Annotated in this window: 55 protein-coding genes, 2 tRNA genes and 1 pseudogene (1 of these 58 running past the window's edge); 45 read left to right on the top strand and 13 right to left on the bottom strand. The window is 59.2% G+C overall.

The genetic code is table 11. The features are described from left to right. Positions 1-639 precede the first annotated feature (639 nt). Genes CMG77_RS08460 through CMG77_RS08475 form a run of 4 tightly spaced genes read left to right on the top strand, consistent with a single transcriptional unit; the run spans position 640 to position 3,638 of the window. The gene (locus CMG77_RS08460) at positions 640-1,698 is read left to right on the top strand and encodes an SMP-30/gluconolactonase/LRE family protein (protein ID WP_286804324.1); all 1,059 of its coding nucleotides are present in this window, start codon (positions 640-642) and stop codon (positions 1,696-1,698) included. Position 1,699: 1 nt separating this feature from the next. Next, entirely contained in the window at positions 1,700-2,188 is a 489-nt protein-coding gene (locus CMG77_RS08465; protein ID WP_286804325.1) for a DUF1289 domain-containing protein, read from the top strand. A gap of 14 nt (positions 2,189-2,202) precedes the next feature. Then, positions 2,203-2,814 carry a MiaE family protein gene (locus tag CMG77_RS08470; protein ID WP_123637441.1) on the top strand — a complete coding sequence of 204 codons (612 nt, stop codon included), beginning with the start codon at positions 2,203-2,205 and terminating at the stop codon, positions 2,812-2,814. A gap of 8 nt (positions 2,815-2,822) precedes the next feature. Next, positions 2,823-3,638 (top strand): methyltransferase domain-containing protein, encoded by an 816-nt coding sequence (locus CMG77_RS08475; protein WP_286804326.1) that lies wholly within the window; start codon positions 2,823-2,825, stop codon positions 3,636-3,638. A gap of 6 nt (positions 3,639-3,644) precedes the next feature. On the opposite strand, the gene CMG77_RS08480 is transcribed toward CMG77_RS08475, so the two are convergent. Continuing rightward, positions 3,645-4,124 carry a J domain-containing protein gene (locus CMG77_RS08480; protein ID WP_123637439.1) on the bottom strand — a complete coding sequence of 160 codons (480 nt, stop codon included), beginning with the start codon at positions 4,122-4,124 and terminating at the stop codon, positions 3,645-3,647. A gap of 154 nt (positions 4,125-4,278) precedes the next feature. On the opposite strand from CMG77_RS08480, the gene CMG77_RS08485 reads away from it, so the two are divergent. The 6 genes from CMG77_RS08485 to CMG77_RS08510 all read left to right on the top strand — a co-directional run bounded on the left by CMG77_RS08485 (position 4,279) and on the right by CMG77_RS08510 (position 9,410). Further along, on the top strand, positions 4,279-5,322 hold the full coding sequence (locus CMG77_RS08485) for an agmatine deiminase family protein (RefSeq protein WP_286804327.1): 1,044 nt from the start codon (positions 4,279-4,281) through the stop codon (positions 5,320-5,322). Continuing rightward, positions 5,309-6,190, top strand: coding sequence for a carbon-nitrogen hydrolase (locus CMG77_RS08490; RefSeq protein ID WP_286804328.1), 882 nt, complete (start codon positions 5,309-5,311; stop codon positions 6,188-6,190). The genes CMG77_RS08485 and CMG77_RS08490 overlap by 14 nt, the downstream gene beginning before the upstream one ends. A gap of 83 nt (positions 6,191-6,273) precedes the next feature. Next, positions 6,274-6,756: a thioredoxin-dependent thiol peroxidase gene (gene bcp / locus CMG77_RS08495; protein WP_286804329.1), complete on the top strand. Its 483-nt coding sequence runs from the start codon at positions 6,274-6,276 to the stop codon at positions 6,754-6,756. 357 nt (positions 6,757-7,113) lie between these two features. Further along, positions 7,114-7,557, top strand: a complete 444-nt coding sequence (locus CMG77_RS08500) for a helix-turn-helix domain-containing protein (protein ID WP_024460266.1) — start codon at positions 7,114-7,116, stop codon at positions 7,555-7,557. A gap of 146 nt (positions 7,558-7,703) precedes the next feature. Next, positions 7,704-8,033, top strand: a complete 330-nt coding sequence (yajC, locus tag CMG77_RS08505) for a preprotein translocase subunit YajC (RefSeq protein WP_024460265.1) — start codon at positions 7,704-7,706, stop codon at positions 8,031-8,033. Positions 8,034-8,036: 3 nt separating this feature from the next. Then, positions 8,037-9,410: an alanine/glycine:cation symporter family protein gene (locus CMG77_RS08510; protein ID WP_286804330.1), complete on the top strand. Its 1,374-nt coding sequence runs from the start codon at positions 8,037-8,039 to the stop codon at positions 9,408-9,410. A gap of 12 nt (positions 9,411-9,422) precedes the next feature. On the opposite strand, the gene CMG77_RS08515 is transcribed toward CMG77_RS08510, so the two are convergent. The 7 genes and pseudogenes from CMG77_RS08515 to rne all read right to left on the bottom strand — a co-directional run. Continuing rightward, on the bottom strand, positions 9,423-9,755 hold the full coding sequence (locus tag CMG77_RS08515; protein WP_123637435.1) for a TusE/DsrC/DsvC family sulfur relay protein: 333 nt from the start codon (positions 9,753-9,755) through the stop codon (positions 9,423-9,425). A gap of 1 nt (position 9,756) precedes the next feature. Next, positions 9,757-10,065, bottom strand: coding sequence for a sulfurtransferase complex subunit TusB (gene tusB / locus CMG77_RS08520; RefSeq protein ID WP_286904099.1), 309 nt, complete (start codon positions 10,063-10,065; stop codon positions 9,757-9,759). Between the two features lie 11 nt (positions 10,066-10,076). Beyond that, complete coding sequence (gene tusC, locus CMG77_RS08525) at positions 10,077-10,553, bottom strand: sulfurtransferase complex subunit TusC (RefSeq protein WP_353743470.1); 477 nt, start codon at positions 10,551-10,553, stop codon at positions 10,077-10,079. Next, on the bottom strand, positions 10,456-10,848 hold the full coding sequence (tusD, locus tag CMG77_RS08530; RefSeq protein ID WP_286904102.1) for a sulfurtransferase complex subunit TusD: 393 nt from the start codon (positions 10,846-10,848) through the stop codon (positions 10,456-10,458). Before tusD ends, tusC begins: the two co-directional genes overlap by 98 nt. Before the next feature lie 68 nt (positions 10,849-10,916). After that, positions 10,917-11,600, bottom strand: a complete 684-nt coding sequence (locus CMG77_RS08535; protein ID WP_286904103.1) for a Bax inhibitor-1/YccA family protein — start codon at positions 11,598-11,600, stop codon at positions 10,917-10,919. Between the two features lie 206 nt (positions 11,601-11,806). Beyond that, a tRNA-Ser gene (locus tag CMG77_RS08540) sits at positions 11,807-11,897 on the bottom strand. A 1,052-nt stretch (positions 11,898-12,949) separates the two neighbouring features. After that, a pseudogene (gene rne, locus CMG77_RS08545) lies at positions 12,950-15,242 on the bottom strand (ribonuclease E); the annotation flags it as partial. A gap of 792 nt (positions 15,243-16,034) precedes the next feature. On the opposite strand from rne, the gene rluC reads away from it, so the two are divergent. Both rluC and CMG77_RS08555 read left to right on the top strand, forming a co-directional pair. Beyond that, positions 16,035-17,027: a 23S rRNA pseudouridine(955/2504/2580) synthase RluC gene (gene rluC / locus CMG77_RS08550; protein WP_286904104.1), complete on the top strand. Its 993-nt coding sequence runs from the start codon at positions 16,035-16,037 to the stop codon at positions 17,025-17,027. A 62-nt stretch (positions 17,028-17,089) separates the two neighbouring features. After that, positions 17,090-17,725 carry an HAD-IA family hydrolase gene (locus CMG77_RS08555; RefSeq protein WP_502691804.1) on the top strand — a complete coding sequence of 212 codons (636 nt, stop codon included), beginning with the start codon at positions 17,090-17,092 and terminating at the stop codon, positions 17,723-17,725. Position 17,726: 1 nt separating this feature from the next. Here the strand turns inward: CMG77_RS08555 and CMG77_RS08560 are convergent, their stop codons facing one another. Then, positions 17,727-18,332, bottom strand: coding sequence for a Maf family protein (locus tag CMG77_RS08560; protein WP_286904107.1), 606 nt, complete (start codon positions 18,330-18,332; stop codon positions 17,727-17,729). A 121-nt stretch (positions 18,333-18,453) separates the two neighbouring features. Between CMG77_RS08560 and CMG77_RS08565 the strand changes: the two genes are divergently transcribed. The 12 genes from CMG77_RS08565 to CMG77_RS08615 all read left to right on the top strand — a co-directional run bounded on the left by CMG77_RS08565 (position 18,454) and on the right by CMG77_RS08615 (position 29,459). After that, positions 18,454-18,990, top strand: a complete 537-nt coding sequence (locus CMG77_RS08565) for a YceD family protein (RefSeq protein ID WP_286904109.1) — start codon at positions 18,454-18,456, stop codon at positions 18,988-18,990. Positions 18,991-19,030: 40 nt separating this feature from the next. Next, positions 19,031-19,213 (top strand): 50S ribosomal protein L32, encoded by a 183-nt coding sequence (rpmF, locus tag CMG77_RS08570; protein WP_286904111.1) that lies wholly within the window; start codon positions 19,031-19,033, stop codon positions 19,211-19,213. Between the two features lie 33 nt (positions 19,214-19,246). After that, positions 19,247-20,239, top strand: a complete 993-nt coding sequence (plsX, locus tag CMG77_RS08575; protein ID WP_286904113.1) for a phosphate acyltransferase PlsX — start codon at positions 19,247-19,249, stop codon at positions 20,237-20,239. Positions 20,240-20,291: 52 nt separating this feature from the next. Beyond that, a complete protein-coding gene (gene fabD, locus CMG77_RS08580; RefSeq protein WP_286875749.1) occupies positions 20,292-21,239 on the top strand; it encodes an ACP S-malonyltransferase in 948 nt (315 codons plus the stop codon). A 5-nt stretch (positions 21,240-21,244) separates the two neighbouring features. Further along, entirely contained in the window at positions 21,245-21,991 is a 747-nt protein-coding gene (gene fabG, locus CMG77_RS08585) for a 3-oxoacyl-ACP reductase FabG (RefSeq protein ID WP_286904114.1), read from the top strand. 208 nt (positions 21,992-22,199) lie between these two features. Next, the gene (gene acpP, locus CMG77_RS08590; protein ID WP_012487300.1) at positions 22,200-22,436 is read left to right on the top strand and encodes an acyl carrier protein; all 237 of its coding nucleotides are present in this window, start codon (positions 22,200-22,202) and stop codon (positions 22,434-22,436) included. Between the two features lie 193 nt (positions 22,437-22,629). After that, entirely contained in the window at positions 22,630-23,889 is a 1,260-nt protein-coding gene (gene fabF / locus CMG77_RS08595) for a beta-ketoacyl-ACP synthase II (protein ID WP_286904120.1), read from the top strand. Between the two features lie 108 nt (positions 23,890-23,997). Continuing rightward, complete coding sequence (pabC, locus tag CMG77_RS15865; protein WP_353743471.1) at positions 23,998-24,864, top strand: aminodeoxychorismate lyase; 867 nt, start codon at positions 23,998-24,000, stop codon at positions 24,862-24,864. Next, a complete protein-coding gene (gene mltG / locus CMG77_RS08600) occupies positions 24,861-25,889 on the top strand; it encodes an endolytic transglycosylase MltG (protein WP_286904122.1) in 1,029 nt (342 codons plus the stop codon). Before pabC ends, mltG begins: the two co-directional genes overlap by 4 nt. A gap of 163 nt (positions 25,890-26,052) precedes the next feature. Beyond that, complete coding sequence (locus CMG77_RS08605) at positions 26,053-27,786, top strand: glutamine--tRNA ligase/YqeY domain fusion protein (RefSeq protein ID WP_286806617.1); 1,734 nt, start codon at positions 26,053-26,055, stop codon at positions 27,784-27,786. A gap of 6 nt (positions 27,787-27,792) precedes the next feature. Beyond that, positions 27,793-29,184, top strand: a complete 1,392-nt coding sequence (gene cysS / locus CMG77_RS08610; RefSeq protein WP_286806618.1) for a cysteine--tRNA ligase — start codon at positions 27,793-27,795, stop codon at positions 29,182-29,184. Positions 29,185-29,228: 44 nt separating this feature from the next. Then, on the top strand, positions 29,229-29,459 hold the full coding sequence (locus tag CMG77_RS08615; RefSeq protein WP_024460244.1) for a hypothetical protein: 231 nt from the start codon (positions 29,229-29,231) through the stop codon (positions 29,457-29,459). A 7-nt stretch (positions 29,460-29,466) separates the two neighbouring features. On the opposite strand, the gene CMG77_RS08620 is transcribed toward CMG77_RS08615, so the two are convergent. Together CMG77_RS08620 and CMG77_RS08625 are read right to left on the bottom strand one after the other, a co-directional pair. After that, positions 29,467-30,741: an HlyC/CorC family transporter gene (locus CMG77_RS08620; RefSeq protein ID WP_024460243.1), complete on the bottom strand. Its 1,275-nt coding sequence runs from the start codon at positions 30,739-30,741 to the stop codon at positions 29,467-29,469. A 66-nt stretch (positions 30,742-30,807) separates the two neighbouring features. Beyond that, positions 30,808-31,611 carry a cytochrome C assembly family protein gene (locus CMG77_RS08625; RefSeq protein WP_123637419.1) on the bottom strand — a complete coding sequence of 268 codons (804 nt, stop codon included), beginning with the start codon at positions 31,609-31,611 and terminating at the stop codon, positions 30,808-30,810. Positions 31,612-31,818: 207 nt separating this feature from the next. On the opposite strand from CMG77_RS08625, the gene ffh reads away from it, so the two are divergent. The 16 genes from ffh to CMG77_RS08705 all read left to right on the top strand — a co-directional run bounded on the left by ffh (position 31,819) and on the right by CMG77_RS08705 (position 51,065). After that, positions 31,819-33,219 carry a signal recognition particle protein gene (ffh, locus tag CMG77_RS08630; protein ID WP_286806623.1) on the top strand — a complete coding sequence of 467 codons (1,401 nt, stop codon included), beginning with the start codon at positions 31,819-31,821 and terminating at the stop codon, positions 33,217-33,219. 11 nt (positions 33,220-33,230) lie between these two features. After that, on the top strand, positions 33,231-33,674 hold the full coding sequence (locus CMG77_RS08635) for an META domain-containing protein (protein ID WP_286806625.1): 444 nt from the start codon (positions 33,231-33,233) through the stop codon (positions 33,672-33,674). A gap of 16 nt (positions 33,675-33,690) precedes the next feature. Next, a complete protein-coding gene (locus tag CMG77_RS08640; RefSeq protein WP_123637416.1) occupies positions 33,691-34,206 on the top strand; it encodes a hypothetical protein in 516 nt (171 codons plus the stop codon). Positions 34,207-34,631: 425 nt separating this feature from the next. Then, positions 34,632-36,329: an NAD-dependent malic enzyme gene (locus CMG77_RS08645; RefSeq protein ID WP_286806628.1), complete on the top strand. Its 1,698-nt coding sequence runs from the start codon at positions 34,632-34,634 to the stop codon at positions 36,327-36,329. Between the two features lie 56 nt (positions 36,330-36,385). Continuing rightward, positions 36,386-36,745 (top strand): MmcQ/YjbR family DNA-binding protein, encoded by a 360-nt coding sequence (locus tag CMG77_RS08650; RefSeq protein WP_123637414.1) that lies wholly within the window; start codon positions 36,386-36,388, stop codon positions 36,743-36,745. A 27-nt stretch (positions 36,746-36,772) separates the two neighbouring features. Then, entirely contained in the window at positions 36,773-37,387 is a 615-nt protein-coding gene (locus CMG77_RS08655) for a helix-turn-helix domain-containing protein (RefSeq protein ID WP_286806631.1), read from the top strand. 11 nt (positions 37,388-37,398) lie between these two features. Then, positions 37,399-39,573: a fatty acid oxidation complex subunit alpha FadB gene (gene fadB / locus CMG77_RS08660; protein WP_286806633.1), complete on the top strand. Its 2,175-nt coding sequence runs from the start codon at positions 37,399-37,401 to the stop codon at positions 39,571-39,573. Further along, entirely contained in the window at positions 39,570-40,748 is a 1,179-nt protein-coding gene (fadA, locus tag CMG77_RS08665) for an acetyl-CoA C-acyltransferase FadA (protein ID WP_123637411.1), read from the top strand. The genes fadB and fadA overlap by 4 nt, the downstream gene beginning before the upstream one ends. A gap of 179 nt (positions 40,749-40,927) precedes the next feature. After that, entirely contained in the window at positions 40,928-41,854 is a 927-nt protein-coding gene (locus CMG77_RS08670; RefSeq protein WP_286806637.1) for a TraB/GumN family protein, read from the top strand. A 157-nt stretch (positions 41,855-42,011) separates the two neighbouring features. After that, positions 42,012-42,096: transfer RNA gene (locus CMG77_RS08675), tRNA-Leu, on the top strand. 71 nt (positions 42,097-42,167) lie between these two features. Further along, positions 42,168-43,481, top strand: a complete 1,314-nt coding sequence (gene tig / locus CMG77_RS08680; protein WP_024460231.1) for a trigger factor — start codon at positions 42,168-42,170, stop codon at positions 43,479-43,481. Between the two features lie 161 nt (positions 43,482-43,642). Then, entirely contained in the window at positions 43,643-44,278 is a 636-nt protein-coding gene (gene clpP / locus CMG77_RS08685; protein ID WP_123637409.1) for an ATP-dependent Clp endopeptidase proteolytic subunit ClpP, read from the top strand. A 146-nt stretch (positions 44,279-44,424) separates the two neighbouring features. Then, positions 44,425-45,714, top strand: coding sequence for an ATP-dependent Clp protease ATP-binding subunit ClpX (gene clpX, locus CMG77_RS08690; RefSeq protein ID WP_123637408.1), 1,290 nt, complete (start codon positions 44,425-44,427; stop codon positions 45,712-45,714). 167 nt (positions 45,715-45,881) lie between these two features. Next, a complete protein-coding gene (lon, locus tag CMG77_RS08695) occupies positions 45,882-48,302 on the top strand; it encodes an endopeptidase La (RefSeq protein WP_024460228.1) in 2,421 nt (806 codons plus the stop codon). Between the two features lie 342 nt (positions 48,303-48,644). Continuing rightward, on the top strand, positions 48,645-48,950 hold the full coding sequence (locus CMG77_RS08700; protein WP_483466469.1) for an HU family DNA-binding protein: 306 nt from the start codon (positions 48,645-48,647) through the stop codon (positions 48,948-48,950). Between the two features lie 249 nt (positions 48,951-49,199). Beyond that, complete coding sequence (locus CMG77_RS08705; protein WP_286806642.1) at positions 49,200-51,065, top strand: SurA N-terminal domain-containing protein; 1,866 nt, start codon at positions 49,200-49,202, stop codon at positions 51,063-51,065. Between the two features lie 106 nt (positions 51,066-51,171). Here CMG77_RS08705 and CMG77_RS08710 read toward each other — a convergent pair whose 3' ends face one another. Both CMG77_RS08710 and gloB read right to left on the bottom strand, forming a co-directional pair. Then, complete coding sequence (locus CMG77_RS08710) at positions 51,172-52,767, bottom strand: lytic transglycosylase (RefSeq protein ID WP_286806644.1); 1,596 nt, start codon at positions 52,765-52,767, stop codon at positions 51,172-51,174. Positions 52,768-52,908: 141 nt separating this feature from the next. Then, positions 52,909-53,694: a hydroxyacylglutathione hydrolase gene (gloB, locus tag CMG77_RS08715; RefSeq protein WP_286806645.1), complete on the bottom strand. Its 786-nt coding sequence runs from the start codon at positions 53,692-53,694 to the stop codon at positions 52,909-52,911. Positions 53,695-53,778: 84 nt separating this feature from the next. Between gloB and CMG77_RS08720 the strand changes: the two genes are divergently transcribed. The 5 genes from CMG77_RS08720 to CMG77_RS08735 all read left to right on the top strand — a co-directional run. Beyond that, positions 53,779-54,591, top strand: a complete 813-nt coding sequence (locus CMG77_RS08720; RefSeq protein WP_286806646.1) for a class I SAM-dependent methyltransferase — start codon at positions 53,779-53,781, stop codon at positions 54,589-54,591. Between the two features lie 25 nt (positions 54,592-54,616). Continuing rightward, on the top strand, positions 54,617-55,054 hold the full coding sequence (rnhA, locus tag CMG77_RS08725) for a ribonuclease HI (RefSeq protein WP_286904127.1): 438 nt from the start codon (positions 54,617-54,619) through the stop codon (positions 55,052-55,054). Positions 55,055-55,056: 2 nt separating this feature from the next. After that, positions 55,057-55,767 carry a DNA polymerase III subunit epsilon gene (gene dnaQ, locus CMG77_RS08730; protein WP_286904129.1) on the top strand — a complete coding sequence of 237 codons (711 nt, stop codon included), beginning with the start codon at positions 55,057-55,059 and terminating at the stop codon, positions 55,765-55,767. A gap of 741 nt (positions 55,768-56,508) precedes the next feature. Then, entirely contained in the window at positions 56,509-57,240 is a 732-nt protein-coding gene (locus CMG77_RS16180; protein WP_502691805.1) for a FimL-related protein, read from the top strand. Between the two features lies 1 nt (position 57,241). Further along, positions 57,242-57,671: the 5' portion of a hypothetical protein gene (locus CMG77_RS08735; RefSeq protein WP_286904130.1), read on the top strand. 32 nt of this gene lie beyond the right edge of the window; the window shows 430 of its 462 coding nt (coding positions 1-430); it begins with the start codon at positions 57,242-57,244; its stop codon lies beyond the right edge, outside the window.

The following is a 57,671-nucleotide window of genomic DNA, read 5'->3' on the forward strand; positions in this document are numbered from 1 at the left end:
CTCCGCCGGGGCATACCCTTGTGAGACACGCCGTGAACCCGTCCATGGGGGCTCATCACCCGCCATCCAGGCGGGTGACGGTCTCACAAGGGTATGCCCCGCCTCCGCAGTGCCAGCGTAACGTTTCGGGAAATAGCACCTTAGGTCCAAATGAGGAGCTGAAGGCTAGAAAGGAGAAGGCTCCTGATTAACCCGATGCTTTTTTGCGCTACCAGCGCCTCGGGGCACTTCCCACATCCAAGTGAGCGACCATGGGACTCGACGCGCGGAGCCCCTCCGCTTACGGTCTTGAAAGGGCTTTCCCTTCCCGGCCCTCAGTGCCACGATTAAAAGTATGGTGGCTAGTTCCCTGAGCTTTACGCCTCCTCTGCGGAGGCTGGGTCTACCCTTGTGAGACCGTCACCCGCCTGGACGGCGGGTGATGAGCCCCCACGGATGGGTTCACGGCGTGTCTCACAAGGGTAGACCCAGTCGGAGCGTTACATTCGAAGCGCCTGTATTAAAGCAACTGGTTCCTGACCTGTGTGAGCGGTATAATGCTCGCATCTTGATGAAGTGATTTGACCTTATATAAATCAATAGCTTACAGGTAAAACCTAAAGCTATAAATAACTTAAAATCGGCACAAGGACATCCTCCATGAACACCACCCGACACACCCTGGCGCCTCTGGGTGCCGCACTGACCGCGCTGATTCTCTGGGGCTGTGAACCCGCTGAAGAACCGCAGCCGTCACCCGAAGCCTCCGGTAATGCCGCGGCCAGTGGGGTCGAGTACAGCGACCCGGACAACCCCGGTACCGCACCCACGCCAGACAGCCAGTGGCAGTGCCCGCAAGACGCCGGTCAGGCACCCTCGGGGACTCTGACCGCCGAGCGGATTCCGGGCTCCGCCACCACCCGGGAAGAAGCGGGTCTGTATGAAGGGCCGGTGTGGATTGGTGGGTCCCTGTACTTCTCCGATTTCACCTTTCAGGAAGGCTTCCCCTCGCGAGTGCAGCGCCTGACCGAAGAGGGCACCCTGGAAACCGCGCTGGAAGACAGCGGCAGCAATGGTCTGGCCGTGGATGCCGAAGGCTTTCTGATGGCCGCCACCCACGACGCCAAGGCCATCTCACGCTACGAGCTCTCTACCGGTGACCGGGAGATTGTCTGGGATGAGTATGCCGACAGCCCGTTCAACTCCCCCAACGATCTGACCCTGACCCGCGATGGCGTGATCTATTTTACCGATCCGGACTTTCAGCGCTCGGCGGCGCCGGGTGGACAACCAAAGACCCGGGTCTATCGTATTGATTCCGACGGTGTGTCCCTGGTGGACGATACCCTGAGCAATCCCAATGGTGTCTCCCTGTCCCCGGATGAGCAGACCCTCTACGTCGCCGGCGGCGGTGAGCAGGGCGTGCTCAGGGCCTATTCGTTGGATGAAGACGGGCAGGTAACCGGGCAGCGGGATCTGGCCGATGTGACTGTGCCCGACGGTATGGCGATTGACTGCCTGGGTAACATCTATGTCACCGAACACACCAGGCAGCGAGTGCGGGTGTTCTCCCCCGAGGGTGAATCCCTGGCGGAGATCCGTGTCGATGCGAATATCACGAATGCCGCCTTTGGCGGCCCCGAGCGTCAGACGCTGTACCTGACTGGTGCGGGTACGCTCTGGCAGATTGAACTGGATGTAGCGGGATATCCTTATTGATATGGCAGTATTCAAGCGGGTCAAAACCCCCTGTGTTGGTGTCTGTTCAACGGGCATCGGGGATAGCGTGTGCCGGGGCTGCAAGCGATTTGCCCATGAGGTGATCGACTGGAATGCCTACGATCAGGAGCAGCGCTACATTATCGTCAAACGCCTGGAGGCCTTTCTGACCCAGGTGGTGTCGGCGCGCTTCGAGATTCTGGACGAAGCCGTTTTGCACGAGCAGATCCGGCACCAGCAGGTGCGGTTCAACGAAGATCGGGACCCGCACTGCTGGATCTTCGATCTGCTCAAGGCCGGGGCCAGCCAGATCCGGGAACCGGCGCACTACGGTCTGCGGGTGCGCCCCGAATGGCGGGCGTATTCTCTATCCGAGCTGCGCGATCAGATCGATCACGACTATTACGAGCTTTCCTGCGCGCACTACGAGCGCTATATTGCCCCGGGTTTGGCCGCGGATGCGATGCAAAAAGCAGCGCAAAACACTTGAACTTTGTGATGTAAATGACTGATATAAAACCTATTCTTGATTTTCTTCAGTGCGAAACGCCGGATGCCTGGGTTCGCTGGGCGCTGGCCAATGAGCCGCTGCTGCTGCTCGATCATGCCAACTGCGAAAAGAAGGCCGCGTCCACTGCGCTGACGCTGATGTACCGCTATGTGGGCGACTTCGAGATGATGCATAAGATGTCCCGCCTGGCCCGGGAAGAGCTGCGTCACTACGAGCAGGTGATGAGCCTGATGCAAAAGCGCGACATCGCTTACGGGCAGATTTCCCCCAGCCGCTATGCCTCCGAGCTGCGCAAGCCGATCCGTACCCACGAGCCGGGGCGCTACGTGGATACCCTGATTGTGGGCGGGATCATCGAAGCCCGCTCCTGTGAGCGCTTCGCCAAATTGGCCCCGCACCTGGATGAAGAGCTGCAGGGGTTTTATCTGTCGCTGCTCAAGTCCGAGGCCCGGCACTTTCAGGACTACCTCAAGCTGGCCCGCAAGGCCGCCGGCGGGGAGTCCATCGAGGCTCGGGTGGAAGAGTTTCTGGCACTGGAGCGCTCGTTGATCGAATCGCCGGATGACACCTTCCGCTTTCACAGCGGCGTGCCCCAGGCCGCCTGAGGCACGCTATGCCCAAGCAACCGGTCACCGGCGACCGCGACTTTGACGATCTCGCCCAGCGTTTCGCCCGCAATGTCTACGGCGGGCTCAAGGGGCGTATCCGGCTCAGCGTGCTGCGCCGCGACTTTGGTCAACACTGGCCGTTTCCGCCTTTTGTGCCCGATACCGGTCGGCCGCCCCTGCGCATTCTGGATGCCGGAGGCGGGCAGGGCCAGTTTTCCCTGCCCCTGGCTCGGGCCGGGCATGCCATTACCCTGTGCGACCTGTCCGAGCAGATGCTGCTTGGTGCCCGGGCGGAAGCGGAGCAGTTGGGGGTCAGCGGGCAGGTGACTCTGGTGCAAAGCGCCATCCAGTCTCTGGGCGACGCCTTGCCAGAAGAGACTGAGCCCTTTGATCTGGTGATCTGCCACGCGGTACTTGAGTGGGTGCTGGATCCGGAAGCCCTGATCGATCACCTGATTCGCTGGCTCAAGCCCGGCGGTCACCTCTCCCTGTGCTACTACAACCTGCACGGCGCGGTGTACAAAAACCTGCTACGGGCCAACTTCAAGAAGGTGGAGCGGGGGGATTACGGCGGGTTTCGGGGCAGTCTGTCCCCCATCAATCCGCTCTATCCGGAGACGGTGGATCAGTGGCTGGCGGCGAGGCCGTTGGAGCGGCTGGCCACCAGTGGCATCCGGGTGTTTCACGACTACATTCTGGACAAGTCACTGCGCGAGCAGGCGCCGGACAAGGTGCTGGAGCAGGAGCTGCGACTCTCGCAGTTGGAACCCTACCGCTCGCTCGGACGGTATGTGCATGTGTTACTCAAGCGCCTGACCTGATATCCATCAGCTCAGGCGTTTGAGTAACAGCTCTTTGGCCTCGTTGACCTTGGCCGCCAGATAGTCATTGCCGCCCCGGTCCGGGTGCAGCTTCTGCATCAGTTTGCGGTGGGCACCGATGATGTCCTCCCGAGTGAGTGCCTGCTCGTCGCCTTTCAGGCCCAGCGTGTCCATGGCTTCGCGTACATCCATGGGGCCGCTCGGCGGGCTGGCGGGGCCGGCCTGCTGCTGGCGCTGCTTCCACAGCGGGAAAAACTGCAGGCCCAGGGCAATGGCGGTTTTTGCCAGGGGGAGCAGGGCGCCCAGCACGGCAAACAGCCAGTGGGCCCGCCCGGTGGCGACCATCAGAATCAGTCCCAGCCCGCCGCCCCACAGACCGAGGCGCCAGTAAAGGCGCTTGCGCTCGGCCGGCGGCAGGCGCCGAATATGGGCCATGGCCGCCCATAGGCCGATGATGACAATCAGGGCGATAAGCAATCGAAGCATAGTGAACTCGTCCGGTCGCTCAAGCGCGACGTATTCAGTGGCGGCTATTATAGAGAGGGTGAGCGGCGGGTGATAGTGTTAGCGCGGCGGACCTTAGCGGCCCGGATGCGCTATAATCGCCGCCCTTTGAAGCCGAACCAACGAGGTGCTTTTGATGCCACAATTCCGCCTGCCCGCCGAGTGGGAACCCCAGGACGCCGTGCTGCTGACCTGGCCCCATGGGGACAGCGATTGGGCGCCGCTGCTCGATGAGGTGATCCCGCTGTATGAGGGGCTGGTGACCGTGATTGCGGACTATGCGGACCTGATCATAGCCGTGCCGGAGCAGGCGCTGGACGCCATACAGAGCCGCCTGGAGGCGATGAATGTGCCCATGGACAGCGTTCACCTGCGCCCGGCGCCGAGCAACGATACCTGGGCCCGGGACCACGGCCCGCTCACCGTGCTCGAGGGCGAGCGTCCGGTCCTGTTGGACTTTCAGTTTAACGGCTGGGGCGGCAAGTTTGCCCACGATCTGGACAACGGCATTACCGAGCGCCTGCATCGCGACGGCGCCTTTCCCGAGGTGGCGCTGGAGCGCCAGGATTGGGTGCTGGAGGGCGGTTCGATTGAGGTCGATGGGCGCGGCACGCTGCTCACCACCGAAGCCTGCCTGTTGAATGAGAACCGCAACCCGGGGTTGAGTCGGGAGGCCATTGAAATGCGCCTGAAGGAGGCGTTCGGGGTACGCAAGGTCAATTGGCTCAAGCACGGCCATCTCGAAGGGGATGACACCGATAGCCACATCGATACCCTGGCGCGGTTGTGCCCGAACAATGTCATCGCCTATGTGCAGTGCGATGACCCGGAGGACTCGCACTACGCCGAACTCAAGGCGATGGAAGCCGAACTGGCGCTGATGACCGATGCCGATGGCGAGCCCTACCAACTGGTACCACTGCCCTGGCCGGGAGCGGTACACAGCGACGACGGCCGACGCCTGCCGGCCACCTACGCCAACTTTCTGATCATCAATGGCGCCGTTATGGTGCCGCAGTACGACTGCCCCAGTGATGAACAGGCCCTGGAGCAGGTGATGCAGGCTTTTCCCGGTTATCACATCTTCGGCATTCCCTGCTCGGTACTGATCGAGCAGGGGGGCAGCCTGCACTGTATTACCATGCAATTACCCGAGGGAGTTCTCTATGACCCAGCTTAACGTCGGGCTGATTCAGCACGCCTGCAGTGCCGACCTCGAATCCAACCTGCAGGCTTCCATTGACGGCATCCGCCGCGCGGCGGAGCAGGGCGCCCAGTTGGTGGTGCTGCAGGAATTGCACCGGGGCCTGTATTTCTGTCAGCAGGAGGACGTGGACGAGTTTGATCTGGCAGAGCCCATTCCCGGCCCCAGTACCGATCGTCTGGGCGCCCTGGCCCGCGAGCTGAACCTGGTGATTGTCGCCTCGCTGTTCGAGCGTCGGGCGCCGGGGCTGTATCACAACACAGCGGTGGTTCTGGAGCGCGATGGCACCATCGCCGGCACCTACCGCAAAATGCACATTCCGGACGATCCGGGTTTTTACGAGAAGTTCTATTTCACCCCGGGCGATCTGGGCTTTCAGCCCATTCAGACCTCAGTGGGCAAGCTCGGAGTTCTGGTGTGCTGGGACCAGTGGTTCCCGGAAGCGGCTCGCCTGATGGCCATGGCGGGCGCGGAACTGCTCATTTATCCCACCGCCATCGGCTGGAGTCGGGAAGATGACCCCGAGGAGCAGGAGCGTCAGCGCCAGGCCTGGATCACCATTCAGCGCGCCCATGCGGTAGCCAACGGTGTGCCCGTGGTCAGCGTCAACCGCATGGGTCACGAAACCGATCCCGGCGGTGGCTCCGGCATCGACTTCTGGGGTAGCAGCTTTGTCGCCGGCCCCCAGGGGGAGTTTCTCTACCAGGGCAGCACGGATCAGGTGGAGCACACCGTGGTCTCCCTGGATATGGAGCGCAGCGAGAACGTGCGGCGCATCTGGCCCTACCTGAGAGATCGGCGGGTAGACCATTACGGGGACCTGCTCAAACTCTACCGGGATTGAGTTCGGCGTAACGGCAAACGGCATTGCACTACTTCGGTGCGGTGCCTCAAGATGATCTTTGACAATGCAATTCGGAGCGAACCATGGCATTACCGAAAATCGGCAATCTGGCCCCGGCCTTCACCCTGAACAATCAGAATGGTGAAGCGGTCAGCCTGAAAGACTTCAAGGGTAAACAGAACGTCGTGTTGTACTTCTATCCCAAGGCCTCCACCCCGGGCTGCACCGTCCAGGCCTGTGGCATGCGCGATTCGCTCGCGGAACTGGCGCAGTACGATACGGTCGTATTGGGAGTGAGTCCGGACAAGGAGCCGGCACTGCAGAAGTTTATTGCCAAGCAGGGATTGACCTTTGATCTGCTGTCCGACCCGGAGCACCAGATTGCCGAAAAATATGGCGTCTGGGGGTTGAAGCAGTTTGCCGGTAAAGAGTACATGGGGCTGATCCGCACCACCTTCATCATTGATAAAGACGGGCGTCTGCGGGCCATCCCTGAAAAGTTCACCACCAAAAACCACGATCAGGTCATTCTGACCTGGGTTCGGGAGCATTTTGGAAGTAAATGACGCACTGGTTGGGCCAAATCGGACTCGAGGGTGACTTTTACGGTATAAGATCAGGTTTTTAATAAAAATGTGATCTTAGTCCCGCTGAATGTCGGGTTTTTTGACTCCGTTAGCGACAATTGCGCTTTGATTGGCCTATACTAGAACTGTCTTGAGGTTGAGGGCCCAGCCCTCGAGGTACAGGGTTGTCCGTCAAACCTCGGGACCGATCAGGGCTCAGGCATCGGCCTGTCCGCTGGTCGACAATAACGATCGCGCGAGCTCGGTTACTGGCGGCTTCGGTTGGCAGTCGCTCCGCGACCACCCAGCGTCATTAATTTTCAATGCCCAGAGTTTTTGGCAGAAGGAGAGGCCTGTATGATTCAGTTACAGCGTATCGACGATCGAATCAGTGAAAGTGCGGCACGCCCGTTCGCCACGCCCGGTGTCCGGTCTTATCATGAATATCTGGAGTTAGCGCGTATTCCCCCGGCAGAAGGGGTGGCCGCCAAGGTTCTGGATGTTCTGCACCGTCGCGTCGGTCAGGATCCCTTAGCAATTGATTACATTGCCGAGGATCTGGACCTGTCAAAACGGACTTTGCAGCGTCGTTTGCAGCAGCAGGGCGAAAACTTTGCCCAACTGCGGGACAGTCTACGTTTCCACTATGCGATCAAGTTTCTTATTGATCAGCATATGAGCGTTGATGCGGTATCCAAAGCATTGGACTTTTCGGACCGCACCAGTTTTACCAACGCTTTCAAGCGGTGGACCGGACTTTCTCCGAGTGTCTTCCGCAAGCTGTTTCGCGATTACGCCTGACCACAGATTTGGCGATCGCCTCAGCCGTCCCCAGCGGCTGAGGCTTCTTGATTTTCACCGACCAACTCCCTCCATGTAATTGCCTGCCCCGCACAAACAGGGTAGAGTTAGCCCTTTTTCCGACCTAGAAGAATGAGGCTTGTTTCATGGATTTCTTTATTCCCGCCGCAATGGCTCAAGATGCTGCGCAACCCCAGGGTAACCCGATGGTCACTCTGCTGATGTTTGTGGGCCTGTTTGTGTTCATGTACCTGTTTATCATCCGCCCGCAGCGCAAGCGTCAAAAAGAGCATCAGAACCTGGTGTCCGCGTTGAGCAAAGGTGATGAAGTGGTCATGACCAGCGGCCTGCTGGGCAAAATCCTCAAGGTTGACGACAACTACATCGTTCTGGAAACCGGCGAAAACATTGAGCAGAAGTTCCAGAAGGTTGCGGTTCACGCCGTTCTGCCCAAAGGCACCATCAAGTCCATCTAATCCATGACTGACTCCTCCGCCATCCGTTCACTGGAAAGCTTTTTGAAGACCCTCAGTGATCTGGTGTGGGGGGAGTTCATGCTGGTGCTGATTCTGGGCACCGGCCTTTTCCTGATGGTGCGTCTCGGCGCCATGCCCCTGAGACGCATCGGCACCGCTTTCCGGCAACTCTTCCAGGGCCGCCAGGCTCAGGGCGAAGGGGACATCAGCGGCTTTAACGCGCTCATGACGGCGCTGTCCGCGACCATCGGCACGGGCAACATCGTGGGGGTCGCCACGGCCATCGGCATTGGCGGCCCGGGTGCGTTGTTCTGGATGTGGTGCAGCGCCCTGGTGGGGATGGCGACCAAGTACGCCGAAGCCGTGTGTGCGGTCCAGTTCCGGGAAACCGATCATCAGGGGCGCCACGTCGGTGGCCCCATGTATTACATCAAGAACGGTCTGGGCAAACGCTGGATGTGGCTCGGCGCTCTGTTCGCTTTTTTTGGCATGCTCGCGGGGTTTGGTATCGGCAACACGGTACAGGCCAATTCCGTTGCCGATGCACTGTCCGAGAGTTTCAACATCAGCCCCTGGATTACCAGTGTCCTGCTTATGGCGCTGGTGGGGGCCGTTCTGATCGGTGGTATCAAGCGTCTGGCCAGTGTCGCCGGGAAACTGGTGCCGTTCATGGCCATCGTCTACCTTCTGTCGGGGCTGGTGATTCTGGCGCTCCACTTGCCGGTGCTGCCGGCGGCGGTCCTGTTGGTGGTTGACTCCGCTTTCACCGGGACCGCGGCGACCGGCGGTTTTGCCGGCGCCACCGTGATGATGGCGATTCAGTTTGGGGTTGCCCGAGGGGTGTTCTCTAACGAGGCGGGCCTGGGTAGCGCGCCTATTGCCCACGCGGCGGCGCAGACTAACAGCCCGGTACGCCAGGGGCTGATAGCGATGCTCGGCACCTTTATCGACACACTGGTGGTGTGCACCGTGACGGGCCTGGTGTTGATCGTCACGGGGGCCTGGCAGACAGGGGCCGAGGGTGCGGCCATGTCCCAAGAGGCTTTCGCATCGGTGATTCCCCAGGGGCAACATTTGATCGCACTGAGCGTCTCCCTGTTTGCGTTCACGACCCTGTTGGGCTGGAGCTACTACGGTGAACGCTGTGCCCAGTACTTGATGGGTGAGCGTGTGGTTAAGCCGTTTCGGGTGCTGTGGGTGCTGGCGATTCCGGTCGGCGCCAATATGAGCCTGGGTGTGGTCTGGATTCTTGCGGATATTCTCAATGGCCTGATGGCCATTCCTAATCTGATTGCGTTACTGGCGCTATCCAGTGTTGTGGTAGGTCTGACCCGAGAGTACTTCGCGCGCAAAAACACCGAGCCCCTCGGTCTGTAAACTTCGTTCAGGCTACAGACAATTGTCGGGGCGGGGCAGCCCGGCGATTTTACTGGCAATCTTGGCCGGACTGGGCGGAAACAGTTTCATCAGGTAAATGCTGCGCCCTTTTTCCGTGCCGAGTTTTTGCCCCACCCGCTTGACCAGCGGGCGCATGGCGGGGGATAGTTCGAACTCGCGGTAGAATTCACGCAGCAGTTCAATCACTTCCCAGTGCTCTGCTGTCAGAGTAATGTTTTCGCGACTGGCCAGCGCCTCGGCGACCGCCGGGCTCCAGTCCCCCAAGTCTTTCAGATAGCCTTCCTTGTCTGTGCTCAACGTCTTACCGTCCACTGTCAGTGACATGTCAGTACCAGCTCTGGATTGTGTTGTGCGCGACGGATAGCGCCACGAATTTCTCATAGTCCGAGATCGACACTCCGTTCGCGATCCGTTCCATCAGGCCGCGAGCCTTAAGGTCCGCTTCCAGCGCGTACACCTCAATCTGACGTTCGTGCAAGTCGTTCAGTGCACTCGCTTCCGGTGGGGCGGGCAGGGCGCCGTAGACACCATCTTCAATCAGAAGCACCGCGTCCCCGGGTTGGCAGACATCAAGNCAGGCGCGNAGGGTCCGGTGTTCAAANGGGGATTTATTGACNGTATGGAGTGTGCTCATGAAGAACGACCTTAAAAGCTGAGGAGTTGGTCCTGCTCGGAAAACAGGCGGCCTACCGCACGGTTGTCCAGCTCGATAAGGTTGTCCATGACCAGATCGGACATTACCAGACCCCGNTCNGTCAGTGAGGGGGTGTGTACATACAATCGTTCGACGTCGTAGANCGGTAATGCCTGCAGGCTNGACGCCAGATTTTTCTGGGGGAGGGNGTCNGGAGACTGNTCCCGNANCAATTGAAAAACCCCGTCATTCATGAACAGGACGCCGACGTCCTGGCCGAATACCGCGGTCGCCAGGAGCGCATCCAGGGCCTCCCGGGCGGTGCTGCTACCGTAGGGNGCGTGGCGCATCACAAACAATAAGCGGCNNNTCATTTCCATCTCCTTTCCATCAGGCNCCAAACGTGACGACCCGGTCGGCATGNACCGCNGCGTCCACCCACTGCCCCAGACCGCTNAAACTGAACTCCGGTGCNAGGTTNGCNACATCGTGCTCGTAGCGGTCAGCCTCTTCCTGATTGAGAATGCCTCGACGCAACGCNGCGGCGATGCAGACGACCACATCGATGGCGTTCTCGCGGGCCAGGGTTCGCCATTCCTCCACCANGTTCTGTTCATCCTGAGCGGGAGTGGCGAGCCGATTACCTGTTGCCACTCCCTCCTGATAGAAAAAAACGCGATAGATGTCGTGGCCCTGGNGCAGGANTGCCTGCGCGAAGTTCAGGGCGCTCTGGCTGGCCTCTGAGNTGAAGGGTGCGGCGTATACGGCGAGTGNGAATTTCATCNGCGCTGGTTCCTGAAACAAAAAAAGCCCCGATNTACGGGGCTTTTTTCATGGTGGTGCGTCCCGCTTTACTCGTTGCTGGCACCGAGCAGGTGCAGCAGGCTGGTAAAGAGGTTGATGATTGANAGGTACAGTGATGTGGTCGCCATGATGTAGTTGGTCTCACCGCCATGAATAATGGCGCTGGTCTGGAACAGAATCAGTGCCGACATCAGCANCACAATACCGGCAGAGAAGGCCAAGCTCAGGGCNGATACATCAAAACCGAACAGNGAGGCGCCGATCAGCAACAGCATACAGGCGATCATCACCATCAGGCCGACCGCAACAAAACCGCGCAGGAAGCTGAAGTCCTTGCGAGTGGTCAGGGTGTAGCCGGACAGNCCGAGGAAAATGACCGCAGTGCCGCCCAGGGCCTGCAAAACGATGGAGCCGCCATTGGACATGGCCAGGTAATGATTCACGATGGGGCCNAGGCTGGCGCCAATCAGACCGGTGAACGCAAACACNACGCCCAGACCGGCCGANGAGTTGGCGGTTTTGGGCAGTACGAACCAGACCAATACGATGGCAATGACGCTCATGATCAGCCCCATGCCGTGAGACATATTGATGGCCATGGCGATACCCGCGGTCACGGCACTGAAGGCCAGGGTCAGTGCCAGCAACATATAGGTGTTGCGCAAAACCTTGTTGACCTCAATGCTGCTGCCGATATCAGCACGGGCATTCTGGGTGTAGAGCTCTCGCATTGCTTTTCTCCATTGATGACAAATATTGCCTGACATAGATCATACTGGAACCGGCGGAAACTTGCCAAGCTTGTTGCATTAGATGGGGGCGGGTTGGGGGGAGTTCTAGGGGGGGTGGTGTAAATATTTGTTAGTCGAACGGAGGGTTCTNACCCGTCCNTTCNGCCATAAAAAAANCCCNNCCATTGCTGGCAGGGGTTTTTNTATGGCGGAAGGGCAGGGATTCGAACCCTGGGTAGGCTATTAACCTACGGCGGTTTTCAAGACCGCTGCATTCAACCGCTCTGCCACCCTTCCGAAGAGGGGCAAATTATACAGAGCTTTTTCTGTGGGGCAAGGGGAGGGCGGAAAAAAACTCAAGGATTTCGAAGACTTAGTAGTGATTGAAGAGCCAAAAAAAGGGCGCTCCCCGAAGAGAGCGCCCTTTGTACTTGCCGTTACGANNTTTACTCGCTGGCGCTTGACTCAACCTCNGGAGCCTGCCGGTTGCGCGGGTCATTTGCCGGGCGCGCCAGAGGCCGTGGGTTGTGGCTTACCGCGGGCGGTTGCCGGGTATCCAGCGCCTGGGCTGCGGAGCGTTGACGATGCTCGGTCACGATCTCCGTCGGTACCTTGGGCTGGGGAGCCAGACGCGGATCATTGGTCGCCCGCGCCGACGAGCGGGGTGCGGGCTCCGGAGTCGGTGCGCTGACTTCCTGCGTCTCCTCTGCCGGCGCGTCCGGAGCCTCTGCGGGCTCTGCAGTGGCTGCCGGCGCCTCAGCGGTTGTCGGCTCCTGAGTGTCGGCGGTGACGCTTTCTTTGCTTGCCTCGTCCTCGGCTAGCACATTTTCCTCGGGCGCTGCGGGCTCCGCCGGGGTGGCGGTATTGGCGGGCTCAGCGACCGGCTCTGGAGTGGCCGGCTGGACCGCTTTGGCAGAGACCTCGGCGTCGGTTTCAGCCGAGCCCGTGTCGGTTACCGAGCGGCCCTGGGGTGCCTCAGTATCCGTTGCGTTCTGCGCCGCTTTGGTATCGCTTTTTGTGGTGCTACTTTCTGCCGTGTCGACTTTCGGGGCAGCGGCGTCCTGGGTTGGGCGAGGCTCGCCCACTTGACGCTGGCTGACGCGACGGGGCGCCTCTTCCCGAAGTTCCGCCGTAGCCGTTGGCTTGATGGTGGCTTCAGCGTCGGCGTCCTTCGGAGATTGAGGCTCCTCAGTGGTCGCGGTGTTGCGGGCCTCAGTGTTGCCGCGAGTGCGCCGCGCTTCGCGCTCTTCACTCTGGTCTGTGTCTGCCTGAGCCGTCACTGGTCCTGTGTCAGTGCGACGAGCCGACGTGTCCGCCTTGGCGGGTTTGTCGTCGGTCGCATTGTCACTGCGGGCCTCGGAGCCTGCCTTCTGGTCACGGTTAGCCCGGTTGCTTCGCTCGGCCTTCACGTTGTCGGTGGTGTCCTGATTGGCGGCCTGGATTTCATTGGCCTTCTCGATCACCTCCTCGGGCAGTTCGCGGCGGTTACGGCGACGGGGGCCGGAACGGGTGCGACGTCCCGCCGGGCGCTTGGGCGGCCGGTTTTCCTGCTGCTCATTGGTGGCCTGCTCTTGTGCCGGCTCATTGACCTCGGCGGCCTCGGCTTTCTGCGGTGAGGCGTCTTTCGGCTGNCTGTTATCACCGCGGNTTTCCGGCTTGTTGCCGGCGCCACCGCGACGGTTTCTGCCNCCACGGGAACGGCGACCGCTNTTGCCTTCNGNGTTTTTNTCCTGCCCNTTGTCNTGNCNNTTGTCCGNGNCTGTTGTCNGNGGCTTTGTCCTGACGCTTTTCAGGGCGACTGTCGCCATCGCGCTGGTTGCCGCGTTCATCACGACGACCACCGCGGCGGTTGCGGTTGCCNCCCTCGCGACGTCGATTCTGGTTGCCGCCGCGACTGTGCCGGCTGCGTTGATGGCCNCGACCTTTCGACGACGATGACTTCTTGTCCTCTTCATNACCCTTGAACAGNCCTNCCAGCAGGGCGACAAAACGCTCCCACAGGCTGGGCTCTTTGGGTGCCACGGGCGTGGGTGCCGCTTCTGTGGGCGCGGCCGGTTGCACAGCGGGCTGGGGCAGGGGNGCCGGCTTGCTGCTGGTTTCCACTTCCTCTTCGCTGTGTTCGTCGGCGGTGGCGACAATTTTGTAGCTGGTCTCCAGCGTGCCCTCGTCGTCATCGCGCAGACGCTGAACTTCGAAGTGTGGCGTCATCATGTCGGCGTTCGGCACGACGACCACGCGGGTGCTGTTGCGCTGCTCGATGTTGGAAATGGTTTTGCGTTTTTCGTTGAGCAGATAGGTGGCCACAGAAACCGGCGCAATCGCGCGGATCTCGGCGCTGCGCTCTTTCTGTGCTTCTTCTTCCACCAGACGCAGGATCGACAGGGCCAGAGAGCGGGTGCTGCGAATGGTGCCCTGACCGTTACAGCGGGGGCAGACTTTCGAGTGCACTTCGCCCAGGGAAGGGCGCAGGCGCTGGCGCGACATTTCGAGCAGGCCAAAGCGTGAAATGCGGCCTACCTGAACGCGGGCCCGGTCCATGTTCAACGCGTCGCGCATGCGGTTTTCCACTTCCCGTTGATTGCGGGCAGGCTGCATGTCGATAAAGTCGATCACAATCAGGCCGCCCATGTCCCGCAAACGCAATTGCCGGGCGATCTCGTCAGCGGCTTCCAGGTTGGTCTGCAGGGCGGTCTCTTCGATGTCGCCGCCTTTGGTGGCGCGCGAGGAGTTGATGTCGATGGACACCAATGCCTCGGTCACATCAATGACGATGGAGCCGCCGGAAGGCAGTTTGACTTCGCGCTGAAACGCGGTCTCGATCTGGCTTTCAATCTGGTAACGGTTGAACAGCGGAATGTCGTCGTTGTACAGCTTGACCTTGCTGCCGAAGTTGGGCATCACCTGTTGGATGAAACCGTTGGCCAGATCGAAGGCTTCCTTGTTATCCACGATCACTTCGCCGACGTCCTGGCGAAGGTAGTCGCGAATGGCGCGGATGATGACGTTACTTTCCTGAAACAGGAAGTTCGGTGCCGGGGCGCTTTTGGCGGCCTTGTCGATCGATTCCCACAGTTGCAGAAGGTAGTTCAGGTCCCATTGAAGCTCTTCCGCGCTGCGGCCAACGCCGGCGGTGCGAATGATGATTCCCATCCCGGAGGGGATTTCGACGCCGCTCAGGGCATCTTTGAGCTGCGCCCGGTCTTCCCCTTCGATGCGGCGGGAAATGCCACCGGCGCGGGGGTTGTTGGGCATCAGGACCAGGTAGCGACCCGCCAGGCTGACAAAAGTGGTGAGCGCGGCGCCTTTGTTGCCGCGTTCCTCTTTGTCGACCTGCACGATCACTTCGGTACCTTCTTTGACCACTTCCTTGATCTTGATGCGGCCCTCAACATCGTTGGGGGCTTTGCTGAAGTACTCGCGGGAGATTTCTTTCAGGGGGAGAAAGCCGTGGCGCTCGGCACCGTAGTCAACAAAGGCGGCTTCCAGGCTGGGTTCAACCCGGGTTATTTTGCCTTTGTAGATGTTGGCTTTTTTCTGCTCTCGATTGCGATTTTCGATGTCCAGGTCGTACAGCCATTGGCCGTCGACCAGCGCTACGCGCAACTCTTCGGGTTGAGTTGCATTAATGAGCATTCTTTTCATGCGTTACCTAATATAGTCGTCCGGGGCGCCAGGCCGGCGGAATAACCAAGGTTAACGCTGTTGTGTTTTACAACCTTAGGGCCGACCGGGCTCCAGGGTAGAGCCTGTCGGGGTTGGGGGCAGAGGCAGACGGCCAGCCACAGNCTCCGCCCGGCAAAGAGCCGGTCGGCGGAGGGGGCTGTCGGTTGCCTTGATCGTCATGCAATCCTGCTCCATGAAACTCTAGTTTTCTCGTTTCGGCTTCAGGCGGTTCCCCGGGTGGAGCTGGGCTCAACGGGGGGTTCCGCGTGGAATCTGGCAGTGCCGGTGTTGTGTTCGGGTGCCGAATCGTCACGTGGTATCTCTCAGGTCCGCCAGAAACCATCTTGGTCTGGACCCTGTGTTCGCTGTGACGCCGGAAAATCACCTGGCCGGCAATGCGTAGAAATCAGAGTTCTACAAAAACACGTACAGTATCAACTATGGCTATCACGCGGTTGGCGCGATGGTCATGGGGTGCCCCGCAGGCCTTTCGGGCGTCGTTGCGGTAGCACCGGTTTTGTCAGTTCACTGGCCAACATCGGGGGGAGGTAAACCATCTCGCCTGGCCCGAAGTGGCCCTGTTGCTGTCAGCGGTATTTCCTCGCAACAGGCCTGATTTACGCTTACCTGTCCGGAAACCTGCCTGTCCCAGCAGCCCGGAATATAACAGTAATTGCAAAAAGCTTCAATCTGCCTTTGTTTTCGGGCCCGAGCCTGGCGTCANGGAGTATCCCGTCGCGACCCGGCCCGGTTTGCGCTATCATGCGCGCCATGACTAAACCCTCCTCTTCCTCCCGGTCGGCCCCGCCGCCCCAGNCGCCACCCACTCAGGTCCAGTGGCTGACGATTGATGCTGACCAGGCCGGTCAGCGAATCGACAACTTCCTGATGGCTCGCCTCAAAGGGGTNCCCAAGTCCCGGGTGTACAACATTTTGCGCAAGGGCGAAGTGCGGGTGAATAAAGGTCGGGTCAANCCCGATTATCGTCTGGTCTCTGGGGATCAGGTNCGNGTGCCCCCGGTGCGGGTGACCCANAGTGCGCCCGCACCCAAGCCCAGCGATCAACTGGTTCGTCAGCTTGATNGCGCCATCCTGTTCGAGAACGAGGGNCTGTTGGTGCTCAATAAGCCGCCGGGTCTCGCCGTTCACGGTGGGAGCGGTGTCAGTCTGGGGTTGATTGAGGTGCTGCGGCAGATGAGGCCGGAGGCCCGCTTTCTGGAATTGATCCACCGGCTGGATCGGGATACGTCCGGCTGCATTATGGTGGCNAAAAAGCGCAGTATGCTCCGNCATATGCAGGCGGCGCTCAGAGACAAGAGCGCCAGCGGCGTNACCAAAATCTATCAGGCGCTGGTGCTGGGGCGCTGGTCTGAGCGTAAAACCAAAGTCGATGCGCCCCTGATGCGCCTGGAAATCAACGGNGACCGGATCGTCAAGGTGCATCCGGAGGGCAAGCCGAGCCTGACCCGGTTTCGGGTTCTGCGGCGCTTTGAGGGGGCGACCCTGGTCGAGGCNCATTTGATTACGGGGCGGACTCACCAGATTCGGGTTCATGCCCAGTCCGCNGGNCACAGTCTGGTTGGGGATGAGAAGTACGGCGATGATGAAGCCAATAGGCGTTGGCGGGCGAGGGGCGTAAAGCGCCTGTTCCTGCATGCCGCGGAGCTGGGTTTTTACCTCCCGGACCAGTCGGCCATGACGCGCGTGGTTGCACCGCTGCCGGATGATCTGCAGACCGTTCTGGCGCAAACGCCCCAAGAGTGACGCCAATNCGAATGAGGCTANNNGTGTTTGATGGACGTTATCAAGAGGTATAAGCGTTGTTGTTGATTTTTGACTGGGATGGCACTTTGAGCGATTCCACAGGCCTGATTACCCGGGCCATGCAACAGTCGGCCGAGGATCTCGGTTGGCCGATCCCGGAAGCNGCTGCCGTGCAGAACATCATCGGGCTNGGTTTGCCCGAGGCGCTTCATTTATTGTTCCCGGATCAGGATGACAAAGGGCATGGCCTGCTGCGCGATCGGTATCGGTCGAACTATCTGCGTGCCGATCAGGCGCAGCCCTCCGAGCTGTTCCCCGGGGTAATGGAAACGCTGACCCGGTTGCGTGANGATGGGCATCAGATGGCCGTGGCGACCGGCAAAAGCCGGGTGGGGCTGGATCGGGTGTTGAAGGTCATGGGGCTTGATGGTTTTTTTCACGNCACCCGCTGCGCCGATGAGACCGCCTCGAAGCCGCATCCGCTGATGCTTCATCAATTGCTGGAGGCGTTTCGGGCCGAGCCGTCCAGCGCGGTCATGGTGGGGGATACCGAATACGANATGGAAATGGGNCGTCGAGCGGGCATGGATCGNATTGCCGTCAGTTACGGTGCCCATACNATNGATCGGCTGCATCCCTATGAGCCCGCCCTGTGCCTGGATCAGTTTGATGAGCTGCTCCGGTGGGATCGGTTGTAAGCTAACGGGACGCCGTTGGCATGAGCAGGGGGTCGAGACCGGCCTTTTGCAGCATTTCGGTCAACTGGATCAGCGGCAGACCGATCAGTGCATTCGGATCATCGCCCTCCAGGCGCTCGAACAGGCAAATGCCCAGCCCCTCCACTTTGAAAGCGCCGGCGCAGTCGTAGGGCGTTTCCTGCCGCAGATACTGTTCAATCTGTGTGTCCGTCAGGGGACGAAAGTGCGCCCGGACGCTCTCGCACCGGGTTTCATCGGTACCGGTGTGGGCATCGTACACGCAGAGGCCGGTGTAAAAGGTGACCACCTTCCCGCTGGCCGCGCGCAGTTGNTCAACGGCCCTCTGGTGATCGCCCGGTTTACCGAGNCACTGTTCGCCATCCAGGGTGGCCACCTGGTCCGAGCCAATGATNAANAGGTCGTGAGCTTCGGTGGGTGCCAGGGCGCGGGCCTTCATGTGGGCCAGTCGCCGGGCCAGGGCCTCTGGTGTTTCACCNGGGGCGGGGGTTTCATCNACCTCGGGAGCGGNGCAGGTGAANGNCAGATTCAGCCGCTCGAGTAGNTGGCGTCGATAGGGCGAGCGGGAGGCCAATAANAGCTCTGGCATGGGTCAATCTCCGAAAAACAGTGATAATCGGTCAACATTTTAACGGAAACCCCCGTCGTTGCGGCCTTTGGCCACTTTTTTCTTTGACACAGGCGGCGCTTATCCCTATTATTGCGCGCTTATGTTTTCAGCCCCCTTNGACAAGCCTCTGCCGCGTCAGGGCGACCCGCGCAAATTCGCGCAACAGGGCGTCCGGATCAGTGGCTATGTGCCGGTGGATCAACTGACCCGGATTCAGGATCTGCTGTNGGAGGAAGGGGCGCAGGCTCGCGTGGATCTGACCTTCGGGATCAGTGAGGCCGGTAAGCTGGTGGTTGAAGGTTCGGCCGCCGCTGATCTGGTGTTTACCTGCCAACGCTGCCTCGGTCCGGTGACCGTTGCGGTGGACGCGCAGATTGAGCTGGCACTGGTGCGCACGGAAGAGGAAGCCCGACAGCTGCCTCGCGCCCTGGATCCCTGGATATTGCCGGAGGATGGAAACACGGACTTCTACACAATGGTAGAAGAAGAGCTATTGTTAAGTTTGCCGTCGGTGGCNTANCACGAGGCGCTGTGCATTGATGAGCAANTGCTCAGCAGTGGCGAGCCGGTGGAGCCGGANCCGACAAAAAANCCGTTTCAAGTTCTGAAGCAACTCAAGGGCTCGCCGAAATCGTGAGGCGCCCCGGCTTCAGTGGTATTGTCAACAGGAGATCATCATGGCCGTACAACAAAACCGTAAGACCCGTTCCAAGCGTGGNATGCGTCGCTCTCACGACGCGCTGACCGGAAAAGCGCTGTCAGTAGACCCGACGACCGGTGAAAANCACCTGCGTCACCACGTGTCTGCCGACGGTTTTTACCGCGGTCGTAAAGTGGTNGACACCGGCAACGACGAGTAATTTCGGAGTCGCTGACTACTCAGCCATCCGGAAATGATTCGTATAGCGGTAGACGCTATGAGCGGGGACTTAGGTCCCCGCACTGCTATCTTGGCGGTGCTCCGATTGGCAACCTCGGCCGNTTCCGGGGTTCGCTTTATCCTAGTGGGTGAACGTTCCGTTCTGGAGCGCTTGCTGCCCGCGACTCTCCCGTCCTCTGTCTCCGTGCATCATGCNCCATCCTGGGTGGCGATGGATGATGATCCGCGCGCGGCGCTTCGTCACGGGCGTGAAACCTCCATGTGGCGGGCGTTGGATCTGGTGCGCACCGGTCAGGCCGATGCCTGCGTCAGTGCNGGCAANACCGGGGCNTTGATGGCGATGGGCCGCTACCTTCTGAAAAGCCTGCCGGGCATNGAGCGACCCGCCATCTGCAAGGCGATGCCNGTGTCCCGTGGGCGAACCTGGATGNTNGACCTNGGNGCCAACCNTCAGGCGACGGCGGAGCAGNTGCACCAGTTTGCCCTGATGGGCGCGGTCTTGGCNACNCGGGANCTGGGCCGGGATGCCGAAGTGGCCCTGCTGAATGTCGGTGTCGAGTCCGGCAAGGGCCCTGAGGTGGTGCAGGCCGCCAGTCGGCTGATGGCCGATGACCGCCGCCTGCACTATATCGGCTACATTGAAGGGGATGANATCTACACCGGGCGGGCCGATGTGGTGGTCTGCGATGGCTTTGCCGGAAACGTCGCGCTCAAGGCCAGCGAAGGTGTGGCGAAGCTGATTGGCGAGAAGCTGCGCTCGGGNATCCGATCGCGCTGGCGTTATCGCCTGGCGGTTCCCCTGTTGATGCCCCTGCTTCGCCGTTGGCGCACCGAGCTGGACCCGGGCGCCTACAACGGGGCCATTTTCCTGGGGCTCAGGCGGCCGGTGATCAAAAGTCACGGTGGCGCTGATGAGGGGGCCTTTGCCGGAGCCCTGAATGTGGCCATAGAGCAGGTGCGCCGGCGGGTAACTGAACATATTGAAACCGAGCTCGCGGAGTCCTGACCGACGGGTGCGCTTCGTGGCTCTGGAAACAACATCATAAGAGGTGGAGTTTATGTCCGAACAATCATTGGCCTTTGTTTTCCCCGGCCAGGGTTCGCAAAAGGTGGGTATGCTGGCGGATCTGGCCTCGGAATACGGCGTAGTGACGGATACATTTGCCGAAGCGTCCGATGTGCTTGGTTATGACCTGTGGGAGTTGGTTCAGAAGGGGCCCCAGGAGCAGCTCAACCTCACCGAGCGCACCCAGCCGATGTTGCTGGCAGCCAGTACCGCCGTATGGCGCGTCTGGAAGTCCCAGAACGGCGCGGTACCCGCACTGCTGGCGGGTCACAGTCTCGGTGAGTGGTCAGCGCTGGTGGCGGCGGATGTGGTCAGCTTTGCCGATGCCATTGCTCTGGTTCAGCAGCGCGGCAAGCTGATGCAGGAAGCGGTGCCCGCGGGGCAGGGCGGTATGGCCGCCATTATCGGGCTCGAAGACGACGCCATTATCAAGGCGTGTGAACAGGGCGCTGAAGGAGAAGTCGTGGCGCCGGTCAACTTCAATTCGCCGGGGCAGGTGGTCATCGCCGGGGCCTCGGCCGCCGTCGATCGCGCCATGGCCCTCTGTAAAACGGCGGGCGCCAAACGTGCCCTGGCTCTGCCGGTCAGCGCCCCATTCCACACCAGTCTCATGCAGCCGGCCGCGGACGGTCTGGCCCCCAAAATTGCTGAGACCGAGTTCCGTGCGCCGACGATTCCTGTGATTCATAATGTGCACGCCAAAAGTGAAACGGATCCGGAGGCGATCAAGCGCCTGATGATCGAGCAGATCTACAGCCCCGTGCTATGGGTCGACTGTGTCCGCGCTCTGGCCAACAGTGGCGTTTCCAGCACGGTTGAGTGTGGGCCGGGCAAAGTGCTCTCGGGCCTCAATAAGCGTATCGATAAATCGCTGAACACGTTTTCCATTGAATCGCCTGAAGACCTCCAGGCGGTACTGCAACAGACCAAAGGGGAATAACACCCATGAACAATCTTGAGGGTAAGGTAGCGCTGGTTACCGGTGCCAGTCGGGGCATTGGCGCCGCTGTCGCCGAGCAACTGGGCGCTGCGGGCGCTGTGGTGGTGGGTACCGCGACCAGCCAGGCCGGTGCCGACCGGATTACTGAGCGTCTGGCGTCCCAGGGCGTCACCGGCGAAGGTATGGTGCTCAATGTGACCGATGCCGAGTCGGTCGCATCGGTGCTGGCGGACATGAAGGCGCGGCACGGTCTGCCCGCGATTCTGGTGAACAATGCCGGTATCACCAAGGATAATCTGCTGATGCGGATGAACGACGAGGAGTGGTTTGATGTGATCAACACCAATCTGAGCGCCGTCTACCGCCTGAGCAAAGCGGTGCTTCGCGGCATGATGAAGGCCCGCTGGGGGCGCATCATCAACATCAGCTCCGTGGTCGGTGCCATGGGCAATCCTGGCCAGTCCAACTATGCGGCCAGTAAGGCCGGAGTTGCCGGATTTGCAAGATCACTGGCCGCTGAGGTAGGCTCGCGGGGTATTACGGTTAACACCGTGGCGCCGGGGTTCATCGATACCGATATGACCCGTGCTCTGCCGGAAGAGCAGCGCAATCAGTTGCTCGACAAGATCCCTCTTGGCCGTCTGGGCCAGCCTGAGGAGATTGCCTCTGTGGTTGCCTTCCTGGCGAGTGATGCCGGAGGTTACGTCAGCGGCGAGACGATACATGTCAACGGGGGCATGTATATGGCGTAATGGCTTTGGTTAACCTTTTGATTTTTAATGGGTTTTTGTAAAAATCAAAGAAAATTGGCCATATCCGTTACAACCCGGGGCAATTCGATGTAAAATGCGCGTCGATTTTGTCCGTAGCTTAATCTAAGGAGTCTTTCCGGGTATTACCGGTATTTCCGGGTCCGGTATTGGCTTCGTCGATACTACCTACTAGGAGTTATATAACATCATGAGCAGCATTGAAGAACGGGTTAAAAAAATTGTTGCCGAGCAACTGGGTGTGAAAGAAGAAGAAGTTAAAAACGAAGCTTCTTTCGTCGAAGATCTGGGTGCCGACTCTCTCGATACCGTCGAGCTGGTAATGGCTCTGGAAGAGGAATTCGAAACCGAAATTCCTGACGAAGAAGCCGAGAAGATCACCACTGTTCAGTTGGCTATCGATTACATCAATGCCAACCTGGCGTAATCTTCAAGCTGGTTGATTACCGTCTTCCGAAAAGCCGTATTATTGTGAAATAGTACGGCTTTTTCTTTTGCTTATTGCCGTCCCGGACGGCGATAATGCCGGATCACACTCGGGCCCGGGCCGGCCCTCGCTGCACCGCAGCGGGAGCCGGCCCGGGTTCGGTGATTGTCATTTTTGTCGGAGAGCTTTCAAGGTGTCGCGCAAACGAGTCGTAGTTACCGGGCTGGGTATGGTCAGTCCATTGGGAAATACTGTTGCTGACAGCTGGCGAGGAATCGTCAATGGTGTCAGCGGGGCAGCCCCGATCAGCCATTTTGACCCCTCGGCTTTCACCACCCGCTTCAGCGCATCGGTGAAGGACTTTTCTGTCGATGGCTACTACCCGGTAAAAGACGCTCGTAAAATGGACGCGTTCATTCAGTACGGCATGGTCGCCGGTATCCAGGCGATGCGGGACTCCGGCCTCGAGGTGGATGAAGCGAACAGTCACCGGATGGGGGTTTCCATCGGTTCCGGCATCGGTGGGATCGGTTCCATCGAAGACGGTGCGCTGATGATCGAGCACAAGGGCCCGCGTCGTATTTCGCCGTTCTTTGTGCCCGGCGCCATCATCAATATGATCTCGGGCAACCTGTCGATCATGTACGGCCTGCGCGGCCCGAACATTGCCATCACCACCGCCTGCACCACCGGTACCCACAGTATCGGNTATGCGGCGCNCAGCATCATGTATGACGAGTGCGATGTGATGCTTGCCGGCGGTGCCGAAATGGCCACCACTCCTGTGGGCCTGGGCGGTTTNGCCGCGGCGCGCGCGCTGTCCACNCGCAATGATGCCCCNGAAGCGGCCANCCGCCCCTGGGACAAAGATCGNGATGGNTTTGTGCTGGGCGATGGTGCCGGGGTNATGGTGCTCGAAGAGTACGAACATGCCAAGGCGCGCGGCGCGAAAATNTATGCCGAGCTGGTGGGTTTTGGTATGAGNGGCGACGCNTACCATATGACNTCACCGCCCGCCGATGGCGCCGGTGCGGCGCTGTCGATGCGCAACGCCATCCGCGATGCCGGNATTCNGACNGAGGCGATCAACTACATCAACGCCCACGGCACCTCCACTCAGGCGGGCGACCGGGCGGAGTGNCAGGCCGTGAAGAGCGTCATGGGGTCNGCCGTGGACCAGGTGGCGGTAAGCTCTACCAAGTCCATGATCGGTCACCTNNTGGGTGCCGCCGGCGCGGTGGAAGCCATTTTCAGCGTTCTGGCCATTCGGGATCAGGTGGCGCCGCCGACCATCAACCTCGACAATCCGGATGAAGGTTGTGATGATATCAANCTGGTGCCGAATACCGCCCAGGAGCGCAAGATTGACGCGGTTCTGTCCAACTCCTTCGGNTTTGGTGGCACCAACGGTTCGTTGATNTTCCGCAACATTTANCCGGCTGGTGGTCCCTAGTGGTCCATACGGCTGAAAGTTACAGAATTAGCCGCATGGACCACTGCTCGAACGCCGGAGTGTGCTGCACTCCGGCGTTTTTGTGTCCGNTTTTGGTAGACTCCCTGTATGACAGATTCAGAAGTGATCACACTGACCAACGGTGAATTTGGCGCGACGCTTTCTCCCCTGGATCGCGGCCTGGCCTATGGTGACGGTTTATTCGAAACNGCCAGGGTGCGCGNCGGCCNGGTACCACTCTGGTCNTTCCATCGGCAGAGGCTGATCGCCGGCGCCCGGAGGCTGGGTCTGGTTCTGGATACCGANCGCCTCGAACGGGAGCGGGAGCGNTTACTCGCNCGCCTGCCGNCTGTGGACGGNANNCTCAAGTTGGTCGTTACCCGTGGCGTCGGTGGCAAGGCTTATCAGCCTCCGAAACACCCGCAGATCAGTTATTGCTGGCAATTGCGTCNCGGCGTCTCACCCGCCTGGCAGNAGGGNNGGGACGGTGTGGTGCTCCACGAGTGTCGNCACCGNCTGGGGGATAATCCGGTATTGGCNGGCATGAAGCACCTGAATCGCCTGGAGTATGTGCTNGCCCGNATGGAATGGGACGACGAATACCCTGAGGGGCTGCTGAGCGATGCGGCNGGGNATATCATCGAGGGCACCNTGAGTAACGTCTTCNTCCGCCTGGANGATGGCTGGTGGNCCCCGCGCCTNGACCGNAATGGTGTNGCNGGTGTCATNCGTCGCCTGATCATGGAGGTCCTGGGGCCACAGCTGGACCTGGTGGTTCAGGAGGGCCAGGTGACCCGTGAGGCTCTGATCGGGGCCCGGGAATGGTTTNTCTGCAATAGCGTGTTTGGCATCTGGCCNGTGACCGGGTTGGCGCCCGGTGGCGAAACNTGGACGGTCGGCCCTCAGACCCGGCAATTACAGAGCTGCTTTGAGCATTGGCTGGCCGATAACAGAAATCTGAAGGAGGTGCCGTGAAGCGGCTGTTGGGGAAACTGATTATTTTGGGTGTGCTGCTCGCCGGCGGGCTTGCCGCTTACGGGTACCACTGGCTGAACAGCCCGCTGGCATTGCCGGAGNATGGCCTGCGCCAGGAGCTCACCCGGGGGGAGACGCTGAGCCATCTGACNTCAGAGCTTGGCGCCCAGGGCATTNTGCGTCATCCCCGGGCGCTGCGATTGTATGCGCGNCTGACTGAGCAGACCGGGGTTCATGCNGGCGAGTANCACCTTCGCCCCGGGNTGACNCCCCGCACGNTGCTGGAGCAACTCAANGCNGGTGAGGTTGTNCTTCATNANGTGACCCTGATTGAGGGTTGGACCTTTGCTCAGGCCCTGGCCGCACTNCACAGCGAGGANACCATTGTCGCGGANCTCAANGGNCTGANCCGCGAGCAGCAANTGGCNCGNCTCGNGCTGGATGTGGCGCATCCTGAGGGCTGGTTTTTTCCGGACACCTACCGGTTTGCTCGGGGCACCAGCGACGTTGAGCTGTTGCGCAGAGCGCATCGGATCATGCGTGAGGAACTTGAGCGGGTGTGGTCGCAGCGGGCCGACGGCCTGCCCTATGAGACGCCCTATGAGGCATTGATCATGGCGTCACTCATCGAGCGGGAAACCGGGGCGCCCTGGGAGCGGGAAGAGATTGCCGGGGTGTTTGTACGCCGCCTGAACCGTGGGATGCGTCTGCAGACGGATCCCACCGTGATCTATGGTATGGGGGATCGGTACGAAGGGCGGCTGACCCGCCGGGATCTGAGAGCGCCGACGCCCTACAACACCTACACCAACTCCGGCCTTCCTCCCACCCCGATCGCGCTGCCCGGGCGCGAAGCCCTGGCGGCGGCGGTCAATCCGGCGCCTGGAACGGCACTCTATTTTGTGGCCAAGGGCGATGGTACCCATGTGTTTTCTGACACCCTGGAGGCTCACAACAAAGCGGTGCGCGAATATCAATTGCAGCGACGGGAAGATTACCGCTCCTCCTTGCAGGCCGCGCCCTGATCCTGACATTCCGGGAGCGGTGGGGCACCGGTTCGCTAGGAAAAACCGGGGGGAGTGTTTACAATAGGCCGCTTTTCAAACCAATCTGATAGCCCGTTTTACCGGGCTTTCGCAATCTTCGGGACACTCGAATTCAACCGAGACCAATGGGAACGCAAGTCGTATGAGCGATCATTCGCCCGCCACGGGCAAAGACACCAAAGACACTGCGGGTACTGCAGAAAACCGCGCACCGGAAAAGCCCCTGCATTTTATTCAGCAGATCATCCGCAAGGATATTGAATCGGGCCAGGTGCAACAGGTGGTGACCCGGTTCCCCCCGGAGCCCAACGGCTATCTTCACATCGGACATGCGAAATCCATCTGCCTGAACTTCGGTATGGCGGAGGAGTTTGGCGGTGTCTGTCATCTGCGTTTCGACGATACTAACCCGGAAAAAGAAAACGAAGAGTATGTCAACGCGATCAAGGCGGATGTCCAGTGGCTCGGTTTTGAATGGGGCGGCCCGGTTCGCTATACCTCCGACTATTTCCAGAATCTTTACGACTGGGCGCTGCACCTGATTCGTGAAGGCAAGGCCTATGTCTGTGACCTGAGTCCGGATCAGGCGCGCGAGTATCGCGGCACGCTCACCGAGCCCGGCCGCAACAGCCCCTATCGGGATCGCTCCGTAGAGGAGAACCTGGAGCGCTTTGAAAAAATGCGTCGCGGTGAATTCGCGGAAGGTGAGTGTGTACTGCGTGCCAGAATTGATATGGCGGCGCCAAACATGAATTTGCGCGATCCGATCATTTACCGCATTAAAAAGGCGCGCCATCACCACACCGGGGACACCTGGAGCATCTATCCGTCCTACGATTTCGCTCATGGGCAGAGTGACGCCCTGGAAGGGATTACCCATTCCATTTGCACCCTCGAATTCGAAGATCACCGGCCTTTGTATGACTGGTTTATCGAGAATCTCCCGGTGCCCGCCAGACCCCGACAGTACGAGTTCGCGCGCCTCAATGTGAATTACACCATCACCAGCAAGCGCAAACTGAAACAGCTGGTGGATGAAGGGCATGTTGATGGTTGGGACGACCCTCGCATGCCCACCATTTCCGGTATGCGTCGGCGCGGCTACCCGCCGGAAGCACTGCGTAATTTCTGCACCGCGATTGGCGTTACCCGGTCCGATAGTGTCGTGGATGTCGGCATGCTCGAGTATGCCGTGCGTGATCATCTGGACAAGAACGCGCCGCGCGCCATGTGTGTATTGCACCCGCTGAAGGTGACATTGACCAACTACCCGTCGGATCGCATCGAGGAAATGCGCGCGCCAGGGCATCCGAACCGGGATGACTTCAGTGAGCGTGTATTGCCGTTTACCCATACGCTATACATTGAACAGGATGACTTCCGCGAGGAAGCCAACAAGAAGTACAAGCGGTTGGTGCTGGGCAAGCGTGTGCGCTTGCGCAATGCGTATGTGATTGAGGCCGATGAAGCCATCAAGAACGATGAAGGCGAAGTGATCGAGGTTCGGGCGCGCATCATCGAGGATACACTGGGTAAAGACCCGCAGGACGGCGTCAAACCCAAAGGCGTAATCCACTGGGTGTCGGCCACCCATCACCTCAACTGCGAAGTCCGCCTGTACGACCGTCTGTTCAGCGACCCGTCACCGGATTCGGGCGGCAAAGACTTCCTGCAGGCGATCAACCCGGACAGTCTCAAAATTCTGGAAAACTGCAAGGCGGAGATCAGCCTGGCGGGAGCCAAAGTGGGTAACCATTTTCAGTTTGAGCGCTCCGGCTATTTCTGCCTGGACAGCAAGTATTCCACCATCGACAAGCCCGTGTTCAACCGCACCATCGAGTTGCGCGACACCTGGGCCAAAATGGATCAACAGTAATTCACTATGACTCTGCATCTGTACAACACGCTGACGCGACAGAAAGAAGCCTTTCAACCCATTCAGCCGGGCAAAATTTCCATGTATGTCTGTGGGGTGACGGTGTATGACTACTGCCACCTCGGGCACGCTCGTGTGCTGGTGGTGTTTGATGTGATTGCCCGCTTTCTGCGCAGTCAGGGTTGGGATCTGACCTACGTCCGCAATCTGACCGATATCGATGACAAGATATTGCGGCGGGCGGAGGAGAACGGTGAGCCCTATCAGAGTCTTACCTCCCGGTTCATCGATGCCGCTCACGAAGACGAGGCCAAGCTGGGTATTGTTCCTCCCGATGTCGAGCCACGGGCAACCGCTCATATCGACGATATTCTCGCCATGGTGCAGACCCTGATTGACAAGGATTTTGCTTACGCGGCGAGCAACGGTGATGTCTATTATCGGGTGAGCCGATTCAAGGACTACGGGCGGCTGAGCAACAAGAATCCCGACGAGCTGCTCGCCGGTGCCCGCATTGATGTGGATGAGGCCAAAGAAGACCCGCGTGATTTTGCTCTGTGGAAACACGCCGAGGCCGATGAGGCCGGATGGGATTCACCCTGGGGGCGAGGTCGTCCGGGCTGGCATATTGAGTGCTCAGCCATGAGTAAACACTGCCTGGGTGAGCATTTCGATATTCACGGCGGTGGCCCCGATCTGCCGTTTCCGCACCACGAAAATGAAATCGCCCAAAGCGAAGCCGCCAACGGTTGCCACTACGTGAATTACTGGATTCATGCCGGTGCCTTACGGGTGGACGGTGAAAAAATGTCCAAGTCCCTGGGCAACTTCTTTACCATCCGCGATGTGCTGGAGAAGTATCACCCGGAGGTGGTCCGCTATCTGTTGATTGGCAGTCACTACCGCAGTCCGATCAATTATTCCGAGGACAGTCTGGTCGAGGCGCGCACCGGGCTGGAGCGCTTCTATGGCGCACTGCGTGATTACGCGGAGGTTGAGCCCGCCTCGATGGAGGATCTGGAAGGCAGTGCTTATTATCGGGACTTCGTTTCGGCGATGAACGATGATTTCAACACCCGCCTGGCGTTAGCCGTCATGTACGATCTGGTTCGCGATCTGAACAGTGAGTCCGACTCCGACAAGGCGCGGGCCATGGCCGCCGAGCTGAAGGCGCTGGGCGCTGTGTTCGGACTGCTGCAGGATCAGCCGGATCGGTTTCTACAGGCCGGTGGTGCCGATGCGATCGGTGCCGAGCAGGTTGAAGCGCTGATTGCCGAGCGTGCTGATGCCAAGAAGGCGAAGAATTTTGCCCGGGCGGATGAAATCCGCGACCAGCTTCAGGCGCAGGGAGTGGTGCTTCTGGACTCACCCAGTGGAACCCAATGGCGCCGGGAATAAGTCCTGTCCCATCGTCCGGAACGAAGCGCCAGCAGAGGTAAACTATGAAGTCTTTTCGAGCCACCTACCGTCGGTACCGCACCCTGTGGGTCAGCCTTCTGGCCTGCGCCGCGTTTCTGGCGTTGGCGGTGTACGGATGGGGGGTGAGTCTGCAGGACCTGGCCAACACGCTGTGGGTGGCAGCGGTTCTACTGGCGGGGCTGATTATTGCCGCGGCCATCCTGGGCTTTGTGCTGTTCAGGGTGCGCCGCTGGCGGGAGCGCCGCCAGCGCTAGTGCGTGGTCAGTTGGTGGCGGGGACGCGCTTGACCCGAAGCCAGGAAATCATTTTGTCCGTCAGTTCCCGGGTCTCAAACTGGTAACCGTCAATCGCAAAGCCGATATGCGCGTCCGGAATACTTTCAAGGTATTCCATCGCCAGACCGTTCAGCGTCTTGGGTCCGTCCTGCGGTAAGTCCCAATCCAAAGCGCGATTGATGTCCCGAATGAAAGTGCCGCCGTCAATCAGGTAGGTGCCGTCATCCTGGGGCTGAATATCCTCATCGGATTCCTCGGCGGAATTGGTGGTGAAGTCGCCGACGATTTCCTCCAGAAGATCCTCCAGCGTCACCAGTCCCTGTACCTCGCCGTACTCGTCAACCACTAATGCCATGCGGCACTTCTGTTGCTGGAAGTTCAGCAGTTGGGTGTGCAACGGTGTTGCTTCCGGGACGAAATAGGGCTCGTTCGCAAACTGGCGAATATCATCGAGAGTGACACTGTCATCCGTACCGCGAATGAAGCGGGCCGCATTGCGCAGGTGCAGAATACCGACCACGTTATTGATGTCCCCTTCAAACAGGGGCAGGCGGGTGTACTCACTGGTGCGAATCTGTTCCAGCAGGTCGGCCACGGGTAGCGTCAGGTCCAGGCCTTCGACCTCGTTGCGGGGGATCATGATGTCTTCAACCGTGGACTTTTCCAGGTCGAGAATATTCAAGAGCATCCCCTGATGCTGATCGGGGATCAGGTCTCCGGCTTCATCGACCACGGTTCTCAACTCCTCGGGGTTGAGATGCTCCACGCCGCTGTGCGCTTTATGGATGCCGAATACCCGCGAAATGCTCTTGGAGATGCCGTTCACCAGATAGACGGCGGGCGCGAGCACCACAGACAGAGGCTTGAGGAACCAGCTGGAAAAAAAGGCGAAACGCTCGGGATACAGGGCGGCGAGGGTCTTGGGTGTGACTTCCGCAAACACCAGCATGACAAAGGTCAGGATCAGGCCCGCAGCGGCAATACCGGCATCGCCGTAGAGGCGAACACCGATGACGGTGGCGATGGAGGCGGCAAAAATATTGACCAGGTTGTTGCCGATCAGAATCAGGCCGATCAACTTGTCGGGAGTCTTCAGAAGGCCAGTCACGCGAATCGCCCGATGATCACCTTTTTTGGTCAGGTGCTTCAGGCGGTACCGGTTGATGGACATCATCCCGGTTTCCGAGCTGGAGAAGAACGCGGAGAGGACCAACAGTCCGATGAGCGCGGCAAACAGTATTTCTAGCGGTGCTTCGTTCAAGGCGACTTATGCCCATTCTGCTGCGAGGCCGGGTATCTTGAAGCAGAACTCCCCCCGAATCAATAGTCAGACGGCCCCGAGAATCAGCTCCAACACCAACTTGCTACCAAAATACGCCAGCATCAGCAGCAGAAAGCCGCCCAGCGTCCAGCGGATGGCGGTATAGCCCCGCCAGCCCAGGTAGTGACGGCCTCCAAGTAGCACGCTGTAGATGACCCAGGCGGCGAGTGAGAACACCGTCTTGTGGGCCAGGTGCTGGGCAAAGAGGTCGTCAAGAAACACAAAGCCGGAAATGATCGACAGGGTCAGCGCCAGGTGACCGGCCCAGAGCAACTCGAACAGCAGGGCCTCCATGGTCTGCAGCGGCGGGAGCAGGCGCACCCGGCCGGTGGGGTGGCGGTGCTTCAGTTGGTGATTCTGCCAGGCCAGAAGCAGCGCCTGCAGGGTGGCGATGGTCAGAAGGCTGTAGGCCAGAATCGACAGGAGCACATGACTGGCCAGGGTGTAATCGAGCACCAGTGGGTGCCCCGACGCATTGCGCCCCAGTAACGAGGCGATGATGCCCAGGGCGGACAGCGGCAATAGCAGAATGAACAGATTGTGCAGGGGTTTGCGCAGGCTGCTCAGCAGGACCACGGCGTTGATGACCCAGAACAGTAGCGAGGAGACCCGGAAAAAGCCCAGTTCGATAGCCCGTGGTAGCGCGACCAGTTGATAAACCCCGATGCCATGGACGACCAGTGCCACGGCGACCGCAATAAGCAGGTGGCGGCGGTGGGGCTCCCGGCCCTGAAGCAGGGTCCAGATCAGATAGGCTCCGGTGAGCAGGTACAGTGCCGCCGCCAGGCTGTTGAGGAGCAGGGTGGTCATAGTCAGGGGGCGTCCTCGTATGAGCGTTGATATCCAGTGGTTTCCGGTGGGTAGCAGTGTGTCACAAGGTGTCGTCAAAGAGAAGCGGAAGGCTTCTCATTCTCCCGTCAGCCGGGGGCTGGGCCTCGTCGGCCCCATCGGCTGGACCCGGGCCCCACCTTTGGGGGTATAATCGCGCCCATCATTGATCTGCTGTCGAGAGTAACCATGTTCAATACGCTGAGTGATCGCTTATCCGATAGTCTGCGCCGGGTGACCGGCAAGGCCCGGCTGACCGAAGATAATATCAAAGACACCCTGCGGGAGGTGCGCAAAGCGCTGTTGGAGGCGGATGTTGCGCTGCCGGTTGTGAAGACCTTCGTCGCCCAGGTCCGTAGCAAGGCGCTGGGACAGCAAATCAGCAAGGCGCTCAACCCGGGCGAGCAATTCCTGAAGATCGTCCAGGAAGAGCTGGTGTCCGTGATGGGGGCTGCCAACGAGACTCTCGATCTGGCGGTCAAGCCTCCGGCGGTGATCCTGATGGCGGGCCTTCAGGGGGCCGGTAAAACCACCTCTGTGGCCAAGCTGGCTCGCTACCTCAAAGAGCGGGAAAAGAAAAAGGTGCTGGTGGTCAGTGCCGACGTTTACCGTCCCGCGGCCATCAAGCAGTTGGAAACCCTGGCCGAAGAAGTGGGCGTGGACTTTTTCCCCTCCACCGCCGAACAGAAGCCGGTGGCGATTGCCGATGCCGCGATCGCACACGCGCGCAAGCAGTTCGCGGACGTGGTCATTGTTGACACCGCGGGCCGGTTGCATATTGACGATACCCTGATGGAAGAGATTCAGGCGTTGCACAAGGCCGTCAATCCGGCCGAGACCCTCTTTGTGATCGACGCCATGATCGGTCAGGATGCGGTCAACACGGCCAAGGCGTTCAATGAGGCGCTGCCATTGACGGGTGTGGTGCTGACCAAAGCCGACGGCGATGCGCGCGGCGGTGCAGCGCTCTCGGTCCGTCAGGTAACCGGCAAACCGATCAAGTTCCTCGGCACGGGTGAGAAAGTGGATGCGCTCGAGCCGTTCCACCCGGACCGTATTGCCTCGCGTATTCTCGGCATGGGCGACCTGATGTCGCTGATCGAACAGGCCGAGCAGAAAATTGATAAGGACAAGGCGGACAAGCTGGTCAAAAAGGTCAAAAAGGGTCAGCGTTTCGACCTGGAAGATTTGCGGGATCAGCTCCAGCAGATGCAGAGCATGGGTGGCCTGGGCTCCATGATGGAGAAGCTGCCCGGCATGGGCAATATGGCCCAGCTGGCGCAACAGAATAACCTGACCTCCCAGTTCAAAGTCATGGAAACCATCATCGATTCCATGACGCCCTTCGAGCGCCGCAATCCGGACCTGCTCAGCGGCTCTCGCAAGCGTCGGATCACCATGGGGTCGGGCACCCAGATTCAGGACCTCAACCGGTTGCTGAAGCAGTATAAGCAGATGTCCAAAATGATGAAAAAAATGAAAGGCGGCGGCATGAACAAGATGATGCGCGGCATGGGTGGCATGATGGGCGGTGGCGGCGGTATGCCCGGTGCCGGCGGCGGCCAGTTGCCCCCGGGGTTCCGTCGCTGATGCGCCGGACAATGCGCGCCTTCAAAACGCTGGCATTGATGGCGCTGGCGTTGTCATCCGTCACTGCCTGCCAGTCATTTCGCACGCCGGCTGAACAGCAGACGGGCCCAGCGCTGTCGGAGTTTCAGGGCAGCTGGCGGGTCGTGGCGCTGAGCGGTGATGATCTGGACTCCTCGAGTCATGCGTTTGTCGAGTTTTCTGAGCCGCCGCGGCTTACCGGAAACGGTGGCTGCAATCGCTTCTTTGGTGTCTATCAGTACGACGAATCCGGGCTGCGTATCGACTCGTCTCTGGGCAGCACCCGGATGGCTTGCGCTGCGCCGGTGATGGCACAGGAGGCGCGGATGTTTGAACTCTTGCCTCAGGCCATCGCCGTCCAGTTGACCGGGTCCGATGTGTTGGTTCTGAAAGATGCCGACGGTACCGAGTTGCTGCGCGCGACTCGACAGCCCTGAGGGCAGGGCGAGCGCAATGCTTTTTTTTGATACCGAGTATCTGATTCGGCGGCCACTGACCGACGTGTTTTCCTGTCTCAGCGACTTCCAACGCTATCTGATGCAGCTGCCCGAATTTTATGGTGCGCATCTTACAACCGACGACAGCTCCATCGCGCCGGGCAAGGTGTACTGGATCAGTGTGCCCGAGGCCGATTATGCATATCGTACCCGGTTGGAGCTGATCGAAGTGTGCTCGCCGGAGCGTCTGGTTTACGACTATCAGTACACCGCTCTTGAGAACGATACACCTCTTTCTGCCAAAGAAGGGCCAATGCCCTGGGATCGGGCCCGAGTCGCATTGACCTGCTCGGCCTGTGAAGAGGGCACTCGGGTCTCGGCCCAGATGTGGGTGTTTGGCGTGCAGGGGTTTTTGGCTCGCTGGAAAGTCAACGCACTCAAAACCACGAGCGCCCGCGCACAGAAAAGCGCCAATGACAATATGGTGCGGGTTATTGAAAACCTGCTCGACGATAGCGCCGCCGATCGCTGAGTCACTCAGACGACGGCGAGCGGCACTCTCCTTCTACGAAACCGATCACCCCGTCTTTCGCACACGCGCTACAGGCATTGCCGAACGTGCGTTTCTGACCGGCGCCCGCCGACGTTTCTGTCGCCCACTCTTTGCTTGATGTCACCCCGTCGTCTTTTGGAGCAAGCTGGAAATAGCCGCAAACCGGATCATACTGCTGGGTGCAGACGTCGGGTCGCTCTTGCGGGCACGTGGTCAGATCTTCCGGTAGTGCCGGGGCCGGCTGCTCGTTCGCGGACCCTCCCTGACAGGCGGTCAGAGTGACCACCAGGGATCCGGTCAAAAGTACCTTAAGGCCGAGACCCGTCCTGGTTGTGCAAGCGGTGGCCTGCTCCGTGTCCGGGTCTGTGTTAACATTTGTTTCTTTGATAATCGTTGCAGGTGTCATGGTGAAAAAACGCCCCATTTATCTTCCGTTCGCGGGTCCGGCTTTGTTGGAAGCCCCACTGTTAAACAAGGGTAGCGCCTTCAGCACCCAGGAACGTCAACACTTCAATCTGGAAGGTCTGCTGCCCTACAGTATTGAAACGATTGAAGAGCAAAAGGCGCGCGCCTACGAGCAATTGTGCTCGTTTCATAACGACATTGACAAGCACATTTACCTGCGCAATATTCAGGATACCAACGAGACATTGTATTTTCGGTTGGTCGTGGATCACCTGGAAGAGGTGATGCCGCTGATTTACACGCCGACGGTGGGCCAGGCCTGTCAGCAATTTTCCAAAATCTATCGCCGCAAGCGCGGCCTGTTCATCACTTATCCCGACCGGGAGCGCATGGATGACATGCTGCAAAATGCCACCAAGCAGAAGGTCAAAGTGATCGTGGTCACCGACGGTGAGCGTATCCTCGGCCTGGGCGATCAGGGTATTGGTGGAATGGGGATTCCGATCGGCAAGTTGGCACTTTATACCGCCTGCGGTGGTATCAGTCCGGCCTACACCTTGCCGGTTGTTCTGGATGTGGGCTGTAATAATCAGTCCCTGATCAACGACCCCATGTACATGGGATGGCGTCACGAGCGCATCACCGGCGATGAGTACTATGCGTTTGTGGATCAATTTATCGAAGCGGCGCGCGTGCGCTGGCCCGATGCCCTGATCCAGTTCGAGGATTTTGCCCAGGGCAACGCGACGCCGTTGCTCGAGCATTACAAGGACCGAATCTGCTGTTTCAACGATGATATCCAGGGCACCGCGTCGGTGACCGTGGGCACGCTACTGGCGGCCTGTAAGGCCAAGGGCGAGTCCCTTGCCAAGCAGACGTTTGTGTTTGCCGGTGCTGGCTCCGCCGGGTGCGGGATCGCGGAACAGATCATTGTCCTGATGATGCAGGAAGGTTTGAGCGAGGCGCAGGCCCGTGGTCGGATCTACATGCTGAACCGTTCCGGTCTGTTGCGCTCGGGGTCGGAGAATGTGCGCAGCTTCCAGAAGCCGCTGTGCGTTCCGGATGAGCAGGTCGCCGATTGGGATCTGTCCAATAGCAAAAATCCCGACCAGATCAGTCTGTTGGATGTGGTACGCAACGCCAACCCGACGGTGCTGGTCGGTGTGTCCGGTCAGCCGGGGCTGTTTACCAAGGCGGTTATTGAAGCCATGCAGGCTCATTGTGAGCGGCCGGTGGTGCTACCGCTGTCGAACCCGACCTCCCAGGTGGAAGCCCAGCCGGTAGATATTCTCCGCTGGACCAGCGGCAAGGCTATCGTTGCGACTGGCAGTCCCTTCAAGCCGGTGGATATGGCGGGGCAGCGTCACGAGATTGCCCAGTGCAATAACAGCTACATCTTTCCCGGGGTCGGGCTGGGGGTTGTGGCCGCAAAAGCGTCACGGATTACCGACAATATGATGGTCGCGGCCAGTCGGGCATTGGCCGAGAGTTCTCCGATGGTAAAAACCGGCCAGGGAGCACTGCTGCCTCCGCTGGGTGAGATCCGCTCGGTGAGCCAGGTGATTGCCCGGGCGGTCTTCCGGCAGGCGGTTGAAGACGGTGTTGCCATGCCGGTACCGGAGGAGGTAATGGATCAGAAAATTGCGAGCAACTTCTGGGAACCGGAGTATCGTGATTATCGCCGAACCTCCTTTTAAGCTGTTAGACTATGGTTTTGTAAAATTAACCGACTACCTTGTGTGAGGCAAAATCAATGGATTACGAAAGTGCTAAGGCCAGCATATTGGCGAAACCTGAAGCGGTAGAACTGCAACCGGCAGGACCGGGCGTGGCGTCTTTCAAAGTGTGCCATAAACTGTTTGCGACCCTCGCCGAGGGAGAAGATGGCGTGCCTTACATCAACCTGAAGTGTGAGCCGAATCGGGCCCAGGAACTTCGGGATACCTATCCGGCCATTCAGCCGGGTCATCGTATGAATAAAGTCCACTGGAATAGTGTGATTCTGGATGGCAGTGTGCCCGAGGATCTGATCCTGGAACTGATCGATCACTCCTACGAACGAGTCGTCGAAAACCTCCCTCCGGCCGACCAGCAACGGCTCCTCGGTCGCTGACCGTCACATTCCGGGCAGGGTGGTAGAGTGAGTCAGACGGATCGTGACCCCGAAGCTATCGCGCTGGGAGAAAGGCTTCGCCTGGTGCGGGAGCTGAACGGGCTGTCCCAGCGCGAATTGGCCCGTCGCGCCGGTGTGACCAACAGCAATATTTCCCTGATCGAACAGGGCCAGATCAGCCCTTCGGTGGGGTCTCTGGCAAAGCTGCTCGACGCCATCCCCCTCTCTCTGGCGCAATTTTTCGCATTGGACACCCGAGCCCCCTTGGGCATCGTCCTGACCCGCGATCAGGTGATTCGCTCAGAACACCCCGAGTTGGGGTTGGTGATAGAGCGCTTCCCCCGATCTGACTGTCACTCCCTGTCACTTGAACGCCTGCAGTTTGCTCCCGGCGCAGACACGGGGGCCGAGCCCTGGCAACTGTCCTCAGCGCGATCCGGTTGGTTGCTGTCGGGCCGTCTAGAGTTGACTCTGGGGGTTCGCTGCTACACTTTGAACGAGGGCGATGGCTGCCAACTGCCCCAGGGGCAGTGGTTCCGTGTGCGCAATACCGGCTCGGTGCCGGCCATCGCGGTAGTGGCCCGCGGGGCGGATTGTCCAGTGCCGTTGACTCCGACCACACCTTTCGACCACGACCAATAGAGACTGTAGGTATGTATCAGGGACACACATTGAAGCTTGTCATGCTCGATGACGGTATCGCCGAGCTGGTGTTCGATCTGCAAGGTGAGTCGGTCAACAAATTCGGCCGGCAGACCGTTGTTGAATTAAGCGAAGCGCTTGATGCGCTTGCCGCGGCGACGCCCTCGGAGTTGAAAGGGCTGTTGATCAGCAGCGCCAAGCCGGCACTGATGGTCGGTGCGGATATCGGCGAGTTCCAGGGATTTTTTGCCTCCGGCGAGCAGGCCGTGAAGGATTATCTGGCGAGCAACAACCGCAACTTCAATCGCCTCGAAGATCTCCCGGTTCCCGTGGCCATAACGATTGACGGCTATGCGCTGGGCGGTGGCCTGGAGCTGTGTCTGGCCTGCGATTATCGGGTAATGACGCCCTCGGCCCGGATCGGACTTCCCGAAACCCAGTTGGGCATTATCCCGGGGTGGGGTGGCACGGTCCGGTTGCCCCGGCTGGTGGGCGTGGATACCGCTGCGGAGTGGATTGCCAGTGGCCGACAGTGGGATGGCAAAGCCGCGCTGAAAGCCGGTGTGGTGGACGCCGTTGTGGAGAGCGGCAAACTGCGGGAGGCGGGTTTGCATGTCCTGAAAGAATGTCATGAGGGTCGGTTTGACTATGCCGCCCGTCGAGCCGCCAAAACCGCGCCTCTCAAGCACAATCGGATTGAAGCCGCCATGGCGTTTGAAACGGCAAAGGCCGTGGTGGCCGCCCAGGCGGGGCGCCACTACCCAGCGCCAGTGGCGGCCATCGAGGTTATGGAAAAAGCGGCGGGCGAGGGCCGTGAGGCGGCACTGGCAATCGAGGCCGACACCTTTGCCCGCCTGGCGACCACAACCGTGGCCCAGGCTCTGGTGGGTATCTTTATCAATGATCAGTTGTTGGCTCGAAACGCCAAGCGCTGGCAGGCCGAGGACAAACAGGGTGTCTCGCGCGCGGCGGTCCTGGGCGCCGGGATCATGGGCGGCGGCATTGCCTACCAGTCGGCACTCAAGGGGGTGCCGATCAAAATGAAAGACATCGCCCGCAAAGGCTTGGAGCAGGGGCTGGAAGAAGCCAACCGGCTGTTGGTCAAGCGTGTCGAGAAAGGTCGCATGACCGCCAGTGCCATGGGCGAGGCGCTGAACCGGATTGAGCCGACCCTGGGGTACGACGGATTCGACGATGTGGATATGGTGGTCGAAGCGGTCGTGGAAAATACCAAAGTCAAACAGTCGGTGCTCGCCGAAACGGAGCGGGCGGTGGCCGAGTCCACCATCCTGGCCTCGAATACATCGACCATTTCCATCACCACGCTGGCCGAAGCGCTGAGCCGGCCAGAGAATTTCTGTGGGATGCACTTTTTCAATCCCGTGCATGCCATGCCGTTAGTGGAGATCATCCGGGGTGAGAAAACCTCCGATCGGGCCATTGCCCGAACGGTCGCCTATGCCAATCAGTTGGGCAAAAAACCCGTTGTGGTCAATGATTGTCCGGGTTTTCTGGTCAATCGCGTGCTGTTCCCCTATTTCGCGGGTTTCGCGCTACTGGTGCGCGACGGCGTCGATTACGAGCGGATTGATCGGGTCATGGAGCGCTGGGGTTGGCCGATGGGGCCCGCCTATCTGCTGGATGTGGTGGGACTGGATACGGCCATTCACGCCGAGCAGGTGATGGCCGACGCCTATCCGGATCGACTTCAGCGCGATTTCACCTCCTGTACCGAAGTGCTGTTTGACAGCGGGCGGTTGGGGCAGAAGAGCGCGGGCGGTTTTTACGATTACAGTGACGATCGCAAAGGGCGGCCGCAAAAACAGTCGAGCCCCCAGGCCCGGGAGTCTCTGGAGCCGATGGACAATACCGACCTGTCGGATGAAGCCATTGTGGCCCGAATGATGGTGCCGATGGTCACCGAGCTGGTTCGTTGCCTCGATGAGGGGATTGTCGCCTCGCCCGCCGAAGCCGATATGGCCATGGTGTACGGAACCGGCTTCCCTCCCTTTCGTGGCGGAGCGCTGCGCTGGGTCGATGCCGTTGGCCTCGACGCTTTCCGCGCCATGGCGGAACCCTGGGCTGACCTGACCCCGCTGTACCATCTACCCGATGGGCTTTTGCGCCGAATCGAGAGCGGCGAGCCTTTCTATCCTGTTGTTCCCTCTCAGGGAGGTGCCCAATGACCTTGCATCACCGAGACGCGGTTATTGTCGATTACGCCCGCAGCGCCATGGGGCGGTCCAAAAACGGCTGTTTCCGTTTCAGTCGGGCGGATGATATATCCGCCAGTCTGATCCAGGCGCTCTTGTCCCGCAACCCGGCCCTGGAGCCGGCGTCGGTCGATGACTTCATCTGGGGCTGTGTGCTGCAGCGCGAAGAGCAGGCCTTCAATATTGCCCGGAATATCTGGCTGCGGGCCGGTTTGCCTCACTCGGTACCGGCGCAAACCGTCAATCGTCTGTGTGGTTCTTCCATGGCGGCACTGCATACCGCGACCGCCAATATACGCGCCGGCCTGGGGGATGTTTACCTGATTGGTGGGGTAGAGCACTTGGGGCACCTGCCGATGTACGAGGCCATTGATCCGAACCCTCTGTTAGGGCTTTCGGTGGCCAAGGCGGCGGGAAATATGGGCGTTACCGCCGAATACCTGGCGCGCCTTCACGGCATCACCCGCTCGCAGATGGATGAGTTTGGCGCCCGCTCGCATCAGCGGGCGGCGGCCGCCCGGGCGCGTGGAAGCTTTACCCGGGAAATTGTCCCCGTGGCGGGGCACACTGAAGAGGGCTTTCCGATCATGGTGGCGGAAGACGAGACGATTCGTCCGGACACCACCGTAGAGGGGCTGGCGCAGTTGCGCCCGGTGTTCGATCCCAAGAATGGTCAGGTCACGGCTGGCACTTCGTCGCAACTGTCCGACGGCGCCTCGGCCATGGTGGTCATGTCCGCGGAGCGGGCCCAGGCTCTGGGGCTCAAGCCGCTGGCCCGGGTGGTGTCTATGGGGCTGGCGGGCGTGGACCCTTCCATCATGGGGTACGGGCCGGTTCCGGCCACCCAAAAGGCGCTGGACAGCGCCAATCTGACCATGGAAGACGTGGAGTGCGTGGAGCTCAATGAAGCGTTCGCCGCTCAGGCGCTGCCCGTGCTCAAGGATCTTCAACTGCTGGACGATATGGATCAGCGGGTGAACCTCAATGGTGGTGCCATCGCCCTGGGGCACCCCTTTGGTTGCTCCGGCACCCGCATCACCGGCTCTCTGCTCACCGCCATGACGGAGCAGGATATGACCTTGGGCGTGGCCACCATGTGCATCGGTCTGGGGCAGGGGATTAGCACCGTAATTGAGCGAATCAATTGAGCGCCCTCTAAAGGGGTCGATTTTCGTGCAGGTTCTGCTAGACTCCGTCGTCATTGTGACTCTCTGATGACGGCGGAGTGCGTTTGGTGGTCAATAGATTCGGTGCTCTGGCACCCGCGAACAGGCTGAGCGGCGCCCGTCCCTTCTTCGAAGGGCTGCGGAGTGCGTTGGCGTCGCTAATGCTCCTGTTCGTCGCGACGCTCTGGTCGGGAGCGCTGCAGGCCGAGAGGGCCCGCATTCACGACGCGCTTACCGAAGCGAGCCCAATGGCCATGGTTGAGGCTCCTTCACGCCCTCTCCTGTGGCGGGTTCAGCACCCGGATCAGCCGGAGCCCGTGTACCTCTTCGGAGCGCTGCACTTCGGCGATGACAGCTTTTTTCCTCTCCCCGATAAAGTGCTCGATGCCTACCGCGACTCGGATCTGCTCGCGGTCGAACTCGATGTCTCCCAGGTCGGCCCCGACCGTATGCACGCCACTCTGGCGCGAATGGGGCGCTATCCCTCTGGCGTTCAACTGTCCGAGCGCATCGCGCCGGCACTGTGGGAGCAGTTGAGTCAGGCCAGTCAGCGGTTGGGCCTGCAGACCGAGTCCATTGTGCATCTGCGGCCCTGGTTGGCGGCGCTGCAACTGGTCAATCTTCAGGTGGCCCGCAGCGATTACCGAGCCGGGCAGGGCGTCGACCGCTACTTTCTCGATCTGGCCCGGGGGGACAAGCCGGTAGAGCCTCTTGAAACCCTGGAGCAGCAATTGTCCCTGTTTGCCGGTATGACGGAAGTGGAGCAGAGCGCTTTTCTGGAGCATACTCTGGAGGACCTCGAGGCCACCGGGCCGCAGTTGCGGAGAATGGCGCGGGCCTGGCGGGAAGGGGATCGCTCGGACCTGGAGTCGGTCATCCTCGGGGCGTTTGATCGCGAGGATCATTTCAGTCGCACCCTCTATCAGCGAGTGTTCAAAACCCGCAATGAAGCCATGGCCAGTGCCGTGGAATCCTACCTCTCCGCCCAGCAACGGGTATTTCTGGTGGTCGGTATTGGTCACCTGATTGGTCCCGATGGTCTGGTCGATAACCTCCGCCAGGCGGGTTACCGCATCGAGCAGCTCTGAGCGCGCTTATTGAACCCTTCCGGGGCTTGTGGCACAATCTCCTGCCTTCACGCCGGCCGAAGGGCTGATTTTTGTTAAAAATTCATAAAAATCAGTGGCTTGGCGGTTCTGTGAAGTTTGCCTGTCGCGCCGCAAGCCAGGTGCGTCGGCAGTGAAAGCGGTCGTGGTGGAATTGGTAGACACGCCAGATTTAGGTTCTGGTGCCGAGAGGTGTGAGAGTTCGAGTCTCTCCGACCGCACCAATTTAAGATCATTCATGAGTCACCCTTAACGGCATTGGCCCCCCGATGCGAATAGCGTATAGAGGAAGAGAATGCAGGTTTCCATAGAGACAACGTCCGGTCTGGAGCGTCGCCTGACGGTGGGAGTCCCCGCCGCAGAAGTCGATAGCGAAGTGCAGAAGCGCTTGCAGCAGGCTGCCAAGAACATTCGTATCAACGGCTTCCGCAAGGGCAAAGTACCCATGAAAGTGGTCAAGCAGCGCTATGGCGACGGTGTTCGTCAGGAAGTGCTGGGTGATGTCATCAACCGCAGCTTCTATGAAGCCGTGCGTAAAGAAGACGTCAAGCCGGCGGGTCAGCCGTCCATCGAGCCCAAGCAGTTCGAAGAGGGCAAGGACCTGGAGTATGTGGCCACCTTTGAGGTGTACCCCTCCGTTGAGCTGGGCGACTTCTCCAAAATTGAAGTGACTCGCTACAAGGCAGATGTGACGGCAGAAGACGTCGACAATATGATCGATGTGCTGCGTGAGCACCAGGCCAGCTGGAAAGAAGTGGATCGGGCCGCCCAAGACGGCGACCAGGTCAATATCGATTTCGTCGGCACCCGCGATGGTGAAGCCTTCGAGGGTGGCAGTGCGGAAGGACAGAATCTGGTGCTGGGTTCCGGCTCCATGATTCCCGGCTTTGAAGACGGCCTGGTTGGTCTGAAGGCCGGTGACGAGAAAACCCTCGAGCTGACCTTTCCGGAAGACTATCAGGCGGAAGAGCTCCGCGGCGCCGCGGTTGAGTTCAAGGTGACCGTCAACAGCGTTTCCGAGAAAGAGCTGCCCGAGCTGGATAAAGATTTCTACGCCAAGTTCGGCGTCGAGAAGGGCGGTAAGCCTCAGTTCCGCAAGGAAGTGAAGGCCAATATGGCCCGCGAGCTCAAGAACGCCATCAAGGCCAAGACCAAGAACCAGGTCATGGACGCGCTGCTGGAAACCCATAAGCCCGACCTGCCCAAGGCTCTGGTCAGCAGTGAAATCGAAACCCTGCGTCAGCAGATGATGCAGCGCTTCGGTGGTCAGCAGCAGAACTTTGACGTCAAATCTTTGCTCCCGGACACCATGTTCCAGGAAGATGCGGAGCGCCGCGTCGCCCTGGGCTTGGTCGTGGGTGAAATCGTCAAGGAAAACCAGATCAAAGTGGATGCCGATCGCGTCCGTGAAATGGTGGAAGAGCTGGCCTCTACGTACGAGGAGCCCGAGGCGGTCGTCAATTACTACTACGAGAACCGTCAGTTGCTGTCCAGTGTTGAGTCGGCGGCCCTGGAAGACCAGGTGGTGGACTTTATCCTGGATAAAGCCAAAGTGACCGATGAGTCCAGCAGTTACGACGACATCGTTACCCGTCAAAAGCAGCAATAATTGTACAAAATGGCCACAAACTGGACAGTTTGTGGCCATTCTCCCCGCCGAAGTCTCCTTATGCTGGCATATCAGCGTTTCTCAGGTTAAGCTTTCCCTACCATTTTCAGCGGTTCCGTCCAGTCGAGCCGCGGTAGTCAATAGAAGGACATACGGTTTTTATGTCGAACGAATTCTCCAAACAGGTACCTGACGTTATGGCATCCGGCTTGATTCCCATGGTGGTGGAGCAGACCGCCCGTGGAGAGCGCTCCTACGATATCTATTCCCGCCTGCTCAAAGAGCGGGTGATCTTTCTGGTGGGACAGGTCGAAGACTATATGGCGAACCTGGTGGTGGCTCAGCTCCTGTTCCTGGAAGCCGAGAACCCCGACAAGGATATTCACCTCTACATTAACTCTCCCGGTGGCTCGGTGACCGCTGGTATGGCCATTTATGACACCATGCAGTTCATCAAGCCCGATGTCAGCACCATGTGCATCGGCCAGGCGTGCAGCATGGGCGCATTCCTGCTGACCGCCGGCGCGAAGGGCAAGCGGTTCTGTCTGCCCAACTCCCGGGTCATGATCCACCAGCCCAGTGGTGGAGCCCAGGGTCAGGCGTCGGACATCCACATTCAGGCTCGGGAGATTCTGAGTATCCGCGAGCGTCTGAATGAGCTGATGGCCCATCACACCGGTCAGTCGGTGGAGAAGATTGCGCTGGATACCGAGCGGGACAACTTCATGAGTGCCCAGAAGTCGGTCGAATACGGTCTGGTGGACAGCGTGGTCAGCCGCCGCGGAGGCGCTGAATAAGCTGACGCCAGCACGCCCGGGCATCCAAACGGTGCCCGGCGCGTATACTTCATTGAGTCTGGAGGCCGAACAGGCGAATCCAGCTTGAAATTCCGGGTAAAAGGTTGCATCTTTACCCCTATAAGCGTTTAAGACGGAGTGGTTTAATGACCGATCACACCAAAGACAGTGGCGACAAGAACGGCAAACTGCTGTATTGCTCGTTCTGCGGTAAGAGCCAGCACGAAGTGCGCAAGCTGATCGCCGGTCCCTCGGTGTTCATCTGCGACGAGTGTGTCGATCTGTGTAATGACATCATCCGCGAGGAGATTCAGGAAGCGGCGGCCGAAGGCCCCTCTGAACACCTGCCCACGCCGAGTGAAATCTCGTCGATTCTGGATGAGTACGTCATTGGCCAGAAGCGTGCCAAGAAAGTGTTGGCTGTGGCGGTGTACAACCACTACAAGCGTCTGCGGGTTGGCGACAAGGGCAAGGACCCGATCGAGCTCGGCAAGAGTAATATTCTGCTGGTGGGGCCGACCGGTAGTGGTAAAACGCTGCTGGCAGAAACGCTGGCACGCCTTCTCGATGTTCCCTTTACCATTGCGGATGCGACCACGTTGACCGAGGCTGGTTACGTGGGCGAAGACGTCGAAAACATCATCCAGAAGCTGTTGCAGAAATGTGATTACGACGTCGACAAGGCCCAGCAGGGTATTGTCTACATCGATGAAATCGACAAGATTTCCCGCAAGTCAGATAACCCCTCGATCACCCGTGATGTGTCAGGGGAGGGCGTTCAACAGGCGCTGCTCAAATTGATTGAAGGTACGGTGGCTTCCGTACCGCCGCAGGGTGGGCGTAAGCACCCACAGCAGGAGTTCCTGCAGGTTGACACCAAAAATATCCTGTTCATCTGTGGTGGTGCCTTTGCCGGGTTGGACAAGGTGATTCGCGACCGCTCTGAGAAAGGTGGAATCGGTTTTGGAGCGGAAGTCAAAAGCAAGGACGACAAGCGCAAGTTTGGCGAAATCCTGCATCAACTCGAGCCTGAGGATCTGGTTCAGTACGGTCTGATTCCCGAGTTCGTCGGTCGTCTGCCGGTCATTGCCACCCTCGATGAGCTCGACAAAGAGGCGTTGGTTCAGATTCTGACCGAACCCAAGAACTCCCTGACCAAGCAGTACCAGCGACTGTTTGAAATGGAAGGGGTTGACATTGATTTCCGCCGTGACGCGCTTGAGGCGGTGGCCCAGAAAGCCATGGACCGCAAGACCGGTGCTCGAGGGCTGCGCTCCATCATGGAGGCGGTACTGCTGGACACCATGTACAAGATTCCCTCCGAAGAAGGTGTCGTGAAAGTCATTGTCGATGACTCTGTTATTAAAGGCGAGTCGGAACCCCTGCTGGTCTATGAGCAGAGCGAGGCGCCAGCGAAGGTAGCCAAGGGCGACTGAACGCGGTTGCAGTATCGTGGTTAAACCGCAAAGAGCGCCTTATGGGCGCTCTTTGCGGTTTTTTACCGTCAAAAACTTGTAATCCGGCGGGGTAGCCCCCAATCTTTTAGTGTGTCGCTCTTTCGCGACAAGCAGTTTCTGGCCTTCCACTATGAGGACCGACCCAGATGGATCAACAAGACAAGCCCATTCCCACCCAAGTCAGTGATATTCCGCTGTTGCCGCTGCGTGACGTCGTGGTGTATCCCCACATGGTGATTCCCCTGTTCGTGGGCCGTGACAAGTCCATCGAGGCGCTTGAAAGCGCCATGTCCAGCGACAAACAAGTATTACTGGTAGCCCAGAAAAACCCCGGTGACGATGACCCCAAAGCAGAGGACCTGTACGGCGTCGGTACCGTTGCCACAATTCTCCAGCTTTTGAAATTGCCTGACGGCACGGTGAAAGTGCTGGTGGAAGGCGGCGAGCGTGCCGCGATCGAAAATGTCGAAGTCATTGATAAACATTTTCGCGCCAGAGTGAATTTGCTGGAAGAGGAAACCCTGACGGGGCACCAAGCGGATGCCCTGATCAATTCAACCATCAACCAGTTTGAGCAATACGTCACCCTGAGCAAAAAAGTACCCTCGGAAGTGATGACCTCGCTCAGCGGGATTGACGAGCCCGGCCGCCTGGCCGATACCGTGGCGGCGCACATGACCCTCGAGCTGGGGCAGAAGCAGGCCATTCTGGAAATGGTCTCGGTGCGCGAGCGCATCGAACATCTACTGGGGTTGATGGAGGCGGAAATTGATCTGTTTCAGGTCGAGAAAAAAATCCGCGGGCGCGTCAAGCAGCAGATGGAAAAGAGCCAGCGCGAGTATTACCTGAATGAGCAGATGAAAGCCATTCAGAAAGAGCTTGGTGACATGGGAGATGAGGGCAATGAAATCGACGAGCTCGAGAAGAAAATCGAGCAAGTGGGTATGCCCAAGGAGGCTGAGGAAAAAACCCGTGCCGAGCTGAACAAGTTGCGCATGATGTCCCCGATGTCGGCGGAAGCTTCGGTGTTGCGAGCCTATATCGACTGGATGCTGAAGGTACCCTGGAAAAAACGCAGTAAAGTCCGTCACGACTTGCAGCGGGCTGAAGATGTGCTGGAGAAAGACCACTTTGGCCTGGAAGAGGTCAAGGAGCGCATTCTTGAATATCTGGCGGTTCAGAAGCGGGTAAACAAAATCAAAGGCCCGATTCTGTGTCTGGTTGGTCCGCCCGGTGTGGGTAAAACCTCCCTGGGAGAATCCATTGCCCGGGCCACCAATCGCAAATTCATCCGGATGGCGCTAGGTGGGGTGAGAGACGAGGCGGAAATTCGCGGTCACCGCCGCACCTACATCGGCTCTCTGCCCGGCAAGCTGGTACAGAAAATGGCGAAGGTCGGGGTAAAAAATCCGCTCTTCCTGTTGGACGAAGTCGACAAGATGGGGATGGATAACCGGGGTGATCCGGCGTCGGCGCTGTTAGAGGTGTTGGACCCGGAGCAGAACAATCACTTCAACGATCATTACCTGGAAGTGGATTACGATCTGTCGGATGTCATGTTCGTCTGCACCTCCAACTCGATGAACATTCCCGGTCCGCTCCTGGATCGCATGGAGGTTATCCGGATTCCGGGGTACACCGAGGATGAAAAGCTCAACATTGCGCTTCGTTACCTGATCCCGAAGCAGATGAAGACCAATGGCCTCAAAGAAGGCGAGTTGACCATTGCCGATGAAGCCATTCGCGACATCGTCCGGTACTACACACGCGAAGCCGGGGTGCGTGGTCTGGAACGGGAAATCGCCAAGGTGTGCCGCAAGGTGGTCACCCGCCATGTGAAGGACAAAACCGTGCGCGAAGATGTGGTTGATTCGGCTGTACTGGAAGATTACCTGGGGGTTCGGAAGTTTGACTTCGGTCGGGCTGAAGATAAAAACCAGATCGGCCAGGTGACCGGTCTGGCCTGGACCCAGGTCGGTGGTGAGTTGCTTACGATCGAGTCATCGGCGGTCAAAGGCAAGGGCCGGGTCATCAAGACGGGTTCTCTGGGGGATGTCATGCAGGAATCTATTCAGGCAGCCCTCACCGTGGTTCGTTCGCGTGCCCAGGTGCTGGGGATTGCGCCCGATTATCACGAGAAAATGGATGTTCACATTCACGTTCCGGAAGGGGCGACCCCGAAAGATGGCCCCAGTGCTGGTATTGCGATGTGCACCGCCCTGGTGTCGGTGTTGACCAGTATCCCCGTACGCGCGGATGTGGCGATGACCGGTGAAATTACCTTGCGGGGTGAAGTGCTGAGGATTGGTGGCCTGAAAGAAAAGCTTCTAGCGGCTCATCGTGGAGGTATCAAGACGGTCATTATTCCGCAGGAAAATGAGCGTGATCTGAAAGAAATTCCCGATAACATTAAAGAAGACCTGACCATCAAACCGGTACAGTGGATCGATGATGTGTTACAGATTGCGCTGCAGTCCATGCCCAAGCCGCTGTCTGATGAAGAGTATCAGGCGTTGGAAAAAAAGGCTCAGCAGGATGATTGCGGTAATCGTATCAGCACCCATTGAGGCGAAAGGGAAGTTTCCATTGGTAACAACCGGGCCAGCCTTCGGGCTGGTGTCCGGGTAACAAAATAGGGCGTTGATACCCGGTTCGGGTCAGGTTTGGTTAAATAACGTTCAATCCTTGAAGTAATCGCACAAAGCTAACATTGTCTTCTTGACCCGCCTGACCTCACTTGGTATAAATCGCAGTTCATTCGCCAAGCAGGCGGCACGGGGCGATTTGCTGTCCTGGCCAACTCACCGTTCAGGCCAATGGTGTTAGCCTGAACGGGTACTAACCTGAGCGGGTCATGAGCCGACATTGAATGGTCGGGGATTGATTTTGAACAGTAACCTGCGCCATCGATTTCTGAAGCAAATAATCAAAAGGGGTTAAGTGTGAACAAATCCGAGCTGATTGAAGCCATCGCCGCATCTGCGGATATTCCTAAAGCTGCTGCCGGCCGTGCGCTCGACGCAATGGTTGACAACATTACTGGTGCTCTGCAGAAGGGCGATCAGGTTGTTCTGGTCGGTTTTGGTACCTTCGCTGTGAAAGAGCGTGCCGCGCGCACCGGCCGCAACCCACAGACCGGCGCCGAGATCCAGATCGCCGCTGCCAAGGTGCCCAGTTTTAAAGCGGGTAAGGCACTGAAAGACGCGGTCAACTAAGCGTTTTTGACGCGCCCTGTGCGCGTTTTCGGTGATTGCCGGGAGCGTTCATAGTCTGGTTTCAGCGAGTTGAGTAATCGCTCCAGAATCCAGAGAGAACTGACCCGGCAGTATGAGGAGGCGCATCCCTAGAGGTGCGCCTTTTCTTTATTCAACCAGATCGACTCGCTCAGTCCCTGGTTTGAGCAAGATGATAAGAAAGCGCGTTGGAATCGATCGTCCCAACGGGTTTATGACTAGGAGCAGACAATGCTGCAGACGATTCGCGACAACTCCAAAGGTGTGGTAGCCGGTATTCTGGTCGGCTTCCTGGTGATTATTTTCGCTTTGTCCGGTGCCGAGGCGCTGTTTTCGGGTTCCAGCCGCTCCGGCGAAGTGGTTTCCGTTGATGGTGAATCCATTACCGAGAATGAGGTGGCTCGGGAAATCTATCGCCAGCGCCAGCAGATTCTCAATCAGTATGGCGACTCCGTTCCTTCCGAATTTGTCAGCGATGAGCGTCTGCGCGAACCGGCCATTGAGGCGCTGGTCCAGCGCAAAGTCCTGATTCAGCATGCCCGCAAGCAGGGTATGGGGGTCAGTGAAAGCACTCTGGATCAGTTGATTCTGAGTTTCCCGCAGTTCGCGGGTGACAGTGGTCAGTTTGATCCGAATCGCTACCAGCAGGTGCTGCGCTCCATGGGCTATACCCCGGCCCAGTACAAGGCCCTGCTGCGTCAGGAACTGCTGCTGAATCAGTTGTCTTCCGGTGTCGCCGCCAGTGGCTTTGTGACTCCAGCCGAGCTGGAGCGGTTTGCCGCATTGAACTTCCAGAGCCGCGATTTCCAGTACGCCACCCTGAGCCGCGATCAGGTCGCGGACCAGGTCGAGGTGACGGACAGTGACATCGAAGCTTTCTATCAGAGTAACCAGAATCAATTCCGTCAGCCCGAGCAGGTGGCCGTCGATTATATTGATCTGAGCGTTGCCAACCTGATGGCGGACATTGAGATTGATGAGCAGACCCTGCGGGACCAGTTCGAGCAGAACCAGGAGGCTCAGGAAGGGCAGGAGGCGGAACGTCGCGTTGCCCATATTCTGTTTGAAGATTCTAGCGACGAGCGGATTGCCGAGGTGCAGGGAGCGCTTGAAGAGGGCGTTTCTTTTGCCGAATTGGCCGAACAATACTCTGAAGATCTCGGGTCCAGCGGGCAGGGCGGGGATCTGGGCTTTGTCTCCGGGGAAGGTCTGCCCGAAGCCTTCATGGCCGCCGTTGACTCACTAGAGGTCGGTGAAGTGTCGGCTCCGGTTGAAACCGAGGCCGGGGTTCATCTGATCAAAGTGACCGAGCAGCGGGGTTCGGAAGTGGCCACGTTTGAAGATGCTCGGGAGCGCATTGCGCAGCAGCTCAAGCGGGTCGAAGCGGAAAATGAATTCGTCACTCTGATGGAGCGTCTGAGTGAGCTATCCTACAACGCTGATAGCCTGCAATCTGTCGCGGATGAGTTGAATCTGCCCCTGGAAAACACCGGTCTGTTTGGGCGCAATGGTGGCCCGGGAGTGGCCGGGGAGACCACTGTTGTCGAAGCGGCATTTTCGGAGGAAGTTCTCGAGCGTGAAAACAGCAGTGATCTGATCGAGTTGGCAAACGATCGGGTCGTGGTGATCAAGAAGACCGACTACCAGGAGGCCTACATCAAGCCCCTGGAGGAAGTGCGCGAACAGATTGCCCGGCAGTTGCGCAATGAGCGGATCCAGTCTTTGCTGGCGGAGCGCGGTGAAGCTCTTCGTGAGGCGGTGGCGTCTGGCGAATCACTCTCCGCGGTGGCGGAAGAGGCCGGGCTTGAAGTTCAGGCGGCGGAAAAGGTTGAGCGTCGCGCAAGCGATCTGGACCGCGCGCTGGTCCAGCATGTGTTTTCACTGCCCAAGCCCTCTGGTGAGCCCGTGGTCAGTGGTGTGTCGATCCGCGATGGCTATGCCGTTGTGGTGTTGACCCAGGCGCAGGATGGCCAGTGGAGCGATCTGAGCGAAGAGGAGCAGCAGTCGCTGCGACGCAACCTGGCGCAGATGCAAGGGCAGCAGGAATACCTTGCGTATCGTGAACAGTTGCGCCAGGACGTCACTGTCGAGCGTTGATGGGCTGACAGTCAAAGGTGGCGGACCTTCTGGTCCGCGCGCCTCAGGCACAAAAAAACCGCCTTTAATTGGCGGTTTTTTTGTGCCTGTGAAACCGGGGGTGTGATCAGAACGAAGCGTTGTTGGTCACATCCACGAACAGGGTCAGGGATTGTCCCGGATGAATGTAGCTGGATGCCGAAACCGTGTTCCAACGCAGAATATCCTGGACCGACAGATTGAAGCGATTGGCGATGCGAGCGATCGAATCCCCTTTGCGCACCCGGTAATGCACCTTGCGCACGACGGAGCGGCGATCGCCTTGAGCACTGCTGGTCATGTCTTGCTGTTCGGTCCAGATCACCAGCGTCTGGCCCGGCATCAGGGTGTCGCCCGGGGCCATGCCATTCCAGTTGGTCAGCGCCCCTACGGTGATGCCATGGCGCTTGGCAATCGTCCAGAAGCTGTCTCCTGGACGCACCTGGTAGTCTACCCTGGTGCTGCCTTCACTGCCCTGAGAGCGATTCTGTGTCCGTTGGCGACGCTGGTCGGCGCTGAAAGCGTAGCGGTTGGCCGGATGCTTGGCGGTGGGAATCATGAGGGTCTGTCCGGCCCGGATGATATTGCTGTTCAGTTGATTGACGCTTTTGATGGTGTCGACACTGGTGCGATAGCGGCGGGCGATGGTGATCAACGAGTCGCCACTGACGACCCGGTAGCGATCCCAGCCCACGCGCTCGCGGGTGGGAATGCTGGCCAGGTTGGCGCGGAAGGTCTCTTCATGCTGGACGGGGATCAACAGCCGGTGAGGGCCGTCCGGATCCGTGGCCCAGCGATTGTAGCCGGCGTTCAGGAGGTAGAGCTCGTCCAGCTCCAGTTCGGCCAGCTCGGCCGCCTGTGCCAGATCGATCTGTGACTCCACATCCACGATCCGAAAGTAGGGCTCGTCCGGGACGGGGTTGAGGGCAAGATTGTACTTTTCGGGCTCGCCAATCACTCTGGCAAGGGCCAATAATTGGGGCACATAGGCCCGGGTTTCCCTGGGCAGGTTCAGGGACCAGAAGTCGGTTGGCTTGCCGCGTCGCTCGTTGCTGCGGATCCGGCGCATGACATTACCCTGGCCAGTGTTATAGGACGCCAGGGCGAGCAACCAGTCGCCGTCAAACAGCTCGTTGAGGTACTTCAGGTAGCGAATGGCGGCGTCGGTGGAGGCGACCACATCCCGGCGTCCGTCATACCACCAGTTCTGCTTGAGGCCATACTGGCGGCCGGTGGCGGGGACAAATTGCCAGATGCCGGAGGCCCGGCCGTGGGAATAGGCAAAGGGGTCAAAGGCGCTTTCAACGATGGGTAGCAGCGCCAGCTCAAGCGGCATGTCCTCGGCTTCCAGCTCGTTGGCAATGTGGTGGAGGAAGCGCTGGCCCCGCTCGATGACCCGCTCCATGTAATGTGGGTGACGGGCGTACCAGTCCACGTAGGTGTCGATTCGTGGGTGATCGACATCGGGAAGTCCGTAGCCGTCTCTCAGGCGCGGCCAGAGGTTGCCCTCATCCGACACCAGGAATTGGGCCTGTTGCTCCCGATCCAGGGTGCAGAGCGATTCGTCGATGAGCAGGTGGTTCTGGTCCGCGGTTTTGGACGGTTCAGAGGGGGTCAGGGTCTGGCAGCCACCGAGGCTGATCAGGCTGACGGCCAGGGCGAGAGGGCGCTTGAGTCGATTCATGGGTTACCGAAGTACTGGTGACACGTGATGCCAGACGTCGTTCGCCAGGCGCGGATTTTCGCGATTCTAGGGACTCTCATCGGGGGCGTCAAGGAACGCCCGGAGGATGTGGCGCGCCGTTCATCCGGGTTTCCCTGCAGACTAACGAAACCGGTCTTTTCTGGAGCGCAGTTCCCCAAAGACTCTTGACCGCTCGGTATTGGGGGGCAGACCCAGAGCGCTCACCAGGGAGGGGTTGTCCGTGCGCAAATAGGGGTTGGTCTCCCGCTCTAGGGAGAGTTCACTGGGAAGGGTCGGTCGGTGGCTGGCTCTCAACTCGCTGACATGGCCCAGACGCTTGCGCACGGCCGCATTGTCGGGCTCCACCGTCAGGGCAAAACGCAGGTTGGTCTGAGTGTACTCATGGGCACAGTAGATCCGGGTCTTGCCCGGCAGCGTGTTGAGCCTGTCCAGAGACGTCTGTGCTTGCGCCGGTGTCCCCTCAAACAGTCGGCCGCAGCCCGCGGCAAACAGGGCGTCGCCGCAGAACAGCCGCGGAGGCGCCTCTCCTGTCGCCGCCTGAAAGTAGGCGAGGTGGTCCAGCGTATGGCCGGGAACCGCCATGACTGACAGAGCCAGGCCCGGCAGTTCCAGCCGATCGCCGTCTTTCACAACCTGGTCCACTTGAGGTACCGAGTCCGGGCCGTACACCGGGACTTTCAGGCGGCTCAGAATCCCGTCCAATCCGTCGGTATGATCCCAGTGGTGGTGGGTGATCAGGATGCCTCTGAGCCTGAACGTCTTTCGCTCCAGGGTTTCAAGCACCGGCTGGGCGTCGCCGGGATCGATCAGATACACGTCGCCACTCTGGCACTCCGGGGCATCGTCCACGGGCAGCAGCCAGAAATAGTTGCTGTCCAGTGCGGGAATACCAATGGGTTCGCGCATTAAAGGCTCCTGTTTTCATGGGGTTAAGCGAGTATACTCTCAGCATAGCGGATGCCTGCGCAACCGCCGAGTGGGGCGATTACTATGACTTCAGACAAGTTCCTGAGCCGGGTTCGGGCTTGGCGGAGGCAGCGTTTTGGCGTGCCGCCGGCGGATCAGTCGGCCCGGGAAATGGCGGCCTGGTTCGGTACCCCTCTCGGGCAGGCGATGTTGGCGGCGGAGAAGCTCACCCTCGAGGGCGCGCTGCAGGACCTGTTTGGCTACCATCTGCTGCAGATTGGTGTCGATCCAGCGCTGGATATGACCGGCAGCAGCCGGATCACCCATCGCGTGACGATTGCCCTCAGTGATGCCGGGGCCGGTTCACTGTCGTCGTTGATCGCCGACCCCCGACAGCTGCCGCTGCCTTCCGGGTCGGTTGATCTGGTGGTGTTGCACCACGCACTGGATTTCAGTCCGACGCCCCATCAGCTGCTACGAGAGGCTCAACGGGTCTTGATCCCCCGGGGATGTCTGGTTGTGGTGGGATTCAATCCCTGGAGTGGCTTCGGGCTTTCCCGCCACGTCGCACGCCTGTTCAGCCGGCACGCGCTCTGGCGTCATCAGCCGTTGAGGCTTGGACGTTTGTTGGACTGGCTGCAGTTGCTGGATCTGGAGCCGGACCGCGTTCAGCGTGGGTTTTACCGCCCGGCGTTGCAGCATCCCGGCGCTTTGCGTCGTTTACAATGGTGTGACCAATGGGGTAAAAGGCTGCACCTCCCAGGAGGCGCCTTCTATCAAGTGCTTGCCTGCAAGGAGCTGGGTGGTGCGGTTCCTGTCAAACCCGCGTGGGAGCGGCGCCCATCGTCGTTGCCGGGGCTGGGCGCCCAGCCCATGAGAAAAGATCAAAAGTATTGAAAATCAATGAATTGCTGGTGATAGTTTGAAAAAAGTTGAGATATTTACGGACGGTGCCTGTCGGGGGAACCCCGGGCCCGGTGGCTGGGGAGCGCTACTGCGCTTCAACGGTCAGGAAAAGAGCCTGTACGGTGGTGAAGNCGAGACCACCAACAACCGGATGGAACTGCGAGCGGCCATTGAAGCACTCGACGCCCTGCGGGAGCCCTGTGAGGTGGTCCTGACCACGGACTCTCAGTATGTGCGTAAGGGCATCAGCGAGTGGATGAAGGGCTGGAAACGCAACGGCTGGAAAACCTCCGCCAAAAAGCCCGTCAAAAACGTCGATTTGTGGCAGGCGCTGGATCGGGCGGTACAGACCCATCGAATTGACTGGCGCTGGGTCAAGGGGCACAGTGGACACCGGGAGAACGAGTTGGCAGACCAGCTGGCCAACCGCGGCATTGACGAATTGAGGAGTTGAGCGTGCGACAGATCGTACTGGATACCGAAACGACGGGTCTGGAGCCCTCCCAGGGCCACAAAATCATCGAAATCGGCTGTGTGGAGCTGGTCAACCGGAAGCTGACCGGACGTCATTATCATCAGTACATCAATCCGGAGCGGGAAGTGGATGCCGGCGCGATGGAGGTGCACGGTATCACCAATGAGATGCTGGCGGACAAGCCGGTGTTTGCGCAGATTGTTGAAGACTTTGTGGCCTTTGTCGATGGTGCGGAGCTGGTGATTCACAACGCGCCGTTTGATATCGGTTTTATCGACCACGAACTCAAACAGTGGAATGCCCGGTTTGGCTCTATTACCCGTCGTTGCGGCGTGATCGACAGCCTGGTCCTCGCCCGGAGCAAGCACCCNGGGCAGAAAAACAACCTGGACGCGCTGTGCAAGCGCTATGGCGTGGATAATGCCCAGCGCGAGCTGCACGGCGCCCTGTTGGATGCCGAGATTCTGGCCGACGTTTACCTGCTGATGACCGGTGGCCAGACGGCACTGTCTCTGGGAGGAAGTTCATCGGCGGGCAGNGGCAATGACAGCTCCGGGCAGGAGCGGCGCCCCCTGTCGGCCCAGCGGACACCGACACCGGTGATTCGCGCCAGCGATGAAGAGTTGGCCGCCCATCGCGCGAAGCTCGAGGCGATCGAGAAAAGTGCTGGGCAGGTGCTCTGGCAAGATTGATCAAAGTCCCAAATTTGCTGATTTCTTAGTGGCTTACGTTGCTTTGTTCAAATTTGTGTGAAAAATAGGGGGACTTGGGTTACATTGTTTCCCACAACAATTGTGTCCCATAACAACAAGTAATAGCGCGCTGTTCCCCGGAAAGCGCCTCCCGGGCGGCCCCGTTGGACTCTCAACGGTTGTTCGGGGCAAGGGCTGAAATCATGACAAGAAAAGGTAGCGGCAGTGAGCAGCACTGAAAACGTCAACCTCAATTCCCTGAAACTGGTTCAGGATCAGTTGGTCGCCACCATTGAGCAGGCCGCCGTCCGATTGGAGGAGTTTGCCGCCGATCGCAATAACGGAGAGCTCCTCCAGAACTGTATCGATGGCATCAAGCAGATCAGCGGCACCNTGAATCTCCTGCAACTGCGCGGCGTTGACTTGCTGGCCCAGGANNTGGTNGAGCAGATCACNGANATCCCNNTGGGGGAAGAGCAGAATACCAATCGNAAGCTGGACGTGCTGACGTCCGCTTTTTTCATCCTGCCGCGCTATCTCGAGTACTGCCTGCAGACCTCCCGGAGCATGGCGGTGCTTCTGATCCCTCANATCAATGAGTTACGTCAGCTTCGTAAAGCNCCCCCATTACCGGAGAGCTACTTCTANACCCTGGANCCGGAACCCATCTNTTCGGGCANNGGNCNGANNAGCACNGTACTNGGGGAAGATCTGCCNCCGCTGGTGCGCCGGCTTCGGCACATGTATCAGGTGGGTCTGGTCAACCTGCTTCAGAACAAACAGCAACGGGCCTCACTGGGTATGATGGGGAGGGCGATGGAGCGCCTGGANTCCATCAGCCACGGTCGCCCCCGGGCGGGCCTGTGGTGGGTGGCCGCAGCGATGTTCGAGGCGCTGCGGGCCGCCAACATGGATATCGGCGTCGGCCGCAAACGCCTGTTCAGCGCCCTGGATCGCCATATNAAACAACTTCAGTCTGCCGGCCCCGAGGGNCTTGAGCAACCTCCNGAGCCGTCGCTGCTNAAGGAAATGCTCTATCTGATTGCCTTGTCGCGGGCNAGCGGNGCGCGCACCGATGCAGTGGTGAAAGCCTACGGCCTGGAGCCGCTGCCTTATACGGATGCGGAGCTGGTGCGGGAGCTGGAGTTNCTCAANGGCCCGAGTGCNGCCACCATCNACTCCATGGGCGCGGTCCTGAAAGACGAGCTGCGCAGCACCAAAAACATTCTCGAGCGGGCCGCCCAGGGCGGCACCGAANTGTTNCGCGAAAGCCCGGAGCTGCTGGAAACCCTCAAAAAAGTGGCGGACATTCTGTCGGTGGTGGGGCTGGTATCGCCCAGTAACAGCCTGAAAGAGGAAATCCAGAAAATCCAACGCTGGCAGAAGTCCGACGAGACCATCGATCCNGACGAGCTGCTNGCCGTCGCCGACACNCTGCTTGTACATCGAAAGCTCCGTGTCGGGACTGGGTAAAATGAACCTCTCCGATGAGCGGTTGGCCAAGTTGAATGCGACCTCCCGGGACGAAATCATTGCCAACAGTCAGCTCGCCGAGGCGGAAGAGTTGGTGCTGGAAGAGGCCGAATCCGGCCTGGCCATGATCAAACGGGCGCTGACCTCCTATGCCGAATCAAACTACGATGTCGGGCACATCAAGAATGTGGCCACCACCCTGACCACCATCCGCGGCGGTATGATCCTGCTTAACCGTTCGCGCTCAGCGGCGGTGCTGCACTCCTGCTCGCGCTTTATTGAAGAGTCACTGCTCAAGAGTGAGCAGCCGGCGGCGGTGCGCCATATGCTGGAGAATTTTGCCGATGCCATCATCAGCCTCGAGTATTACATAGACAGTCTGCGTCAGGATCGTAATACCGATGACAGCGTCCTTCAGGTTGCCGAGGAAA

This window comes from Marinimicrobium sp., from assembly GCF_002695945.1.
GTDB lineage: Bacteria > Pseudomonadota > Gammaproteobacteria > Pseudomonadales > Cellvibrionaceae > Marinimicrobium > Marinimicrobium koreense.

Coding starts and splice junctions, on each gene's coding strand:
- CMG77_RS08460 (WP_286804324.1), top strand. CDS start 640: ATGAACACCACCCGACACACCCTGGCGCCTCTGGGTGCCGCACTGACC.
- CMG77_RS08465 (WP_286804325.1), top strand. CDS start 1,700: ATGGCAGTATTCAAGCGGGTCAAAACCCCCTGTGTTGGTGTCTGTTCA.
- CMG77_RS08470 (WP_123637441.1), top strand. CDS start 2,203: ATGACTGATATAAAACCTATTCTTGATTTTCTTCAGTGCGAAACGCCG.
- CMG77_RS08475 (WP_286804326.1), top strand. CDS start 2,823: ATGCCCAAGCAACCGGTCACCGGCGACCGCGACTTTGACGATCTCGCC.
- CMG77_RS08480 (WP_123637439.1), bottom strand. CDS start 4,124: ATGCTTCGATTGCTTATCGCCCTGATTGTCATCATCGGCCTATGGGCG.
- CMG77_RS08485 (WP_286804327.1), top strand. CDS start 4,279: ATGCCACAATTCCGCCTGCCCGCCGAGTGGGAACCCCAGGACGCCGTG.
- CMG77_RS08490 (WP_286804328.1), top strand. CDS start 5,309: ATGACCCAGCTTAACGTCGGGCTGATTCAGCACGCCTGCAGTGCCGAC.
- bcp (WP_286804329.1), top strand. CDS start 6,274: ATGGCATTACCGAAAATCGGCAATCTGGCCCCGGCCTTCACCCTGAAC.
- CMG77_RS08500 (WP_024460266.1), top strand. CDS start 7,114: ATGATTCAGTTACAGCGTATCGACGATCGAATCAGTGAAAGTGCGGCA.
- yajC (WP_024460265.1), top strand. CDS start 7,704: ATGGATTTCTTTATTCCCGCCGCAATGGCTCAAGATGCTGCGCAACCC.
- CMG77_RS08510 (WP_286804330.1), top strand. CDS start 8,037: ATGACTGACTCCTCCGCCATCCGTTCACTGGAAAGCTTTTTGAAGACC.
- CMG77_RS08515 (WP_123637435.1), bottom strand. CDS start 9,755: ATGTCACTGACAGTGGACGGTAAGACGTTGAGCACAGACAAGGAAGGC.
- fabD (WP_286875749.1), top strand. CDS start 20,292: ATGTCCGAACAATCATTGGCCTTTGTTTTCCCCGGCCAGGGTTCGCAA.
- fabG (WP_286904114.1), top strand. CDS start 21,245: ATGAACAATCTTGAGGGTAAGGTAGCGCTGGTTACCGGTGCCAGTCGG.
- acpP (WP_012487300.1), top strand. CDS start 22,200: ATGAGCAGCATTGAAGAACGGGTTAAAAAAATTGTTGCCGAGCAACTG.
- CMG77_RS08605 (WP_286806617.1), top strand. CDS start 26,053: ATGAGCGATCATTCGCCCGCCACGGGCAAAGACACCAAAGACACTGCG.
- cysS (WP_286806618.1), top strand. CDS start 27,793: ATGACTCTGCATCTGTACAACACGCTGACGCGACAGAAAGAAGCCTTT.
- CMG77_RS08615 (WP_024460244.1), top strand. CDS start 29,229: ATGAAGTCTTTTCGAGCCACCTACCGTCGGTACCGCACCCTGTGGGTC.
- CMG77_RS08625 (WP_123637419.1), bottom strand. CDS start 31,611: ATGACCACCCTGCTCCTCAACAGCCTGGCGGCGGCACTGTACCTGCTC.
- ffh (WP_286806623.1), top strand. CDS start 31,819: ATGTTCAATACGCTGAGTGATCGCTTATCCGATAGTCTGCGCCGGGTG.
- CMG77_RS08635 (WP_286806625.1), top strand. CDS start 33,231: ATGCGCGCCTTCAAAACGCTGGCATTGATGGCGCTGGCGTTGTCATCC.
- CMG77_RS08640 (WP_123637416.1), top strand. CDS start 33,691: ATGCTTTTTTTTGATACCGAGTATCTGATTCGGCGGCCACTGACCGAC.
- CMG77_RS08645 (WP_286806628.1), top strand. CDS start 34,632: ATGGTGAAAAAACGCCCCATTTATCTTCCGTTCGCGGGTCCGGCTTTG.
- CMG77_RS08650 (WP_123637414.1), top strand. CDS start 36,386: ATGGATTACGAAAGTGCTAAGGCCAGCATATTGGCGAAACCTGAAGCG.
- fadB (WP_286806633.1), top strand. CDS start 37,399: ATGTATCAGGGACACACATTGAAGCTTGTCATGCTCGATGACGGTATC.
- fadA (WP_123637411.1), top strand. CDS start 39,570: ATGACCTTGCATCACCGAGACGCGGTTATTGTCGATTACGCCCGCAGC.
- CMG77_RS08670 (WP_286806637.1), top strand. CDS start 40,928: ATGCTCCTGTTCGTCGCGACGCTCTGGTCGGGAGCGCTGCAGGCCGAG.
- tig (WP_024460231.1), top strand. CDS start 42,168: ATGCAGGTTTCCATAGAGACAACGTCCGGTCTGGAGCGTCGCCTGACG.
- clpP (WP_123637409.1), top strand. CDS start 43,643: ATGTCGAACGAATTCTCCAAACAGGTACCTGACGTTATGGCATCCGGC.
- clpX (WP_123637408.1), top strand. CDS start 44,425: ATGACCGATCACACCAAAGACAGTGGCGACAAGAACGGCAAACTGCTG.
- lon (WP_024460228.1), top strand. CDS start 45,882: ATGGATCAACAAGACAAGCCCATTCCCACCCAAGTCAGTGATATTCCG.
- CMG77_RS08705 (WP_286806642.1), top strand. CDS start 49,200: ATGCTGCAGACGATTCGCGACAACTCCAAAGGTGTGGTAGCCGGTATT.
- CMG77_RS08710 (WP_286806644.1), bottom strand. CDS start 52,767: ATGAATCGACTCAAGCGCCCTCTCGCCCTGGCCGTCAGCCTGATCAGC.
- gloB (WP_286806645.1), bottom strand. CDS start 53,694: ATGCGCGAACCCATTGGTATTCCCGCACTGGACAGCAACTATTTCTGG.
- CMG77_RS08720 (WP_286806646.1), top strand. CDS start 53,779: ATGACTTCAGACAAGTTCCTGAGCCGGGTTCGGGCTTGGCGGAGGCAG.